The organism is Flavobacterium sp. B167r (assembly GCF_056824315.1).
In genome coordinates, this window is record NZ_CP124859.1 from 346029 (window position 1) to 403699 (window position 57671).

65 protein-coding genes (1 of these 65 only partly in view) are annotated in these 57671 nt (G+C 33.6%); 8 read left to right on the forward strand and 57 right to left on the reverse strand.

Going from position 1 to position 57671, the window contains the following annotated elements; all coding sequences use genetic code 11:
- From QLQ96_RS01665 to QLQ96_RS01720, 12 genes are all read right to left on the reverse strand, one after another.
- Positions 1 to 606, reverse strand: the 5' portion of a protein-coding gene (locus tag QLQ96_RS01665) for a Wzz/FepE/Etk N-terminal domain-containing protein (RefSeq protein ID WP_482494167.1). Its footprint begins 462 nt before the window's first position; only the first 606 of its 1068 coding nucleotides appear in the window; its start codon is at positions 604 to 606; the stop codon falls past the left edge of the window.
- Positions 607 to 614: 8 nt separating this feature from the next.
- A complete protein-coding gene (locus QLQ96_RS01670; RefSeq protein WP_482494169.1) occupies positions 615 to 3143 on the reverse strand; it encodes an SLBB domain-containing protein in 2529 nt (842 codons plus the stop codon).
- 51 nt (positions 3144 to 3194) lie between these two features.
- On the reverse strand, positions 3195 to 4241 hold the full coding sequence (gene rfbB, locus QLQ96_RS01675; protein ID WP_482494171.1) for a dTDP-glucose 4,6-dehydratase: 1047 nt from the start codon (positions 4239 to 4241) through the stop codon (positions 3195 to 3197).
- Between the two features lie 11 nt (positions 4242 to 4252).
- A complete protein-coding gene (locus QLQ96_RS01680) occupies positions 4253 to 5260 on the reverse strand; it encodes a mannose-1-phosphate guanylyltransferase (RefSeq protein WP_482494172.1) in 1008 nt (335 codons plus the stop codon).
- A 29-nt stretch (positions 5261 to 5289) separates the two neighbouring features.
- Positions 5290 to 6579, reverse strand: coding sequence for a nucleotide sugar dehydrogenase (locus QLQ96_RS01685; protein WP_482494173.1), 1290 nt, complete (start codon positions 6577 to 6579; stop codon positions 5290 to 5292).
- 283 nt (positions 6580 to 6862) lie between these two features.
- A complete protein-coding gene (locus QLQ96_RS01690) occupies positions 6863 to 7327 on the reverse strand; it encodes a UpxY family transcription antiterminator (protein ID WP_482494174.1) in 465 nt (154 codons plus the stop codon).
- A 62-nt stretch (positions 7328 to 7389) separates the two neighbouring features.
- Positions 7390 to 8781 (reverse strand): UDP-glucose 6-dehydrogenase, encoded by a 1392-nt coding sequence (locus QLQ96_RS01695; protein WP_482494176.1) that lies wholly within the window; start codon positions 8779 to 8781, stop codon positions 7390 to 7392.
- A gap of 27 nt (positions 8782 to 8808) precedes the next feature.
- On the reverse strand, positions 8809 to 9792 hold the full coding sequence (locus tag QLQ96_RS01700; RefSeq protein ID WP_482494177.1) for an SDR family oxidoreductase: 984 nt from the start codon (positions 9790 to 9792) through the stop codon (positions 8809 to 8811).
- A gap of 10 nt (positions 9793 to 9802) precedes the next feature.
- Positions 9803 to 12250 (reverse strand): polysaccharide biosynthesis tyrosine autokinase, encoded by a 2448-nt coding sequence (locus tag QLQ96_RS01705; protein ID WP_482494179.1) that lies wholly within the window; start codon positions 12248 to 12250, stop codon positions 9803 to 9805.
- Positions 12251 to 12265: 15 nt separating this feature from the next.
- Complete coding sequence (locus QLQ96_RS01710; protein ID WP_482494180.1) at positions 12266 to 13048, reverse strand: polysaccharide biosynthesis/export family protein; 783 nt, start codon at positions 13046 to 13048, stop codon at positions 12266 to 12268.
- A gap of 71 nt (positions 13049 to 13119) precedes the next feature.
- Complete coding sequence (recR, locus tag QLQ96_RS01715) at positions 13120 to 13740, reverse strand: recombination mediator RecR (RefSeq protein WP_482494182.1); 621 nt, start codon at positions 13738 to 13740, stop codon at positions 13120 to 13122.
- Positions 13741 to 13908: 168 nt separating this feature from the next.
- Positions 13909 to 14274: a CoA-binding protein gene (locus QLQ96_RS01720; RefSeq protein ID WP_482494183.1), complete on the reverse strand. Its 366-nt coding sequence runs from the start codon at positions 14272 to 14274 to the stop codon at positions 13909 to 13911.
- 152 nt (positions 14275 to 14426) lie between these two features.
- Here QLQ96_RS01720 and QLQ96_RS01725 point away from each other — a divergent pair, with 152 nt between their 5' ends.
- Complete coding sequence (locus QLQ96_RS01725; RefSeq protein ID WP_482494186.1) at positions 14427 to 15053, forward strand: MarC family NAAT transporter; 627 nt, start codon at positions 14427 to 14429, stop codon at positions 15051 to 15053.
- Between the two features lie 74 nt (positions 15054 to 15127).
- On the opposite strand, the gene ctlX is transcribed toward QLQ96_RS01725, so the two are convergent.
- The 37 genes from ctlX to rpsL all read right to left on the reverse strand — a co-directional run bounded on the left by ctlX (position 15128) and on the right by rpsL (position 38828).
- Positions 15128 to 16063: a citrulline utilization hydrolase CtlX gene (gene ctlX, locus QLQ96_RS01730; protein WP_482494188.1), complete on the reverse strand. Its 936-nt coding sequence runs from the start codon at positions 16061 to 16063 to the stop codon at positions 15128 to 15130.
- Positions 16064 to 16141: 78 nt separating this feature from the next.
- Entirely contained in the window at positions 16142 to 17056 is a 915-nt protein-coding gene (locus QLQ96_RS01735; protein WP_482494189.1) for a dimethylarginine dimethylaminohydrolase family protein, read from the reverse strand.
- 62 nt (positions 17057 to 17118) lie between these two features.
- On the reverse strand, positions 17119 to 18396 hold the full coding sequence (locus QLQ96_RS01740; RefSeq protein WP_482494190.1) for a citrate synthase: 1278 nt from the start codon (positions 18394 to 18396) through the stop codon (positions 17119 to 17121).
- A 153-nt stretch (positions 18397 to 18549) separates the two neighbouring features.
- Entirely contained in the window at positions 18550 to 19842 is a 1293-nt protein-coding gene (gene eno, locus QLQ96_RS01745) for a phosphopyruvate hydratase (protein ID WP_482494192.1), read from the reverse strand.
- Between the two features lie 112 nt (positions 19843 to 19954).
- Entirely contained in the window at positions 19955 to 21064 is a 1110-nt protein-coding gene (gene carA / locus QLQ96_RS01750) for a glutamine-hydrolyzing carbamoyl-phosphate synthase small subunit (RefSeq protein ID WP_482494194.1), read from the reverse strand.
- Between the two features lie 241 nt (positions 21065 to 21305).
- Positions 21306 to 21794 (reverse strand): 50S ribosomal protein L17, encoded by a 489-nt coding sequence (gene rplQ / locus QLQ96_RS01755; RefSeq protein ID WP_017495007.1) that lies wholly within the window; start codon positions 21792 to 21794, stop codon positions 21306 to 21308.
- A gap of 62 nt (positions 21795 to 21856) precedes the next feature.
- Positions 21857 to 22849, reverse strand: a complete 993-nt coding sequence (locus QLQ96_RS01760) for a DNA-directed RNA polymerase subunit alpha (RefSeq protein WP_008464329.1) — start codon at positions 22847 to 22849, stop codon at positions 21857 to 21859.
- Between the two features lie 21 nt (positions 22850 to 22870).
- Complete coding sequence (gene rpsD / locus QLQ96_RS01765) at positions 22871 to 23476, reverse strand: 30S ribosomal protein S4 (RefSeq protein WP_482494197.1); 606 nt, start codon at positions 23474 to 23476, stop codon at positions 22871 to 22873.
- A gap of 92 nt (positions 23477 to 23568) precedes the next feature.
- Complete coding sequence (rpsK, locus tag QLQ96_RS01770; RefSeq protein ID WP_024981527.1) at positions 23569 to 23952, reverse strand: 30S ribosomal protein S11; 384 nt, start codon at positions 23950 to 23952, stop codon at positions 23569 to 23571.
- An 8-nt stretch (positions 23953 to 23960) separates the two neighbouring features.
- Positions 23961 to 24335 carry a 30S ribosomal protein S13 gene (rpsM, locus tag QLQ96_RS01775; RefSeq protein ID WP_008464322.1) on the reverse strand — a complete coding sequence of 125 codons (375 nt, stop codon included), beginning with the start codon at positions 24333 to 24335 and terminating at the stop codon, positions 23961 to 23963.
- Positions 24336 to 24337: 2 nt separating this feature from the next.
- Complete coding sequence (gene ykgO, locus QLQ96_RS01780; RefSeq protein WP_002987490.1) at positions 24338 to 24454, reverse strand: type B 50S ribosomal protein L36; 117 nt, start codon at positions 24452 to 24454, stop codon at positions 24338 to 24340.
- Positions 24455 to 24466: 12 nt separating this feature from the next.
- Positions 24467 to 24682, reverse strand: coding sequence for a translation initiation factor IF-1 (gene infA, locus QLQ96_RS01785; protein WP_007136545.1), 216 nt, complete (start codon positions 24680 to 24682; stop codon positions 24467 to 24469).
- 7 nt (positions 24683 to 24689) lie between these two features.
- Complete coding sequence (secY, locus tag QLQ96_RS01790) at positions 24690 to 26036, reverse strand: preprotein translocase subunit SecY (protein ID WP_482494203.1); 1347 nt, start codon at positions 26034 to 26036, stop codon at positions 24690 to 24692.
- 13 nt (positions 26037 to 26049) lie between these two features.
- The gene (gene rplO, locus QLQ96_RS01795) at positions 26050 to 26502 is read right to left on the reverse strand and encodes a 50S ribosomal protein L15 (protein ID WP_379693370.1); all 453 of its coding nucleotides are present in this window, start codon (positions 26500 to 26502) and stop codon (positions 26050 to 26052) included.
- Positions 26503 to 26513: 11 nt separating this feature from the next.
- Positions 26514 to 26696, reverse strand: coding sequence for a 50S ribosomal protein L30 (gene rpmD, locus QLQ96_RS01800; protein ID WP_008464315.1), 183 nt, complete (start codon positions 26694 to 26696; stop codon positions 26514 to 26516).
- A gap of 10 nt (positions 26697 to 26706) precedes the next feature.
- The gene (rpsE, locus tag QLQ96_RS01805; RefSeq protein WP_085949269.1) at positions 26707 to 27231 is read right to left on the reverse strand and encodes a 30S ribosomal protein S5; all 525 of its coding nucleotides are present in this window, start codon (positions 27229 to 27231) and stop codon (positions 26707 to 26709) included.
- 3 nt (positions 27232 to 27234) lie between these two features.
- Entirely contained in the window at positions 27235 to 27585 is a 351-nt protein-coding gene (gene rplR / locus QLQ96_RS01810) for a 50S ribosomal protein L18 (protein ID WP_035650451.1), read from the reverse strand.
- A gap of 11 nt (positions 27586 to 27596) precedes the next feature.
- A complete protein-coding gene (rplF, locus tag QLQ96_RS01815; RefSeq protein WP_482494206.1) occupies positions 27597 to 28139 on the reverse strand; it encodes a 50S ribosomal protein L6 in 543 nt (180 codons plus the stop codon).
- An 18-nt stretch (positions 28140 to 28157) separates the two neighbouring features.
- Positions 28158 to 28556, reverse strand: a complete 399-nt coding sequence (gene rpsH, locus QLQ96_RS01820; protein ID WP_008464306.1) for a 30S ribosomal protein S8 — start codon at positions 28554 to 28556, stop codon at positions 28158 to 28160.
- A 105-nt stretch (positions 28557 to 28661) separates the two neighbouring features.
- On the reverse strand, positions 28662 to 28931 hold the full coding sequence (gene rpsN / locus QLQ96_RS01825; RefSeq protein WP_008464305.1) for a 30S ribosomal protein S14: 270 nt from the start codon (positions 28929 to 28931) through the stop codon (positions 28662 to 28664).
- Positions 28932 to 28934: 3 nt separating this feature from the next.
- On the reverse strand, positions 28935 to 29486 hold the full coding sequence (gene rplE / locus QLQ96_RS01830; RefSeq protein ID WP_111285049.1) for a 50S ribosomal protein L5: 552 nt from the start codon (positions 29484 to 29486) through the stop codon (positions 28935 to 28937).
- Positions 29487 to 29488: 2 nt separating this feature from the next.
- A complete protein-coding gene (rplX, locus tag QLQ96_RS01835) occupies positions 29489 to 29803 on the reverse strand; it encodes a 50S ribosomal protein L24 (protein ID WP_482494209.1) in 315 nt (104 codons plus the stop codon).
- A gap of 11 nt (positions 29804 to 29814) precedes the next feature.
- On the reverse strand, positions 29815 to 30183 hold the full coding sequence (gene rplN, locus QLQ96_RS01840) for a 50S ribosomal protein L14 (protein WP_007803649.1): 369 nt from the start codon (positions 30181 to 30183) through the stop codon (positions 29815 to 29817).
- A gap of 2 nt (positions 30184 to 30185) precedes the next feature.
- Positions 30186 to 30446 carry a 30S ribosomal protein S17 gene (gene rpsQ, locus QLQ96_RS01845; RefSeq protein WP_089055326.1) on the reverse strand — a complete coding sequence of 87 codons (261 nt, stop codon included), beginning with the start codon at positions 30444 to 30446 and terminating at the stop codon, positions 30186 to 30188.
- 17 nt (positions 30447 to 30463) lie between these two features.
- Positions 30464 to 30655, reverse strand: a complete 192-nt coding sequence (gene rpmC, locus QLQ96_RS01850) for a 50S ribosomal protein L29 (protein WP_008464297.1) — start codon at positions 30653 to 30655, stop codon at positions 30464 to 30466.
- 12 nt (positions 30656 to 30667) lie between these two features.
- Positions 30668 to 31093: a 50S ribosomal protein L16 gene (gene rplP, locus QLQ96_RS01855; RefSeq protein WP_017495016.1), complete on the reverse strand. Its 426-nt coding sequence runs from the start codon at positions 31091 to 31093 to the stop codon at positions 30668 to 30670.
- A 19-nt stretch (positions 31094 to 31112) separates the two neighbouring features.
- Positions 31113 to 31871: a 30S ribosomal protein S3 gene (rpsC, locus tag QLQ96_RS01860; protein WP_008464292.1), complete on the reverse strand. Its 759-nt coding sequence runs from the start codon at positions 31869 to 31871 to the stop codon at positions 31113 to 31115.
- A 5-nt stretch (positions 31872 to 31876) separates the two neighbouring features.
- Positions 31877 to 32290 (reverse strand): 50S ribosomal protein L22, encoded by a 414-nt coding sequence (gene rplV / locus QLQ96_RS01865; RefSeq protein ID WP_007803631.1) that lies wholly within the window; start codon positions 32288 to 32290, stop codon positions 31877 to 31879.
- 6 nt (positions 32291 to 32296) lie between these two features.
- Positions 32297 to 32575, reverse strand: coding sequence for a 30S ribosomal protein S19 (rpsS, locus tag QLQ96_RS01870; protein WP_008464288.1), 279 nt, complete (start codon positions 32573 to 32575; stop codon positions 32297 to 32299).
- A gap of 6 nt (positions 32576 to 32581) precedes the next feature.
- A complete protein-coding gene (gene rplB, locus QLQ96_RS01875) occupies positions 32582 to 33406 on the reverse strand; it encodes a 50S ribosomal protein L2 (RefSeq protein WP_008464287.1) in 825 nt (274 codons plus the stop codon).
- Between the two features lie 9 nt (positions 33407 to 33415).
- The gene (rplW, locus tag QLQ96_RS01880) at positions 33416 to 33706 is read right to left on the reverse strand and encodes a 50S ribosomal protein L23 (RefSeq protein WP_091496652.1); all 291 of its coding nucleotides are present in this window, start codon (positions 33704 to 33706) and stop codon (positions 33416 to 33418) included.
- 7 nt (positions 33707 to 33713) lie between these two features.
- Positions 33714 to 34343 (reverse strand): 50S ribosomal protein L4, encoded by a 630-nt coding sequence (rplD, locus tag QLQ96_RS01885; RefSeq protein ID WP_482494213.1) that lies wholly within the window; start codon positions 34341 to 34343, stop codon positions 33714 to 33716.
- Positions 34343 to 34960, reverse strand: a complete 618-nt coding sequence (gene rplC, locus QLQ96_RS01890; protein ID WP_482494214.1) for a 50S ribosomal protein L3 — start codon at positions 34958 to 34960, stop codon at positions 34343 to 34345. Before rplC ends, rplD begins: the two co-directional genes overlap by 1 nt.
- A gap of 406 nt (positions 34961 to 35366) precedes the next feature.
- Entirely contained in the window at positions 35367 to 35672 is a 306-nt protein-coding gene (gene rpsJ, locus QLQ96_RS01895; RefSeq protein WP_007803605.1) for a 30S ribosomal protein S10, read from the reverse strand.
- Between the two features lie 11 nt (positions 35673 to 35683).
- Positions 35684 to 37840 carry an elongation factor G gene (gene fusA / locus QLQ96_RS01900; RefSeq protein ID WP_110305591.1) on the reverse strand — a complete coding sequence of 719 codons (2157 nt, stop codon included), beginning with the start codon at positions 37838 to 37840 and terminating at the stop codon, positions 35684 to 35686.
- A 10-nt stretch (positions 37841 to 37850) separates the two neighbouring features.
- Positions 37851 to 38327 carry a 30S ribosomal protein S7 gene (rpsG, locus tag QLQ96_RS01905; protein ID WP_017495022.1) on the reverse strand — a complete coding sequence of 159 codons (477 nt, stop codon included), beginning with the start codon at positions 38325 to 38327 and terminating at the stop codon, positions 37851 to 37853.
- A 117-nt stretch (positions 38328 to 38444) separates the two neighbouring features.
- Positions 38445 to 38828, reverse strand: coding sequence for a 30S ribosomal protein S12 (rpsL, locus tag QLQ96_RS01910; protein ID WP_007136570.1), 384 nt, complete (start codon positions 38826 to 38828; stop codon positions 38445 to 38447).
- A 323-nt stretch (positions 38829 to 39151) separates the two neighbouring features.
- Between rpsL and QLQ96_RS01915 the strand changes: the two genes are divergently transcribed.
- The 6 genes from QLQ96_RS01915 (at position 39152) to QLQ96_RS01940 (ending at position 48089) form a co-directional block, all read left to right on the forward strand.
- Positions 39152 to 40711 carry a BamA/TamA family outer membrane protein gene (locus QLQ96_RS01915; protein ID WP_482494218.1) on the forward strand — a complete coding sequence of 520 codons (1560 nt, stop codon included), beginning with the start codon at positions 39152 to 39154 and terminating at the stop codon, positions 40709 to 40711.
- Between the two features lie 84 nt (positions 40712 to 40795).
- Positions 40796 to 44047: a SusC/RagA family TonB-linked outer membrane protein gene (locus QLQ96_RS01920; protein WP_482494220.1), complete on the forward strand. Its 3252-nt coding sequence runs from the start codon at positions 40796 to 40798 to the stop codon at positions 44045 to 44047.
- A gap of 3 nt (positions 44048 to 44050) precedes the next feature.
- Positions 44051 to 45517, forward strand: coding sequence for a SusD/RagB family nutrient-binding outer membrane lipoprotein (locus QLQ96_RS01925; protein WP_482494221.1), 1467 nt, complete (start codon positions 44051 to 44053; stop codon positions 45515 to 45517).
- A gap of 19 nt (positions 45518 to 45536) precedes the next feature.
- A complete protein-coding gene (locus QLQ96_RS01930) occupies positions 45537 to 46340 on the forward strand; it encodes a hypothetical protein (protein ID WP_482494222.1) in 804 nt (267 codons plus the stop codon).
- Positions 46341 to 46500: 160 nt separating this feature from the next.
- Positions 46501 to 47235 (forward strand): 23S rRNA (guanosine(2251)-2'-O)-methyltransferase RlmB, encoded by a 735-nt coding sequence (gene rlmB / locus QLQ96_RS01935; protein ID WP_482496904.1) that lies wholly within the window; start codon positions 46501 to 46503, stop codon positions 47233 to 47235.
- A gap of 50 nt (positions 47236 to 47285) precedes the next feature.
- The gene (locus QLQ96_RS01940; RefSeq protein ID WP_482494224.1) at positions 47286 to 48089 is read left to right on the forward strand and encodes a DUF2490 domain-containing protein; all 804 of its coding nucleotides are present in this window, start codon (positions 47286 to 47288) and stop codon (positions 48087 to 48089) included.
- Position 48090: 1 nt separating this feature from the next.
- Here QLQ96_RS01940 and QLQ96_RS01945 read toward each other — a convergent pair whose 3' ends face one another.
- Together QLQ96_RS01945 and QLQ96_RS01950 are read right to left on the reverse strand one after the other, a co-directional pair.
- Complete coding sequence (locus QLQ96_RS01945; protein WP_482494225.1) at positions 48091 to 48588, reverse strand: hypothetical protein; 498 nt, start codon at positions 48586 to 48588, stop codon at positions 48091 to 48093.
- 63 nt (positions 48589 to 48651) lie between these two features.
- Positions 48652 to 49416, reverse strand: coding sequence for a rhomboid family intramembrane serine protease (locus tag QLQ96_RS01950; protein WP_482494227.1), 765 nt, complete (start codon positions 49414 to 49416; stop codon positions 48652 to 48654).
- Positions 49417 to 49591: 175 nt separating this feature from the next.
- On the opposite strand from QLQ96_RS01950, the gene QLQ96_RS01955 reads away from it, so the two are divergent.
- A complete protein-coding gene (locus QLQ96_RS01955; protein ID WP_482494229.1) occupies positions 49592 to 50869 on the forward strand; it encodes a replication-associated recombination protein A in 1278 nt (425 codons plus the stop codon).
- A 14-nt stretch (positions 50870 to 50883) separates the two neighbouring features.
- Here the strand turns inward: QLQ96_RS01955 and QLQ96_RS01960 are convergent, their stop codons facing one another.
- The 6 genes from QLQ96_RS01960 to QLQ96_RS01985 form a co-directional block, all read right to left on the reverse strand.
- The gene (locus QLQ96_RS01960) at positions 50884 to 51675 is read right to left on the reverse strand and encodes a hypothetical protein (RefSeq protein WP_482494230.1); all 792 of its coding nucleotides are present in this window, start codon (positions 51673 to 51675) and stop codon (positions 50884 to 50886) included.
- 2 nt (positions 51676 to 51677) lie between these two features.
- The gene (locus QLQ96_RS01965) at positions 51678 to 52364 is read right to left on the reverse strand and encodes a YjjG family noncanonical pyrimidine nucleotidase (RefSeq protein WP_482494231.1); all 687 of its coding nucleotides are present in this window, start codon (positions 52362 to 52364) and stop codon (positions 51678 to 51680) included.
- Between the two features lie 3 nt (positions 52365 to 52367).
- Entirely contained in the window at positions 52368 to 53057 is a 690-nt protein-coding gene (gene radC / locus QLQ96_RS01970) for a RadC family protein (protein ID WP_482494233.1), read from the reverse strand.
- A gap of 145 nt (positions 53058 to 53202) precedes the next feature.
- Positions 53203 to 54558 (reverse strand): UDP-N-acetylmuramate--L-alanine ligase, encoded by a 1356-nt coding sequence (locus QLQ96_RS01975; protein ID WP_482494235.1) that lies wholly within the window; start codon positions 54556 to 54558, stop codon positions 53203 to 53205.
- A gap of 55 nt (positions 54559 to 54613) precedes the next feature.
- Positions 54614 to 55300: a tetratricopeptide repeat protein gene (locus tag QLQ96_RS01980; protein ID WP_482494236.1), complete on the reverse strand. Its 687-nt coding sequence runs from the start codon at positions 55298 to 55300 to the stop codon at positions 54614 to 54616.
- A 79-nt stretch (positions 55301 to 55379) separates the two neighbouring features.
- Positions 55380 to 57524, reverse strand: a complete 2145-nt coding sequence (locus QLQ96_RS01985) for a S46 family peptidase (protein ID WP_482494238.1) — start codon at positions 57522 to 57524, stop codon at positions 55380 to 55382.
- Positions 57525 to 57671: the final 147 nt, after the last annotated feature.

A 57671-nucleotide genomic window follows, 5' to 3' on the forward strand; every position in this document is an offset into this window, starting at 1 on the left:
CAATTCATCTTGAGAAGAAACATCAATATTTACAATAGCAACTTTTTTATCTTTTTGACCTACTTTCAAAGTTCCTTGGGATAGATTTTTATACATAACTCCAATAATACTATCTTTAATTCTCGTAAATTTTGTACGATCATCATTTGGAAGAAATTCAATGCCAGCCAATTTAGGGTCTTTATTCCAGTTTTTACGCCAATCGTTTTTTTGAATATACATTTCTGCTAAAGAAATCTTTTTCCCATCTAAAGTAATAGGTGATAACAAAGTTTTTTCGACCATCGCCCTTGACTTAAACAATTCTGTCAGGTTAGATCCAGTAAAAATTCCACCTCCACTTCCTCCTAAATCTAAACCAAAAGAACTAGCAAAGCCTAATGCTCCTCCTAATCCTCCAGATTTATCATCCTCTAATGCAAAAGAAAGCGTTGCGGTATAAATTGTTTTTCTAGAAAAAGAATAGCCTAATCCTAATATTGCTCCAACTAATCCAACTAATAAAATAATTTTCCAGTTTGAAAGCAAATATCTGCACCACTCTACTGCCTTTTCTAATAATTCTCTTAATGACACCTCATTATTTTGTGTATTTGAATTATCCATGAAATTACTTATTTAAATGCTGTAAGAATTAATAATGCTAAACTAGAAATTACACTCCCTATACCTACCCATTCACCTGCTGTCATCTTTTTCTTTTCAGGTTTTTCAGGAACTACAATTTGCGAATCAGGAGTAACTTTTGGATATGATCTAAAAAACAAGAAAGAGCCTGTCACAGCAGCTTTACCATTTGGATAAACAATATATGATTTTCTTTTCCATCCCTTACTGTTTACTCCCCCAACAGAATTAATGTAATATTTAAATCCTTTACCACTTCTATATGGAATTTCAGAAGTTAACAATACATTTCCTGTAACTTTCACCCCTTCATTATAAATAGCAACCTCAATTTCATCATCAGGAAACAAAGTAACATTAGAATAATGATTTTTATCTTTTACGATTTTTTCCCAATTTACAGGTATTGTTGCATATTTTGTTTTTTCTTTAAGTTTTTTAGAAAATTTATCGTCAAAAGGATTTTTAAGTGTATCCTTATTTTTCTCATTTAATCTTTCATCATCTCCATCAGAAGTCGTAGCTTCTTTTTTTTCCTTAATTTCTTTTTTTCCACTAATATTAATATTTTCCAATTGTTCTATTTGTTCTTCTTTGATAGGTCTTTTTATTTTCATACCATCAAGATTTGCAATAGATGTGAGTCCTCCAGCTCTCATCACAATATTATAAACTGTTTCTTTTTTATTAGCTAAAACATATTTTCCTGGATAAGTAACTGCGCCAATAACTTTAACCATTTCAGGTTTTTCATAAACTGCCATCCTACGGATATTTATAACATCAAATGGTTTTAAAACGAAGTTTTTAATTTGCTCGTTATTATCTGCTGTAATTTCAAGTTCAACTAATTCTATACGTTTCGGATCGGCATCATCTATCACATCTGACTTTACCATTCTTGCTATTTCTACTCTTTTAGAAGCTGAACCCGTCAATCCACCTACCTGAACAACTAAATCATTTAATGTTAAATTTTCAAAATACTCGTACTCACCTGGATTTTTTACCTCTCCATCAATAGTAATTTTATATTCTTCTCTAAAATCAAGAATTGAATAAACTGTAATAATATCTTCTCGCTTTAATTCAACATCAGCATTTAAATCCCCCGACATAGCATTTCCTAAATCTATATTTACAATTTCAGTTGTTAAATCAGTTTTCAAACGGATAATTCTTGCTCTTTTAGTGTAAGCGTCTTCTTTAAGACCTTCAGCGCGTATTATAAGATCAGATATTCTCATACCTTCATTATAAGAATAATAGTCTGGTCTAAAAACTGCACCCTCAATTTTTATACGATTTTCAAATCGATTTAAAATTTTAGTTACTCTAAATACATCTCCAGATTGAGGAGTGTAAGAATTATATTCGCTTTCATTTATATCATGAACTTTAAACTCTTTACCTGTTTTCTGAAGCACATTTACAGATGCTGTGTAAGCAAACTCGTTAAATCCGGACGCAAAATTTAAAAGATCAGAAAATTTCTCTCCTTTTTTCATTTCGAAAATTCCAGGACGTTTTACTTCACCTTCTACAACAACTCGTTCAGTATATGCGGGAATTCTGATTACATCATTATCCCTTAAATTCACATTATCTGATTGATCTCCTTTTACTAAAAACTTATAGATATCAATATTTTTAAAGACCTTATTATTTCGGATTAATTCTATATTTCTGTAACTACCATTCTTTCCTGGCCCACCTGCTAGATGCAAAGCATTATAAACAGAAGCGAGGGACGAAATTGAATAATTCCCAGGCTGTTTTCCTCCTACGATTGTTATTTTGATAGTCCTTATCTCACTTAAACTTACACTAACTTGCGACTGTCCTGATCTAACTGTACTATAAACTTTTGCTATAGCCGCTTTTATTTTTTGTGAAGCAGCTTCAATAGACATTCCTGCCACTGAAATTTGACCAACATTTTGAACAGCAATTTTTCCTTCAAAATTTACAGAAACGGTGTCGTCAAATTGCTGAACACCATAAACACTAAGTTCTAATTTATCTCCTGGGCCAAGAACATAATTTACTGGAGTAGCCATTTTCAAATCTGGTTCAAAATTTAAATTAGGCTTATCGAATAATTCAGATCCGAAAATCAAGGCGTTTAGTGAATCTTTAATTTTTTCATTTTTAATTTTCTCTTGTTTCCTTTTAAAATCAGAGTCTTTTTCTTTCTTTTTTAATTTATCTTCCTTTTCTTTATCTTTATCCTCATCTTTGCCTTTAGAATACTTTTTTTCGTACTCAGTAACTCTAATTTTTAATTTATTAAATTCAACTTGACTCATTCCTTTCGATAAGGCCATAGACTCTACATCATCTATAGTTGCTTTATTACTCTTTAATTGAGAAATAATTTTAGCTATATCGTCATCTGACATATAATCAACCTTTACTGTACTTAAGTCATTGGACTTTAGAATATCTTGAGCATGTGCATTAAAAGACATTAGCAAAATAAAAAACAGTGAAAGAACGTAAATTGCCTTTTTCATATATAATTTAGATTTTAAACTTAAAAATTTGGTTTAAAAGAGTGATGAGATTTATGAATATTGTTTTCGATAATAATCTTTGTAAGAACCAGATGTTACATTCTGCAACCATTCTTCGTTATTCAGATACCAATTAATGGTTTTCTCTAAACCTTCTTCAAAAGTAACTGAAGGTTTCCAACCTAATTCTTTATTAATTTTTGAGGCATCAATAGCATAACGCAAATCATGACCCGGTCTGTCTTTTACATAAATAATTAGTTTTTCAGAAGCACCAGCTTCTCTTCCTAGTTTACTATCCATAATTTTACATAACAATTTAACCAGATCAATATTTTTCCATTCATTAAATCCTCCTATATTATAGGTTTCATGGTTTTTACCTTCATGAAAAACTAAATCTATTGCAATTGCATGGTCTTCTACAAAAAGCCAATCCCTAGTATAATTTCCATCTCCATAAACAGGTAATGGCTTATTATTTATAATATTATTAATAAAAAGAGGAATCAATTTTTCAGGAAAATGATATGATCCATAATTATTTGAACAATTAGTTAAAACATATGGAAGTCCGTAAGTTTCTCCGTAAGCTCTAACAAAATGGTCTGAACTTGCTTTTGAAGCTGAATATGGAGAATTTGGATCATAAGGAGTCTCTTCAGTAAACAGTCCTGTTGTTCCTAATGAGCCATAAACTTCATCTGTGCTTATGTGATAAAACCTTTTACCATCAAAATTATCTTTCCATTGATTTTTAGCAGCATTTAATAAATTCATTGTTCCAATAACATTTGTTTTTACAAATGCCAAAGGATCTTCAATCGAACGATCTACATGAGATTCTGCAGCTAAATGTAAAACTCCGTCGAAGTTGTGAAGTTCAAAAAGTTTATTTATAAAACTTTCGTCAATAATATCTCCTTTTACAAAAGTGTAATTAGATTCATTCTCAATATCTTTTATATTTTCAAGGTTTCCCGCATAGGTTAATGCGTCTAAATTGAAAATTTGATATTCTGGATATTTATTCACAAAACGTCTAACTACATGAGAACCAATAAAACCAGCACCTCCAGTTATAAGTATTTTTTTCATTTTAATGTTGTCTAATTTAGTAATTCAGAATTTTGTTTTTCCAATTCGGTATATACATCTTTCACATCTTGTGAATTTTCTTTTTGCAAAATTAGATTTGCTGTTTCAGTATAAACAAAAATAGTATTTTTCAAACCTAAAAAGGTAGTATGCTTACTACATCCAATAACCATGTTACCATTCAAATCTGTTGGATGGCCTTTTGAATTTAAATAATCATATACCGATTCAAATGAGCCTAAATCTGACCATGAAAAAGAGGCAGGAACAACTTTGATTTTTTTGCTTCGTTCCATTACTGCATAATCAATACTTATTGAAGGAATTTCCATTGATAAATCTAAATCTAAAAACCCATCTTTACTCTCCTCCCACACTTTTTTTGATTTCTCATAAACATCAGGTTGGAATTTTTTCAATTCTTCTAGGAGAACACTTGCTTTAAAACAAAACATTCCACTATTCCATAGAAAATTACCTTTTGATATAAACTCTTTTGCTGTAGTTTCATTTGGCTTCTCACGAAAAGAAATTACATTGTCCCCTTCTGCTTCAATATAACCATAACCTGTTTCTGGTTTCGTTGGAATAACACCAAAAGTCACGATAAATCCATCATTAGCTTTTGATACAGCTTCGCTTATTGCCTGATTATAATTCTCCATTTGGTCAATAATGTGATCAGAAGGAGTAATTACTAGAATATCATCCGGTTCAGATGCAAATGCTGCAAAAGCAATTGCTGCAGCGGTATTTCTTGGTGTTGCTTCAATAATATTTAAATAAGAAGTACTTGTTTTTTGCATTACTTTCCCACTTAGTTGATGATTATCTACATTTCCAACAACCATTACTTTATTGGCTAAATGACTATTTCGCTCAACAGTCATTTCAAACAAAGATTTCTCTTCAAATATTTCAAGATATTGTTTTGGCCTGCTTTTACGAGAAAGCGGCCATAATCTACTTCCAACTCCTCCTGTAAGGATTACGTGCGTTATAGTTTTATCTGAATTCATATATTTTAATTAAAAAAGAAGTTTAAATTCTAAAGTCTATTATCAGCTAAAGATCCTAAAACTCCTTTTACATCATAAATTAAACTTTTTTCTTTTTGTAAACTTGAAAGATCTATCTGAAGAAACTCTGTATGAGCAACTCCCAATACCAATGCGTCAAATTTATTGTTTGGTATAGAACTTAGGGTTACTAAATTATACTCTTTTTTAACATCATCAGCATTTGCAAGAGGATCAAAAACAGTAACTGCTATTCCATAATCCTTTAATGCTTTTACTACATCAACAATTTTAGTATTTCTTACGTCTGGACAATTCTCTTTGAAAGTAATCCCAAGCATTAGTAACTCAGCACCATTAACAGAAATACCTTTTTTAATCATTAACTTCACTATTTGTGAAGCTACATATTCTCCCATACTATCATTCAGACGTCTTCCTGCTAAGATTATTTCAGGGTGATAACCGAACTCTTGTGCTCTTTGTGCCAAATAATATGGATCTACACCAATGCAATGTCCTCCAACAAGACCCGGCTTAAAAGGTAAAAAGTTCCATTTTGTCGAGGCAGCTGTTAGCACTTCTTGGGTATCAATATTCATTAAATTGAAAATCTTAGCTAACTCATTAACAAAAGCAATATTAATATCTCGTTGTGAATTCTCAATAACTTTTGCTGCTTCGGCAACTTTTATTGTCGGTGCTAAATGTGTTCCAGCAGTAATTACTGACTTATATAAAGCATCTACTTTTAATCCTATTTCTGGTGTTGAACCTGATGTTACTTTCAATATTTTTTCGACTGTATGCTCTTTATCTCCTGGATTTATTCTCTCTGGCGAATATCCAGCAAAAAAGTCTTCATTAAATTTTAATTCAGAAACTCGTTCTAAAACAGGCACACATTGCTCTTCCGTTACTCCAGGATAAACAGTCGACTCATAAATAACAATATCTCCTTTTTTTAAAACTTTACCAACGGTTTCGCTAGATTTGTAAAGAGGTGTTAAATCTGGTCTATTGTTTTTATCAACTGGGGTAGGAACTGTAACAATGTAGTAATTACATTCAGCTATATCATTTAAAGAGGTAGTACAGTACAATCCTTCTGTTTCACTTGGTTTATCTACTAAAACCTGCTGTAAAACTTCATCTTCTACTTCTAAAGTTGTATCGGTTCCTGATTTTAAAGAACTAACTCTAGATTCATTTATATCAAAACCAATTACCGGATATTTTGTAGCAAATAATCGCGCTAAGGGTAATCCTACATAGCCTAAACCAATAACCGCTATTTTTACATTATTTTCCAACTTCATATTTTTTAATTTAATCTGGTCACTAAAACTCACAGCTTCGCCGTTCTCAGTCACATAACTTTGACTCAGATACCTAAATTAATGATTTTCGCGCAAATATAGTATAATAACTCTAGTTATTCAATACCGTTTACTGTATTACTAAAAAAACAGCAAATTACATAAAAGATAATATCTACAACAACTTATTAATCAGACTGTAAATAAATACCTTATAAAAAAAACAGAAGAAAAATTTTCTTAAAAAGACTTTTTCTCCTGTTAATACTCCTTAAAAATATAATTATTTATATTTTATTTTCAAAACGCAACCCAAAGCTTCCAATACTAATACATAATAATTATTAGAAATCTCTTGCACAGTAGCATTTTGATTGCTAAACGCTCCTGATTCTAATTTAATTTTATCTCCTACTTGAATACTCGAAACCGAAACTTCACTTAGATTGGGATCTTTTAAACTTTTTTTAATAATTTCAATCTCTTCATCCTTAACAATTGCTGGTTTTCCTAACCAAAACAAATACCTAACGATTCCTTGCGCTTGAAAAACTAAATTACGATCTGAATCGGGCAACTGAACAAAGACATAAGAATTAAAAAGAGGAACTTCAATCTTCTTTTTACGATCTGACCATTGCTTTACCTGAATAACCAACGGGCAATAACATTCTATTCCCAGTTGATTAAGTTTATCGGCAACTTTCTTTTCCCATTTCGGTTTTGTATAAACTACGTACCAATTCATCTCTTTTTAATTATGAAGAAGCAAGACATTATCACTTCTTCTCTTTATAAACACCAACCTTTTTATGATCCAATACCATTATAAACGAATCCTATCGCCTGTAATTGTTTAGCATTCAAAATATTTCTTCCGTCAAAAATAAAAGCTGGCTTATGCATAGAATCGTAAATCTTTTTCCAGTCATAAATAGTGAATTCATCCCATTCTGTTAAAACTGCAATTGCATGCGCATCTTTACATGCTTCATATGCATTATCAAACACATTTATCGCTTTTGCGTTTTCTTCCGCTGATCTTGTTTGTAGATAATCAAGATCACTCAACATTTTGCCTCTTGAAACTTTCGGATCAAAAACTGATATTTTCGCCTGTTCATTTATTAAATCATCAGCAACATAAATTGCAGCTGACTCTCTTGTATCGTTTGTATCTTTTTTGAAAGCCCAACCTAAAAAAGTGATTTTCTTATCCGCTACTGTATTATATAATGTTTGAACAATTTTATTAGAAAATCTTCTTTTTTGATGATCGTTCATAATAATAACTTGTTCCCAGTAGTCAGCTACTTCGTTCAGCCCGTATGACTTTGCTATGTATACTAAATTCAGAATGTCCTTTTGAAAACAAGAACCGCCGAATCCTACAGAAGCTTTTAAGAATTTAGGTCCAATTCTACTATCCATCCCGATTGCTTTTGCAACCTCGCTTACATCTGCTCCAGTTTTCTCACACAATTCCGACATTGCATTAATTGAAGAAATACGTTGTGCCAAAAATGCATTTGCAGTAAGTTTAGATAATTCTGATGACCAAACATTTGTTGTCAAAATTTGATCTTTATTTACCCAATTTGAATAAACTTCTACTAATGAATTAATAGCTTCCTGCCCTTCTTGAGTTGTATCGCCACCAATTAAAATTCGGTCTGGATTTAACAGATCTGTAACTGCAGTTCCTTCTGCCAAAAATTCTGGATTCGATAAAATTTGAAATTGAACACCATTTCCAGTATTGTCTAATATACTTTTAATCGCCTCAGCAGTTCTAACTGGCAGAGTTGATTTTTCAACTACAATTTTATTTTGTTTTGCTACTCTTGCAATTTGTCTTGCGCATAGCTCAATATATTTTAAATCTGCCGCCATTCCTTTTCCTTTTCCATAAGTTTTGGTTGGCGTATTTACAGAAATAAATATCATTTGAGCTTCGTCTATTGCTTTATCTACATCAGTCGAAAAAAATAAATTTCTGCCCCTTGCTTCTGCTACAATTTCAGAAAGTCCTGGTTCATATATTGGAATATTTTCAGGATTTGGATCATTCCAATCTGCTATTCTTTGTTCGTTTAAATCAACAACTGTAACTTGAATGTGTGGGCATTTTTGAGCAATGACTGCCATTGTAGGCCCACCAACATATCCTGCACCAATGCAGCAAATTTTTGTAATTTTCATTTGATCTATATTATCTTGATCTTAGGGTTATTTTAAATTATTCCAATACCATTCAACAGCTTCTTTTAATCCGTCTTGCAAAGAATATTTTGGATTGTAACCTAGATTTTTTTTTGCTTTTTCGATACTTGCCAACGAATGAGGAATATCTCCCGCTCTATTCCCTCCATAAATAACGGGTACATCTTTTATTTTTGGATCAAAATCTGCTAAGAATTCTTTTAAATATTTGACTAAGTCATTTAAGGTGTTCCTGTCTCCAAATGCAGTATTATAAACAGAATTAATAGCTTCTGGATTTTGACAAGTCATTGCTAATTCATTCATTTGAATGACATTGTCTATATATGTAAAATCGCGAGAATAATTTCCGTCTCCGTTAATTATTGGCCTTTCATGATTCATAAATTGCTTGACAAATTTCGGAATTACCGCTGCATAAGCTCCATTTGGATCTTGTTTTCTTCCAAAAACATTAAAATAACGAAGTCCAATTGTCTCTAATCCATATGTCTTGCTAAAGATTTCAGCGTACAACTCATTTACATATTTAGTAATTGCATAAGGCGACAATGGTTTTCCTATAACATCTTCAACTTTTGGCAATCCTTGCGAGTCTCCATAAGTTGAAGAACTTGCAGCATATATAAATCGTTTTACTTTAGCGTCTCGTGCTGCTGTCAGCATATTTAAAAAACCAGAGACATTTACTTCATTTGTCGTAATTGGATCTTTTATCGACCGAGGAACAGAACCTAAAGCTGCTTGATGTAAAACATAGTCTACTCCTTCCGCTGCCAAATTACAGTCAGCTAAATTTCGAATATCACCTTCAATTAATTTAAAATCTGGGTTTTCTAAAAAATCTTTTAAATTATGACGATGACCCGTTGAAAAATTATCAAGACAAATTACCTTATAATTCAAGCCTAAAAAATACTCGGTTAAATTAGAGCCTATAAATCCAGCTCCTCCCGTAATTAAAATTGTATTTTTTGTTTTACCTTCCATCTATAAAAGTTTAGCTTTTTCTTATTCGATTTAAAAATGTCTTCCAGTATCCATCTTTGACTTCCTCTTCATGATAACCATTTGAATAAGCTCCGTACCCGTAACCATAACCGTAGCCGCTACCATACTTTGCTTTATTTTCATAACCGTTCAATACAATGCTCACATTCGCTAATTCTCCACGTTTAAGTCTATTATTCAATAACGTTATCATATCTTTCTTAGTATAATTCTGTCTCACAATGTACAATATCACATCTGCAAATTGAACCAATTCTAATGAATCTGCTACTAAACCAACCGGTGGAGTATCTAAAACTATATAGTCATATTTTTCCTTCAACTCATCAATCAATTCTGTCATTCCATCACTTAAAATTAACTCTGACGGATTTGGTGGAATTGGCCCTGAAAGTATTACATCCAAATTTGGAATTTGTGTTGGATTAATAATTTCTTCTAATTTATTTTGTTTTATTAAATAGTTGACTACTCCTAAAGATGATTTTAATTCAAATTCATCTGCCAACCTTGGCTTTCTTAAATCCAAACCAACAATTACTGTTTTCTTTTCGCTTAAGGCAAAGACAGTCGCTATATTTATAGAGCAAAATGTTTTTCCTTCACCACTTATTGAAGAAGTTATCATTAATGTTTTGGCTCCACTAACTTGCTGTTTTTTATATAAAAACTGAAGCGAAGATCGTATCCCTCTGAATGATTCTGAAAGAGCTGATTTTGGTTTTTCCAGAACAGCCATACTGCCTGAATCCTTGTTGACACCAATTACTCCTAGCAATGGAATTTGAGTCAGTTTATTAATATCTTCAACATTCTGAATTGAATTATTAATAAAGAAAATCACCAAAACGAACAATAAGGGAATTAAAATTCCTAAAAACAAAGCCGTTACATAATTCACAGAAGTTTTGGGTCCAATTAAACCTCCACCTATATCTTTTGCCGGATCAATAAAGTGAATATCTGACAGATTAGAAGCTCTTACAATCTCTGCTTCATTTCTCTTTTGAAGAAATTCTGTATAAATATTATCATTTAAATCATATTTTCTCTTGATTTTTAATAACTCTTGCTGTTCCGCAGGTAATTTTTTAACAGTACTTTCTGCCTCACCTAGTTTAGCGTTTATCAGAGATAAGTCATATCTTAAAGAAGCTTTTGCTGTAACTATATTCTCCTGAAGAACATTTTTTAAAGCAATCATTTGGTTATCAAAATCTTTAAATATTTTTTCACTTTTTACAGCATAAGCCATTTCTGATCTTTGAGTAGAAAGCGCTATAAGCTTAGAAACATTGGAAATAATATTTGGATCCTCAATTCCCGCAACAGAAGGAGCAGGTAATCTAGAATAATCGACACTATTATTTAAATAGGCTTTTAACGAATTATAGTAGGCTATTTTTCTCGTAATCTGGTCTTTTTCGGCATCAAAATTCATTATTTTATCTGAAACTTTAGCACCACCATCTTCAATTTGGTAAATATTTTTATCCTTTTGAAAAGACTTTAGTTCGTTGCCAGTTTGCTTAAGCTGAGATTCCATTGCAATAAGCGTACTATCAATAAACCTTATTGTGTTTGTTGCAAATTGGTTCTTCCCATCTAATTGCATTTTCATAAGCATTTTTACAGTAGAATTCAAATAATCAACCATCCTTGCTTTATTTGTACCCTGTAGTGACAAGGTTAATAATGACCCACTACTTTTACCTGAATCTACATTAATACCTTTATATCGAGATACAGTTCCGTCAAAATCATTGAATCTAACAAAATATTCCTTTCCCTTATAAAATCCTGGATTATCTACTATTTGAAGTTTCCAATTCAAAAATGGAAGATTAACACTCTCTCCTATTTTATACTTCTTAATAAAAGTTACAGGTTGAACTGATGTATTGCTGTAAGAATTGTTGCTATATGTAATCAGGGAAACTGAATTGTTTTCAAATGGAATTTCGATTTGATATTCGTTTTCACTTAGAAACTTTATGCTAATCAATGAGCCTGAAAGCTGTCCCTTTGTTTTATCAATATCAATATAAAATGGTACTGCTCCGTAAGAGTCTATTAAGTTATACTTTCCTTGTTCTAAATAATCAATATAAAATTTGAGCTTATCTACTACCTTTTCATTATGCGATCTTGATTGTAAAATTGTAGAAATCCCATTTACCTGATCTGAAGTTCCTCCCCAATTAAAAACCAAACTTGTATTTGATGTGAAAAATGGATTGCTTTCTTCTTTTATGGAGACCATAGTCTGCATTCCATAAATTTTTTCTTTACGAATATTTACTTGATAGGCAATTGTAAAAGTAATGATCAAACTTACTAGAAACCATTTCCAGTAACTCACAATTTTCAACAAAAAACCTTTAAAATCAAAATTGGAATGATTTTCAAAAATGGCAAAATCTTTAATGTCTAACATTCTAAAAAATCTATTTTATTTTATAATTAGATAAACTGTGGTCGCTAAAGACAATAATGTAATTATTGTTCCTATAGACTGTATTCCTGTTTGGCCTGTTCCCCAAGTTTTTTGTCTCAGTGGTTTCACATAGATGTAGTCGTTTGGCTGCAAATAATAATATGGTGATTTCATTACATTTACATCTGTAAGATCAATACTGTGCATTTGAACCCCTGTTGGGGCCTGACGAATTATCATCACTTCTTTTCTATTACCAACCGTGGTTATATCTCCCGCATTTGCAACAGCTTCTAAAATAGTTAAATTATCTTTAAATAATGTCTTTGTTCCTGTACTCCCGACTTCCCCATTAATAGTATATCTAAAACCAGCTAACTTAACAGTTACAAATATATTGGCTTCGCTTTTAAAATATTCTTCCAATAATTTCTTCTCAATTTTTAAACGAACTTCTTCAAGAGTAAAACCAATTACGTTAATTTCTCCAAGAATTGGCATTCTAATATTTCCATGATCATCAACTGTAAATCCATCAAAATAAAGACCCGTCTCTGACTTTCCTGTTTGCCCCTCTGTTGCATTAAAAATAGAAACCAATTTGGGATCAATTGCTTTTAGATTAACACTTATAACATCATTTACTTGTAATCGATATGGTTTTGATTCTACTGCCGCAATTGCCGCTTGCTCACTTGAATTATTTTTATCCTGAAGGTAAACCAAATCTTTAATAGGAATACATGAGGTAAATAACGTTGAAATTAATAAGAATAGAAAAAAGCTATTTTTTGTCATTCGTTCAATTTTATCGCAAATATATTTTTCCGTTCAAAATCAAGAAAAACTAACTGCTATTTGGGGTTTAATTAATTGTTTTTAAATGTTTTTTCAAAAGGCACTCTATGTAGGATGCTTCGTCCTAATGTTATTTCATCTGCATATTCTAATTCATCTCCAACTGATATTCCTCTCGCAATCGTTGAAATGGTAATTTCAGAATCTGCAATTTGCTTATAGATATAAAAGTTTGTTGTATCCCCTTCCATAGTTGAGCTTAATGCAAAAATAATTTCCAAGACATTTCCAGATTTCACTTTTGTCACCAAACTAGAAATATTTAATTGATTAGGGCCAACTCCTTCAATAGGAGAAATTTTTCCGCCAAGTACATGATATATACCTTTAAATTGCCCAGTATTTTCTATCGCCATGACATCACGAATATCTTCCACAATACATATTGTTTCATGATTTCTCACTGGATTAGCACAAATCTCACAAATTTTCGTGTCAGAAATATTATGGCAACTTTCGCAAAACTTAATATTCTCACGCATATTTAATAATGCTTGAGATAAAAACGCAGTCTGTTCTTTTGGCTGTTTTAACAGATGAAGAACCAATCGAAGTGCTGTACGCTTACCTATACCAGGCAATTGTGACATTTCGTTTACTGCTTTTTCAATTAATTTTGATGAAAATTCCATGACGACAAAAGTAATACTTTTAATGGTTTAGCCTACATTACAGCCATTAAATTCAAGGCCTAACAATATTGAAAAATTATTACGAAAAGCCCTTCTTTTATCAATACAAATGAAAGTATTTTAACAATATTACGAACACTAAACTTATTGTATAGAAATCTTGAAAGTTTAATATTGATTTGTAGCCAATAAAACCAATGTACAAGCAACCTCCTTCTGAATATCATTTAATTCTAATAATTGATACAATTCTGGGTTTTCAGTTCCAGGATTGAAAATTACTCGTTTCGGATGTGCTTCAATAATGTAATTATAATAATCTCTCTGACGAACAGGATTTAAATACAAAGTAATGGTATCAATATTTTTAACTGGGATTGTCTTGGTTTGAATTTTAACTCCAGCAACTTCTCCTGCTTTTTGACCAATCGCTAATACAGAATGCCCTTTTCCGACTAACGTATTAACAGCTCTAAATGAATAACGTTCTGGATTTGTTGAGGCTCCAATAACTAATGTTTTTTTATTTTTCATAATTTTTATTTAGACTGCAAAAGTAATCAAAAAAGAACGATTTAACTTTATTCGTTTGATTCAGAATTGATAACAATAAAAATATTATCATAACATAATTTCATGCAAAAGCATCAAAAAATAACTACATTTACTCCACTAACCAATATTATATGGAATTATTTATCTACTTATTTGCCGCTTTATTCTCAGTATTAAATCCGATTGGAACTGTGCCAATTTTTGTTGGACTAACCCAACACGATTCTCAAAAAGAAAGATCACGAATCTCACTTTGGACTGCAATCAATGTTTTTATCATATTATTGGTTTCTTATTTCATTGGCCAATATGTTTTGAGTTTTTTCGGAATTAGCATAGATGCCTTAAGAATTGCAGGCGGAATCGTAATTGTAAACTCTGGTTTTTCCTTACTTTCTGGCAAGTTTAACAAAAAAAGAGGAATCAATAAAAAAATTGAAAACGAAGCACAACACAGAAATGATATTGCATTAACACCTTTAGCAATACCAATGCTTGCAGGGCCTGGATCTATGTCGCTTTTAATTGCCTTTTATCAAGAGCATCACGAATTAAACGAAATTATAATTTCTTCATTAGCTATCCTTGCAATCGCAGTGGCTATTTTTGCCATTTTAAAAAGCGCACATTATCTCGCTAGAATTCTGGGAGCTTCTGGAATTGTTGCAATCTCTAGAATTGTTGGCTTTATCGTTATTTCAATCGGCATTCAATATATTGTAAGCGCAATTGTAAATATTATTAAAGGAAATTTTTAATTTGGATACTGTTAAAAAAGAAAGGCATAAAATCAAATTTGATTTTATGCCTTTCTTTTTTAACATTCTTTATTTTAACTTCTTGGCAAGAAAACCTCTGCCATCATACATCTTGCGCTTCCACCTCCACAAGCTTCAATTGTATCAAGACTTGAACTCAAAATTTCTGCATGATTTTCTAATTGAGCAATTTGATTCGGAGTCAAACTTTGATGCGCCGATGCACTCATAACAATGTATCGCTTATCATCTTTCCCTCGAACTTCCAGCATGTTTCCAGCAAAATTATTTACTTGGTCTTCTGTAATCAAAATGATTTCTTTTTTATCATCTTTTAGATTATCCAAAACCATTTTGCGCTCTTTTTTATCATCAATAGAATCTGCACAAATAACCGCAAAGGTTTCTCCTAGACACATCATCACATTAGTGTGATAAATTAGTTTACGTTGGCCATCAACTGTTTGAAAAGCTTCAAAAATAATCGGAGCATAATCAAAATCTTCACAGAATTCTATAAATAATTCTTCATCCGCTCTTGGAGATAATGCACAGTATGCTTTTCCGTTTGCTCTATCTAACAGCAAACTTCCTGTTCCTTCTAAGAAAATACCATCTTCTTCTGCAGAAGTATAATCCATGATATTAGCAATTTCGAATCCTTTTTCTTCCAAAGTATCCAAAATATCTTCACGACGTTCTTGACGACGATTTTCAGCAAACATTGGATAAAGCGCTACATCTCCATTTTCATGAAATGAAACCCAATTGTTTGGAAAAATACTATCAGGAGTATCAGTCTCCAAATTATCATCTACAACAGTCACATCTACTCCAACGTTTCTCAGTTTTTCGACAAAAGCGTCAAATTCCTGTTGCGCTTTAGCATTAACGGTACTTGGTAAAAGTCCGTCTAATACTTTTTGATAATAATTATTTACAGCCGTCTGTTCATTCATTCTGAATGCAACTGGACGAATCATCACGATAGCATTAGTAGTTTGTCTCATGATTTTTATATTTTTTTGGTTCCAAGTTTCAGGTTTCAAGTTTTTGGCAATTTGAAACCTGAAACTTGAAACTAATTTTTAGTCTCTAATTAGCGGAAGCGTTGAACATCTCAACAAACCTTCTTGTTTTGCAATTTCAGCGTATGGAATTTCTTCAACAGTAAAACCATTTTCGCGAAGCCAGTTATTCAAACGAGTAAAATTCTTTTCAGAAACCACTACATTTTCATCAATTGAAAACACGTTTGAGAACATATTGTACATTTCGTTTCTTTCAATATGAAATAGATTTTCTTTTCCAAAAAGATTTACTAGGTATAAATAATCTGCTTCTTCACGGAAACCTCTTTTATAGATAATACCTTTATCTTTTCCAACAGGCTGAAAACAACAATCTAAATGCAGTGCATTATCTCTTGCTTCTAATTTAGATTTTACTAAATCAAATTCCTTAACAATTTTATTCGGAAATAACGATTTAATATAGTTTACTCCATGCATGTTAGTTCTTGCAGTGATATATTCTTTATAGTCACTTCCTTTGTACGTTCCAATGAAAATATGATCATTCCAAAGCATAACATCTCCACCTTCAATATGAACTTCTTCTGGCGGACGAACTACTTTTACTGGATCGATCCGATCAATTACATATTGAATTGCATCTAATTCTCTTTCTCTATCTGGCAGAATATTCGATTTTACAAAAACATCATCAATTACAAACCCAATATCACGAGCAAAAATCTGATTATAATTTTCAATCATCTCCGGACGATAAACAGTTACATCATACTTTTGGAAAACAGCATTAAAAGCATCCATTTCAGCAACCATATCTTTTTCTATAGGATAAGTTCCTGCTTTTATATGTTCCAATGATTTAGGATCATAAGCCTCTTCTATAGTTGGAGTTGGTCCATTATGAACAGCAGAACCCAGAACTACAGCACGAAGTCGAGACGTTTCGTTCTTTACATTTAATTGCAACATAACTTTATTATATTTTGAGCAAATATAAAAAAAGCTTCACAGTTAAGTGAAGCTTTCGTTTTTTATTTATTAGACTTAAACTCTCGTAAAGGATGTCCTGTATAAATTTGTCTTGGTCTTCCGATTGGTTCTTTGTTTTCACGCATTTCTTTCCACTGCGCAATCCAACCTGGTAGTCTTCCAATTGCAAACATAACAGTAAACATATCTGTTGGAATTCCTAAAGCTCTGTAGATAATTCCAGAGTAGAAATCAACGTTTGGATATAAGTTTCTTGCTTTGAAGTATTCATCTTCAAGAGCTGCTTTTTCTAATTTTCTTGCGATCTCTAAAATCGGATCTTCAACACCTAAAGTTTCTAATACTTCAGTTGCTGCTTTTTTGATGATTTTAGCTCTTGGGTCAAAGTTTTTGTAAACTCTATGTCCGAATCCCATTAAACGGAATGGATCATTTTTATCTTTTGCTTTCGCTAAGAATTTATCAGTATCTCCACCGTCTTTATTAATTTCTTCAAGCATTTCAAGTACAGCTTGATTAGCACCACCGTGAAGCGGTCCCCAAAGTGCAGAAACTCCCGCAGAAACTGATGCAAATAAACCAGCATGAGAAGAGCCTACCATTCTAACTGTAGAAGTAGAACAGTTTTGCTCATGATCTGCATGAAGAATAAATAATTTATCTAAAGCGTTTACAATTACTGGATTTGCAGCATAAGGTCCTGTAGGCAATTTAAACATTAATTGCATGAAACTTTCTACATAACCTTTTGTGTTATCATAGTAGTTTAAAGGATACCCCATAGATTTTCTGTAAGTCCATGTAGCAATTACAAGAAACTTAGCCATTGTTTTACAAATAGCCTCATACATTTCTTTTTCGTTATCAACATTAACCGCTTTAGGATTAAAAGCTGTTAAAGCACTTGTTAAAGCAGATAACACTCCCATTGGGTGAGCTGTTTTAGGGAAACCGTCAATGATATTTTTCATTTCTTCGTTTACCAAAGAATGTTTCTTAATACCATTTTCGAAGTCTTCTAATTGTGATGTTGTAGGTAATTCTCCAAAAATCAAAAGATATGAAACCTCTAAGAAACTAGCTTTCTCTGCCAAATCTTCGATTGAATATCCTCTGTAACGTAAAATTCCTTCTTCTCCATCTAGGAAAGTGATTTCACTTGTACAAGATCCAGAATTCTTGTATCCTGGGTCAATTGTAATAACACCTGTTAAATCACGTAATTTGTTAATATCGATAGCTGATTCGTTTTCGCTTCCTGTGATTACCGGAAGTTCAATCTTTTTACCATCTATTTCTAATGTAGCTATTTTTGACATAATATCTTGGAAATAATTCTTTAAATAATAATTTACCAAATCTAATGAATTTAAGACTAATTAAAAAAAGAATACTGCTATGAATTTGTTAAAAGTCCAAAAAAAAACCATCTGTAAAGACAGATGGTTCCTTTTCAATATATAATATATAGATTATTTGATTTTAAAAGCATTTAATCCAGGAAAGTAAGCAGTACTTCCTAATTCTTCTTCAATTCTCAATAATTGGTTGTATTTAGCCATACGATCTGAACGAGAAGCAGAACCTGTTTTAATTTGTCCACAGTTTAAAGCTACAGCTAAATCTGCAATTGTATTATCTTCAGTTTCTCCAGAACGGTGAGACATTACAGATGTATAACCAGCATTTTTTGCCATGTTTACAGCTGCAATAGTTTCTGTTAAAGTACCAATCTGGTTAACTTTCACTAAAATTGAGTTAGCAATTCCTTTTTCGATACCAGTTGACAAACGAGCAACATTAGTAACAAATAAATCATCTCCAACTAATTGAACTTTATCTCCAATTTTTTCAGTCAAATATTTCCAACCATTCCAGTCATCTTCATACATACCATCTTCGATAGAGATAATTGGATATTTAGCAGCAAGTTCAGCTAAATAATCAGCTTGCTCCTCAGAAGTCCTAATCTTTCCAGTTTCCCCTTCAAATTTAGTATAATCGTATTTACCGTTTACATAAAACTCAGAAGCAGCACAGTCAAGAGCAATCATAATTTCGTCACCGAAAGAATATCCAGCTTTTTCAACAGCTAATTTGATAGTATCTAAAGCATCTTCAGTTCCACCAGCTAAGTTTGGAGCGAAACCTCCTTCGTCACCAACAGCAGTACTTAAACCTCTATCGTGTAATACTTTTTTCAAACTGTGAAAAATTTCAGTTCCCATTTGCATTGCATGTGTAAAAGAAGTTGCTTTTACTGGGAAAATCATAAACTCTTGGAATGCGATAGGCGCATCAGAGTGAGAACCACCGTTGATGATATTCATCATCGGAACTGGTAACGTATTAGCAGAAACACCACCCACGTATCTGTACAATGGCAAACCAAGTTCGTTAGCAGCAGCTTTTGCAGCAGCTAAAGAAACACCTAAAATAGCATTAGCCCCTAATTTAGATTTGTTTGGAGTACCATCCAAATCAATCATTAATTGGTCAATTGTGTTTTGTTCGAAAACAGAAGTTCCAACTAACTCTTCAGCAATAATAGTATTTACATTATTCACTGCATTTAAAACACCTTTACCTAGATAAGCTTTACCACCATCACGTAATTCAACAGCTTCGTGTTCTCCAGTTGATGCTCCAGATGGAACTGCTGCTCTACCTAAAACTCCATTTTCAGTTACTACATCTACTTCAATAGTAGGATTACCTCTAGAATCAAGAATTTGTCTTGCGTGAACTTTAATTATAATACTCATTATTTTTGTTTTTTATTAATAAATTATATATTTTTTTTCGAAATTATAAAAATATTTAATACTATAAACGCATTCTAGCCATTAAACACCTTTATTTATTAACTACATCGTTTTAGGCTTTGCTACTTTTAATATTCTCTACAAATTGGTCAAATAAATATGACGAATCGTGTGGTCCAGGACTAGCCTCCGGGTGATATTGTACTGAAAAACAGTTTTTACCCTTCATTCTCATCCCCGCAACAGTATCATCATTTAAATGAATATGAGTAAGTTCCAATTCTGGATGGTTTTCTAGCGCTTCTCTTTTTACAGCGAACCCGTGATTTTGAGAAGTAATCTCTCCTTTTCCCGTAAGCAGATTTTTAACAGGGTGATTGATTCCTCTATGTCCACCAAACATTTTGTAAGTTTGAACTCCATTTGCCAAAGCAATAATTTGGTGACCTAAGCAAATTCCGAATAGCGGTCTGTTCTCTGCAATAATCTTTTTTGCCACATCAATTACTCCATGTAACGGATCTGGATCCCCAGGTCCGTTTGACAAGAAAAACCCATCAGGATTAAACGAATCTAAATCTTCATACGTTGCATCATATGGAAAAACTTTAATATAGCAGTCTCTCTTAGCAAAATTTCTCAAGATATTCTTTTTAATACCAAGATCAAGTGCCGAGATTTTGTATGTTGCATTTTCGTCTCCAACGAAGTAAGGCTCAGTAGTCGAAACTTTAGAAGCTAATTCTAAACCTTCCATATTTGGCACATTAGCCAATTCTTTTTTCAAATCCTCAATTGAAGTTCCATCTGTACAAATTACAGCATTCATTGCTCCATTATCACGGATATAACTAACTAAAGCCCTAGTATCAACATCTGAAATACAGATCAGATTTTGTTTAGCAAAATAATCTTCCAGACTTCCAGAAGCACCAGCTCTTGAATAGTTAAAGCTAAAATTTTTACAAACTAAACCAGCGATCTTAACGTTTTCCGATTCAACTTCTAAATCATTAATACCATAATTCCCGATATGCGGATTAGTAGTAACCATAATTTGTCCAAAATAAGAAGGATCTGTAAAGATCTCCTGATATCCGGTCATTCCAGTATTAAAACAAACTTCACCAAAAGTTTTACCGCTAATACCGATAGACTTTCCATGAAAAACAGTTCCATCACTTAGTAATAAAATGGCGCTTTGTCGTGTTGTGTATTTCATTCTTTAATTTGTATTGTTTTTTTTTAATTGTGTATGAAGCAGAACCTCATTTGTAATTAGATATTTTGCAAATTTACTTCTTTAAAAGAGCCCTTCCAAGATTTTTTAAAACTTTCAATCGTAAAAATAAAACCTATCATTTTAAATAAGTTACATTTTTGCAGTTTCAAAAAAATCAAAAAAAAAGGATAAACTAAAAATTAGTTTATCCTTGATTTTTATAGAATGATTACTTTCATAATTATTCAGAAGCTTCTGTAGTCGTTTCAGATTCAGCAGCTGGAGCTTCAGGAGTACCTTCAGCTTTTTTTGCTTTACCACCACGACGGCTTTTAGCTTTTTTAACTTCTTTTTTACCTCCGTTGTAAAGTTCATTGAAGTCAACAAGTTCGATCATTGCCATATCAGCATTATCTCCCAAACGATTTCCAACTTTAATGATACGAGTGTATCCACCTGGACGGTCACCAACTTTAGCAGCTACATCTCTGAACAAATCAGTTACAGCATATTTGCTACGTAAGTAAGCAAAAACAATACGACGATTGTGAGTCGTATCTTCTTTTGATTTTGTGATTAAAGGCTCAACGAATTGTTTAAGCGCTTTAGCCTTAGCAACAGTAGTGTTAATACGTTTGTGCTCGATAAGAGAACAAGCCATATTAGCCAACATAGCTTTTCTATGTCCAGTCTGTCTGCTTAAGTGGTTGAATTTTTTTCCGTGTCTCATGACGTGTTTTTTTTATCTTCATCTTGCTACAATCCGCTATGGAGAGCAAAATATGAAGTAAATTATTCTTTATCTAATTTGTATTTAGCTAAATCCATTCCGAAAGTTAAATTCTTCACTGCAACAAGTTCATCAAGTTCAGTTAAAGATTTTTTACCAAAATTACGGAATTTCATTAGGTCATTTTTATTGAACGATACTAAATCACCAAGTGTATCAACTTCAGCCGCTTTCAAGCAATTTAATGCTCTCACAGATAAATCCATATCAACAAGCTTAGTTTTAAGCAATTGTCTCATATGCAATGACTCTTCATCATACGATTCTGTTTGTGCAATTTCGTCAGCCTCAAGTGTAATTCTTTCATCAGAAAACAACATGAAATGGTGAATTAAAACTTTAGCAGCTTCAGTAAGAGCGTCTTTTGGATTAATAGATCCATCAGTTTTTATTTCAAAAACTAATTTTTCATAATCTGTTTTTTGCTCTACACGGAAGTTTTCGATTGCATATTTTACATTTTTTACCGGAGTAAAAATAGAATCTGTAAAAATCGTTCCAATTGCAGCATTCTGTTTTTTGTTCTCTTCAGCAGGAACGTATCCTCTACCTTTTTCGATTGTTAAATCGAAGTTCAATTTGATTTTAGAATCTAAATTACAGATAACAAGGTCTGGATTCAAAACTTGAAAACCTGAGATAAATTTTTGAAAATCACCTGCTGTTAATTGATCTTTACCAGAAACAGAAATAGTAACTGATTCATTATCGATATCTTCTATCTGACGTTTGAAACGTACTTGTTTTAGATTAAGGATAATTTCGGTAACGTCTTCAACAACACCTGAAATAGTAGAAAACTCATGATCTACACCTTCGATACGAACAGATGTAATTGCATAACCTTCTAACGCTGAAAGCAAAACTCTTCTAAGTGCATTACCAACTGTCAATCCGTAACCAGGTTCTAAAGGTCTAAACTCAAATTTACCTTCAAAATCGGTTGAATCGATCATGATAACTTTATCGGGCTTTTGAAAATTAAATATTGCCATAAATTTCGACTAAGTCAATTATTATTTGTTGTACAACTCTACGATTAATTGTTCTTTAATGTTTTCTGGAATTTGAAGTCTCGCAGGTACAGAAACAAAAGTTCCTTCTTTAAGTTCATTATTCCAAGTAATCCATTCATAAACATGACTTGAATTTGATAAAGAACGTTCGATAGCTTCTAAAGATTTAGATTTTTCACGAACTGCAACTTTATCACCAGGCTTAAGGTGGTAAGAAGGAATATTTACAACTTCTCCATTTACAGTAACGTGTCTGTGAGATACGATTTGACGCGCACCTCTTCTAGATGGAGCAATTCCCATTCTAAAAACAACGTTATCCAATCTTGCTTCGCATAATTGTAATAAAACTTCACCAGTAACTCCTTTAGTAGCTGATGCTTTTTCGAATAAATTTCTGAATTGTTTCTCTAAAATTCCATAAGAATATTTAGCTTTTTGCTTTTCCATTAACTGAACAGCATACTCAGATTTTTTTCCTCTTTTTTTAGCCATCCCGTGTTGTCCAGGTGGGTAATTTCTTTTTTCGAAAGATTTATCATCTCCGAAGATTGCCTCGCCAAATTTACGAGCGATTCTTGTGCTAGGACCAGTATATCTTGCCATTTTGAATTGTTTAAGATAGAGATTATGAATTCAGGTCTTATCCTTCGATAATCTATGTTCTATCTAGGTTATACTATAATAAATTTTGAGTATTAAACTCTACGTCTTTTTGGAGGACGACATCCGTTGTGAGGCATTGGAGTAACATCGATAATCTCAGTCACTTCAATTCCACCATTATGCAAAGAACGAATAGCAGACTCACGTCCATTACCTGGTCCTTTTACATAAACTTTTACTTTCTTAAGTCCTGCTTCAAGAGCTACTTTACTACAATCTTCTGCTGCCATTTGAGCTGCGTACGGAGTATTCTTTTTAGAACCTCTGAAACCCATTTTACCAGCTGAAGACCAAGAAATAACTTCGCCTTTCTTATTAGTCAAAGAAATGATAATATTATTGAAAGTCGCAGAAATATGAGCTTCACCCGTTGATTCAACGATAACTTTACGTTTTTTTGCAGTTGCTTTAGCCATATTACTTATTATTTAGTTGCTTTTTTCTTGTTAGCAACAGTTTTTCTTTTACCTTTTCTAGTTCTAGAGTTGTTTTTAGTTCTCTGTCCTCTTAATGGAAGACCAGATCTATGACGAATACCTCTGTAACATCCAATATCCATTAAACGCTTAATGTTTAAAGAAATTTCAGAACGTAATTCTCCTTCAATTTTGTAAAATGAAACAGCTTCACGAATTGCTCCGATCTCATCATCATTCCAATCTTGAACTTTTTTATCTTGGCTAACTTGAGCTTTTTCTAAAATCTCAATAGCTCTACTTTTTCCTAATCCGAAAATATAGGTAAGTGCGATAACACCTCTTTTGTTTTTTGGGATATCTACCCCTGCTATTCTTGCCATAATTATCCTTGTCTTTGTTTAAATCTAGGATTCTTTTTGTTTATTACGTACAGTCTCCCTTTTCTACGCACGATAATGCACTCGGCACTTCTCTTTTTTACTGATGCTCTAACTTTCATAGTGAATATCCTTTAATATCGATAAGTAATTCTTGCTTTTGACAAATCGTAAGGACTCATTTCTAGTTTCACTTTATCACCAGGTAATAATTTGATGTAATGCATTCGCATTTTACCAGAAATATGAGCAATTACAATATGTCCATTTTCTAACTCTACACGGAACATTGCATTAGATAATGCTTCTATAATTGATCCGTCTTGTTCTATTGCTGATTGTTTTGCCATAAATATATTAAGCTACCGCTTTTCTATTTTTACCAGTCTTCATTAAACCATCGTAATGTTTATTTAACAAGTATGAATTGATCTGTTGAATAGTATCTATTGCAACACCAACCATAATTATTAACGAGGTACCTCCAAAAAACATTGCCCAAGATTGTTGTACATCCATAACACTTACAACAATAGCTGGGAACACAGCAATCAAAGCAAGGAATAAAGATCCTGGGAAAGTTATTAAAGACATCACTTTATCAAGAAAGTCAGAAGTTTCTGCTCCTGGACGAACGCCCGGAATAAAACCACCACTTCTTTTTAAATCATCAGCCATTTTGTTAGTAGGTACAGTGATTGCAGTATAAAAGAATGTAAATACAATAATTAAAGTTGCAAAAACAAAATTATACCAGAAACCAAACATATTACTAAATGCACCAACAATAGATTGTGATGTATCTGATTTAGACAATCCAGCTACTGCTGCAGGGATAAACATAATTGCTTGAGCAAAAATGATTGGCATTACTCCAGAAGCATTTAGCTTTAAAGGAATCCATTGTCTATTACCTCCTGCCAAATCTTGCTCGTAATCTCCAGTTGTTGTACGACGAGCGTACTGTACTGGAATTTTACGTACTGCCATTGTGAGCAATACACAAGAAATGATAACTAACAGCCACACAATAATTTCAATAACTAATAACATTGGACCTCCATTGTTATTGGTAACACGTGTTGTAAACTCTTGAATAAAAGCTTGCGGTAAACGCGCCAAAATACCAACCATAATTAACAATGAAATACCATTTCCAATACCTTTATCTGTAATTTTCTCACCAAGCCACATAGCAAAAATTGTACCTGTAACTAAGATGATAACTGATGAGAACAAAAATTCAGGCGAATTAAAGCCTAGCAAAAATGCATTACTAGGCAATGTTCTGTATAAATTATAGATATAAGTTGGACCTTGAACCAATGTGATAGCGATTGTCAACCAACGAGTGATTTGATTAATCTTTTTTCTACCACTTTCCCCATCATTTTGAAGTTTTTGCAAATATGGAATCGCAATTCCCATTAACTGAACAACAATAGACGCAGAAATATAAGGCATGATACCTAAGGCAAAAACTGAAGCCTTAGAGAAAGCACCCCCGGTGAACATGTCTAGGATAGATCCTAGACCATTTTTAGTTTGTCCCGCTAAACCAGTCAATTGCGTTGCGTCAATTCCAGGAAGCGTAACGTGTGCTCCAAAACGATATACTAAAAGCAATCCTAAAGTGATTAAGATTCTATTCTTTAGTTCTTCGATTTTCCAAACATTACTTATTGATTCAATAAATTTCTTCATCTTAATAGATAAGTTATATAGTTACAGCTTCTCCACCAGCAGCTTCAATAGCAGCTTTTGCAGTAGCAGTAAATTTGTGGGCAGTTACTTTTAATTTTGCTTTCAATTCTCCTCTACCTAAAATCTTAACGATTTCATTTTTAGTAGCTAAACGATTTGCCACAAATTCTGCCATTGAAACAGAATCAGTAATAGACCCATTATCTACTAATAATTGAAGAGTATCTAAATTAACACCTTCGTATTCTTTACGATTGATGTTTTTGAAACCAAACTTAGGCACACGTCTTTGAAGAGGCATTTGCCCTCCTTCAAAACCAATCTTTTTAGAATAACCAGAACGAGATTTAGCTCCTTTGTGTCCTCTTGCAGCGGTACCACCTTTTCCAGAACCTTCTCCTCTACCTAATCTCTTATTTTGATTGTGTGTAGATCCTTCAGCAGGTTGTAAGTTACTTAAATTCATAACAGTATTTGTTATTTAGCTTCTTCAACAGAAACTAAGTGTTTAACTTTGTTTATCATCCCAAGGATAGCAGGATTTGACTCATGCTCCACAACTTGTCCAATTTTACGTAGACCTAAAGCTTCCAAACCTCTTTTTTGAGAAAGAGGACAGTTGATTTTGCTTCTTACTTGTTTTACTAATAATTTAGCCATAATTTCCTAATTAACCTTTAAAAACTTTCTCTAAAGAAACACCTCTTTGTTTTGCAACAGTGTGAGCGCTTCTCATTTGCAATAAAGCATCAAAAGTTGCTTTTACTACGTTATGTGGATTTGATGATCCTTGAGATTTAGACAATACATCGTGAATACCTACTGACTCAAGAACTGAACGAACAGCTCCACCAGCAATAACTCCAGTACCATGAGATGCTGGAATTAAGAATACGCGTGCACCACCAAATTTACCTTTTTGTTCGTGAGGAACAGATTGACCATTTAAAGGAATTCTAACTAAGTTTTTCTTAGCATCTTCTACTGCTTTCGCAATTGCTTCAGAAACGTCTTTAGATTTTCCTAATCCGTGACCAACTACTCCATTTTCATCACCTACAACTACAATAGCAGAAAAACCGAAAGCTCTACCTCCTTTTGTAACTTTAGTAACACGATTAACACTAACTAGACGATCTTTTAATTCAAGACCGCTAGGTTTTACCAATTCTACATTTTTGTATTTAGACATAATATATTAGAATTTAAGTCCAGCGGCTCTTGCGCCTTCTGCTAATGATTTAATACGACCGTGATATAAATACCCACCTCTATCAAAAGTGATAGTATCGATCCCGGCTTTTAACGCTTTCTCTGCAACTAGTTTTCCAACAGCAGCAGCTACTTCAACGTTAGTACCTTTTCCTATTTCTTTTTCTCTAGAAGATGCAGCTAATATAGTAACTCCATTTACATCATCAATAATTTGAGCGTAAATTTCTTTGTTACTTCTAAATACAGAAAGTCTTGGTCTTGCAGCAGAACCACTAACCGATTTTCTAATTCTGAATTTAATTCTCTGTCTTCTTTCAGATTTTGTTAATGACATAATCTTATATTTTAAGCTGATTTACCTGCTTTTCTTCTTAATACTTCACCCACAAATTTAACACCTTTTCCTTTGTATGGCTCTGGCTTACGGAAACCTCTGATTTTCGCAGCAACTTGACCTAAAAGTTGTTTATCAAATGATGTTAACTTTACGATAGGGTTTTTACCTTTTTCAGATATTGTTTCTAAAGCTACTTCTGGAGCAATTTCTAAAACAATATTGTGAGAATATCCAAGAGCTAAATCTAACTTTTGACCTTGGTTTGAAGCTCTATAACCAACTCCAACTAATTCTAGTTCTTTTGTGAAACCTTCAGAAACACCAACAATCATATTATTGATCAAAGATCTAAATAATCCGTGTTTTGCTCTATGGTCTTTATGATCAGACGATCTTTCAACTACAACTTGATCGCCTTCAACTTTTACAGCTACGTCCGAAAACTCCTGAACTAGTTGACCTTTTTTTCCTTTTACTGTAATTACACCGTCTTTAACTTCAACAGTTACACCAGCAGGGATTACAATTGGGCTTTTACCTATTCTTGACATCTTATCTAGTGTTTAAAATTAGTATACGTAACAAATTACTTCACCACCTACATTTAATTGCTTAGCTTGTTTTCCAGTCATCAAACCTTTTGATGTAGAAACAATAGCAATTCCTAATCCATTAAGGATTCTTGGTAATTTGGCAGCACCTGCGTACTTACGTAAACCAGGTTTACTAATTCTTTGGATATCTTTGATTACAGGCTCTTTAGTATCTTTATCATACTTCAAAGCAATTTTAATAGAACCTTGCACAGTGTTCTGCTCAAATTTGTAACTTAAGATGTAACCTTGATCAAATAAGATCTTAGTTATCTCTTTTTTTAGATTAGATGCTGGAATTTCAACAACTTTGTGGTTTGCAGCCACAGCGTTACGAACTCTAGTCAAATAATCTGCAATAGGATCTGTATACATATGTATTTGATTGCGATTATGGTTTTCGGGAAACACTCGTTTCCCGAACCTTTAATCAATTAAAAATTATTTTTTGGTTTGCAAAAGTAATAACTTATTGCGAGATTACCAAGAAGCCTTTTTAACTCCTGGAATTAATCCATTATTAGCCATTTCACGGAAAGTTACACGTGAAATACCGAATTGACGGATATAACCTCTAGGTCTACCTGTTAATTTACAACGATTGTGTAAACGAACTGGTGAAGCATTTTTAGGCAATCTTTGTAATCCTTCGTAGTCTCCAGCTTCTAATAAAGCTTTTCTCTTCTCAGCATACTTAGCTACCGTTTTCTCTCTTTTCACCTCGCGGGCTTTCATTGATTCTTTAGCCATGTCTTAATTCTTTTTAAAAGGTAAACCTAATTCAGCCAATAACGACTTTGCTTCTTTGTCAGTTTTTGCAGTAGTAACAAAAGTAATATCCATTCCTGAAATTTTATTTACTTTGTCAATATCAATTTCTGGGAAAATGATTTGCTCTAAAACTCCAAGATTGTAGTTACCTCTTCCGTCGAATCCAGTAGCTTTGATACCACTAAAATCTCTAACACGTGGTAAAGAAGAAGTAATAAGTCTATCCAAAAACTCATACATTCTTTCTCCACGCAAAGTTACTTTTGCTCCAATAGGCATCCCTTTTCTTAATTTGAAAGACGCAACGTCTTTCTTAGAAATTGTAGATACTGCTTTTTGTCCAGTGATCTTTGTTAACTCATCAACTGCATAGTCAATAAGTTTTTTATCAGATACAGCTGCACCAACTCCACGGCTCAAAACGATTTTTTCAAGTTTAGGAACTTGCATTACGTTTGTATATCCGAACTCTTCTTTAAGAGCAGAGATTACTCTACTCTTATATTCTTCTTTTAGTCTAGGTGTATATGCCATTACTATAGTACTTGATTAGATTTTTTTGAAAATCTTACTTTCTTATCTCCTTCTACTCTAATACCAACTCTAGTTGTCTCCTTAGTTTTAGGATCAATTAAAGCAATGTTAGAAATTTGAATAGAAGCTTCTTTCTTAACGATACCACCTTGAGGGTTTTTAGCACTTGGTTTTGTATGTTTCGAAACCATGTTTACACCTTCAACTATCGCTTTATTTTTCTCACGGTAAACACGTACAACTTTACCTTCAGCACCTTTATGGTCTCCAGCAATAACTCTTACGATATCTCCTGATTTAATTTTTAGCTTTATCATCTTAAAACGAATTAAAGCACTTCTGGTGCTAATGATACAATTTTCATGAATTGTTTTTCACGAAGTTCTCTTGCTACCGGACCAAAAACACGAGTTCCTCTCATTTCCCCTGCAGCGTTCAAAAGAACACATGCATTGTCATCGAAACGAATATAAGAACCATCAGCTCTTCTCACTTCTTTTTTGGTACGCACAACAACTGCAGTTGAAACAGCTCCTTTTTTCACGTTACCGTTTGGAGTTGCATCTTTAATAGATACTACAATCTTGTCACCAACAGAGGCATACCTTCTTTTGGTACCTCCTAAAACACGGATAGTTAAAACTTCTTTTGCTCCCGTGTTATCTGCTACTTTTAGTCTTGATTCCTGTTGTACCATAATTATTTAGCTCTTTCTAAGATTTCAACTAATCTCCAACATTTCGTTTTACTTAAAGGACGCGTTTCGCTAATTCTTACAGTATCTCCAATGTTACAGTCGTTTGTTTCGTCGTGTGCAACATATTTCTTAGTTTTCAACACGAACTTACCGTATAATGGGTGTTTTACTCTTCTTACTTCTGAAATAACGATAGATTTATCCATCTTATTTGAAGTAACAACACCTATTCTTTCTTTTCTTAAATTTCTTTTTTCTTCCATCTTTCAGCAGAATACAATTATTGTAACTCTCTTTTAGTTAACTCCGTAGCCAATCTTGCAACTGTTCTTCTAACGCTTCTAATTTGAAGTGGGTTAGCAATTGGAGAGATAGCATGAGCCATTTTTAGGTCAGCATATACTTTCTTAGTTTGACTAAGTTTTTCTTGCAACTCCGCTGCAGAAAGATCTTTTATTTCTGATTGTTTCATAATAAATATAAATTATGCTTCGAAATCTCTAGCAACGACGAACTTAGTTTTTACTGGAAGTTTTTGAGCTGCAAGACGCAAAGCCTCTTTTGCAACTGACAATGGAACTCCTCCAACTTCAAACATAATTCTTCCTGGTTTAACAACAGCAGCCCAATACTCAACTGCTCCTTTACCTTTACCCATACGTACTTCAAGAGGCTTCTTAGTAATAGGTTTGTCTGGGAAAATTTTAATCCATAATTGTCCCTCTCTCTTCATGTAACGAGTTGCAGCGATACGCGCAGCTTCAATTTGACGAGAAGTTAAGAACATTCCATCTTCATGCACAGATTTAATACCAAACATTCCATTAGAAAGTTCATGCCCTCTTTGAGAGTTACCCTTCATCTTACCTTTTTGTACCTTACGGTATTTTGTTCTTTTAGGCTGTAACATTTTTCTTTAGTTTAAAAATTTACTTTCTTTTACGAGCATCTGGTTTACCGCCTTTGTTAAAGTTAGATTTGCCTCTAGGAGCATCTCCACCTTTTCCACCGCCTGTACCAGATTGTTTTTTGTCCATTCCAGCAAGTGGAGAAAGCTCTCTCTTACCGTAAACTTCACCTTTCATGATCCATACTTTGATACCCATTCTACCATAAGTAGTGTGAGCTTCAGCCAAAGCATAATCAATGTCAGCTCTGAAAGTTGATAGAGGAATTCTACCTTCTTTGAAACCTTCCGAACGCGCCATCTCAGCTCCATTCAAACGACCAGAAATCAAAACTTTGATACCTTCAGCGTTCATACGCATAGAAGCAGCAATAGCCATTTTGATTGCACGTCTGTAAGAAATACGGCTTTCGATTTGACGAGCGATGCTTGTCGCCACAAGATAAGCATCTAACTCAGGTCTTTTAATTTCAAAGATGTTAATTTGAACCTCTTTGTCAGTAACTTTCTTAAGTTCCTCTTTTAACTTGTCTACCTCTTGTCCACCTTTCCCAATAATGATACCAGGTCTTGCAGTAGTGATAGTAACGGTTACAAGCTTTAAAGTTCTCTCGATGATTACTTTAGATACACTAGCTTTTGATAAACGAGCGTGGATATACTTTCTGATTTTGTGATCCTCAGCTAATTTATCGCCGTAATCATTTCCACCATACCAGTTTGAGTCCCATCCTCTGATGATACCAAGTCTATTTCCAATTGGATTTGTCTTTTGTCCCATGCTGCTTAAGAATTGCTTTGTGTGTTATTGATAGCTCCAAGCACGATTGTTACGTGGTTAGAACGTTTTCTTATTCTGTGTGCACGACCTTGTGGAGCTGGACGAAGTCTTTTCAACATCATTCCACCATCTACTCTGATCTCTTTAACAAATAATCCAGCTTCTTCTAAATTACCTTCACTATTTTTTTGCTCCCAGTTATTGATTGCAGATAATAATAGTTTTTCTAATTTTCTTGAAGCTTCTTTAGAACTGAATCTTAAAATGTTAAGTGCTCTTTCTACCTTCTGACCTCTTACCAAGTCCGCTACTAAGCGCATTTTTCTAGGTGAAGTAGGGCAGTTATTCAATTTTGCGAAAGCGATAGACTTATTAGCCTCTTTTCTCGCATCTGCTGTTTCTCTTTTACGAACTCCCATTGCTTCTTATTTTTTACCTTTATTTTTTGCTCCAGCATGACCTCTAAAAGATCTAGTTGGTGAAAACTCTCCTAATTTGTGACCTACCATGTTTTCTGTTACGTAAACTGGTACAAATTGACGACCGTTATGAACTGCGATAGTTTGTCCAACGAAATCTGGAGTAATCATTGAAGCTCTAGACCAAGTCTTAACAACTGCATTTTTACCACTTTCTACGTTTTCTTGAACTTTCTTGTCTAATTTATAATGAACGAAAGGTCCTTTTTTTAATGAACGTGCCATATCTTATTATTTCTTTCTACGTTCTACGATATACTTGTTACTCGGGTTTTTCTTAGAACGAGTTCTGTAACCTTTAGCTGGCAATCCGTTTCTTGAACGTGGGTGCCCTCCAGAAGAACGTCCTTCACCACCTCCCATAGGGTGATCAACTGGGTTCATCGCTACTGGTCTAGTTCTAGGTCTTCTTCCTAACCATCTTGTTCTACCTGCTTTACCAGATACAACTAATTGGTGGTCAGAGTTAGAAACAGCTCCAATTGTAGCCGAACAAGTTAACAAGATTAATCTTGTCTCACCAGATGGCATTTTAATTGTTGCATATTTCCCGTCTCTTGCCATTAACTGAGCAAAAGTTCCAGCTGAACGAGCAATAACCGCTCCTTGTCCTGGACGTAACTCAATACAAGATATAACAGTTCCAAGAGGAATTCTGCTTAAAGGTAAAGTATTACCGATTTCTGGTTGAGACTCTGGTCCAGAAACTAATTTCTGTCCAACTTTCAATCCGTTTTGAGCGATAATATAAGTTTTCTCTCCATCAGCATAAGCTAACAAAGCGATAAACGCAGTACGATTTGGATCATATTCGATTGATTTCACTGTAGCCGGAATTCCGTCTTTAGTTCTTTTGAAATCAATAATACGATATCTCTGCTTGTGACCACCACCCGTATAACGCATGGTCATCTTTCCTTGACTATTTCTACCTCCAGAGTTTTTTATCGGTGCTATCAAAGAGCGTTCCGGCTTATCAGTTGTAATGGCGTCATAACCATTCACAACTCTAAATCGCTGACCTGGGGTAATAGGTTTTAATTTTCTTACTGACATTTTTCTATCTTAGATATTGTTGTAAAAATCAATTGTTTCTCCTTCTTGTACTTGAACAATTGCTTTTTTATACGCATTTGTCTTTCCACTGATTAAACCACTTTTAGTGTATTTAGTAGATCTATCTGGTCTCACATTCATTGTATTAACAGAAACGATAGTCACTCCATAAGCAGCCTCAACAGCTTTCTTAATTTCAACTTTGTTTGCTTTTTTATCAACAACGAATCCGAAGCGGTTTAGAACTTCACTTTCTTTGGTTACTTTTTCCGTTACTATAGGTCTAATAATAATGCTCATATTCCTATTATTTACTTAAATTTTCTTCAATTAACTCTAAAGAACCTTCCAAAAGCACTAAATTGTTAGCGTTTAATATTGCGTAAGTGCTTAATTCTGAGCTAGTTACGACGTTTGAAGCCTTTAAATTACGTGACGACAAATATACGTTTTTATTTGACTCGCCCAACACAAATAAAGATTTTTTATTCTCTAACCCTAAAGCTTTCAAAACGTTAATGAAATTTTTAGTGTTTGGTGTCTCAAAGTTAAAATCTTCTAAAACGACGATATTTGACTCTTTTGCTTTGATCGAGAAAGCTGATTTTCTAGCTAATCTCTTCAAACCTTTATTCAATTTGAATGAATAACTTCTTGGTCTTGGTCCAAAAACTGTACCCCCACCTTTAAACAAAGGATTTTTAATACTTCCCGCACGAGCCGTACCAGTTCCTTTTTGTTTCTTAATCTTACGTGTACTACCAGTTACTTCAGCTCTTTCTTTAGCTTTATGAGTACCTTGTCTTTGATTAGCAAGATATTGCTTAACATCAAGATATACTGCATGATTGTTTGGCTCAATTGCGAATACTGAATCAGAAAGTTGAACTTTTCTTCCAGTATCTTTTCCGTTGAAATCTAATACTTTTACTTCCATTACTTCTGAATGATTACATAAGAGTTTTTATGCCCAGGAACACATCCTTTAACAACAAGTAAGTTCTTTTCAGCAACTACTTTTAAAACTCTAAGGTTTTGAACTTTTACATTTTCTCCTCCCATTCTTCCAGCCATACGCATTCCTTTGAATACTCTAGATGGATAAGAAGATGCTCCTACAGAACCTGGTGCTCTTAAACGGTTATGCTGACCATGAGTAGCTTGTCCAACACCACCAAAACCGTGACGTTTAACAACCCCTTGGAAACCTTTACCTTTAGATACACCTTGTACATCTACAAATTCTCCTTCTTCAAAAACAGTAACATCAATAAGATCTCCTAATTTTTGTTCAGTTGCAAAATCTTGGAATTCAACGACTTTTTTCTTAGCAACAGTTCCAGCTTTTTTAAAGTGACCTAAAGCCGCTTTAGTAGAATGTTTCTCGTTTTTGTCATCGAAACCAAGTTGCAACGCTTCATACCCGTCAACCTCTTTGGTTCTGACTTGGGTAACAACACATGGACCAGCTTCGATTACTGTACAAGGAATGTTTTTCCCGTTTTCATCAAAAATACTAGTCATGCCGATTTTCTTACCAATTAACCCAGACATAAATATTAATTATTAATTACTAAAATTCCCTTCAATTTGAAAATAACAGAAATTTCCAAACAGGGAGTGCAAAAGTAGACATTAAAATTGAATATACCAAACGGTTAGAAAAATTAAATCGCTCATAATCAAAATCCAAGCCTCAAAACACTATTAAAAGAAACCATAATTTAACCAAAACTTGAACCTTTTCTCCTAACTTCCAATCATCTTTTTTATAACAATTAATTAATAAAATCACAACAACAAAATCTCGCACCTCCCTAAAACAAAGGAAATTATATAAGTTATCAAGATTGTAAAAATTATGAAACCCTTCAATTACACAAATTAAAACCCCATGTTAAAAACAAAAAAAAGCGAGACAAAAATGCCTCGCTTTTTATATGAAAAATATAATAAAAAATTATACTTTAATCTCTACTTCAACTCCACTTGGCAATTCAAGTTTCATTAAAGCATCAATAGTTTTAGATGAAGATGAATAAATATCAATCAATCTCTTGTATGACATTACTTCAAATTGCTCTCTCGCTTTTTTGTTAACGTGCGGAGAACGCAATACAGTGAAAAGTTTTTTGTGAGTTGGCAACGGAATTGGACCTGTTACAACTGCTCCAGTAGTTTTTACTGTTTTTACGATCTTTTCAGCAGATTTATCTACCAACATGTGATCGTAAGATTTTAGTTTTATTCTGATTTTTTGACTCATTTTCTTAAGAATTAAGCGTTACCTTTTGCTTTTTTAATTACCGCTTCTGAAATATTAGAAGGCGTTTCTGCATAGTGAGAAAACTCCATTGTTGAAGTAGCTCTACCTGAAGATAATGTTCTTAATGTTGTTACATAACCAAACATTTCAGACAAAGGCACATCAGCCTTGATAGTTTTAGCTCCATTTCTATCACCCATGTCATTAACTTGACCTCTACGACGGTTCAAGTCACCAACGATATCACCCATATTTTCTTCTGGAGTAATAACTTCGATTTTCATGATTGGCTCAAGAATAACAGCTCCAGCAGCACGTCCAGATTCTTTATAACCCATTCTTGCAGCTAACTCAAAAGATAATGCATCAGAATCCACAGGGTGGAAAGATCCATCAGTTAAAGTAACTTTCAAACTATCCACAGCATATCCTGCTAATGGACCAGTTTTCATAGCCTCTCTAAATCCTTTTTCAACAGCAGGGATATATTCTTTAGGAACGTTACCACCTTTTACAGCATTGATAAACTGCAATCCAACTGGAACTTTACCATCAACTTCATCAGCAGGCTCAATTGTAAATACGATATCACCGAATTTACCACGACCTCCAGATTGTTTTTTGTAAGTTTCTCTATGAGTTGCAGACCTTGTAAAAGCTTCTTTATACTCAACCTGAGGCTCACCTTGATTAACCTCTACTTTAAACTCACGTTTCATACGATCAACTAAGATATCCAAGTGAAGCTCACCCATACCAGAAATAATAGTTTGACCAGAAGCTTCGTCAGTTCTAACAGTAAACGTTGGATCCTCTTCAGCTAATTTAGCCAAAGCCATACCCATTTTATCAACGTCAGCTTTAGTTTTAGGCTCAATAGCAATACCAATTACTGGATCTGGGAATTTCATAGATTCCAAAATAATTGGATTCTTTTCATCACACAAAGTATCTCCAGTTTTGATATCTTTAAATCCTACAGCAGCTCCAATATCTCCAGCCTCAATAAATTCGATTGGATTTTGTTTGTTAGCGTGCATTTGGTAAATACGAGAAATTCTCTCTTTGTTACCAGAACGAGTATTTAAAACATAAGAACCAGCATCTAAACGTCCAGAGTAAGCACGGAAGAAAGCTAAACGGCCCACGAATGGGTCAGTAGCAATTTTAAATGCTAAAGCAGCGAACGGCTCTTTCACGTCTGGTTTACGTAAGATTTTAGTTTGATCTTCTTCTAACAAATCAGCATCATCAGGGTGAATTCCTTCGATACCTTCTTTATCTAAAGGAGATGGTAAATATTTACAAACTGCATCTAACATAAATTGAACTCCTTTGTTTTTAAAAGAAGAACCAGCAAGCATAGGAATGATTGCCATGTCGATTGTAGCAGCTCTTAAAGCGTTATTGATCTCTTCTTCAGTAATAGAGTTCTCATCCTCCATGTACTTATCCAAAAGATTCTCATCATAAGTAGCGATTTCTTCGATAAGAATAGAACGATATTGTCTAACCTCGTCTACCATATCAGCAGGAATATCAACGATATCAAAAGTAGCTCCTTGAGTTTCGTCATGCCAAACAATAGCTTGGTTTTTAACTAAATCAACGATACCTTTAAAATCAGCCTCATCTCCAATAGGCAAAGTAATTGCAACCGCATTCGATTTCAACATATCTTTAACCTGCCCGCATACTCCTAAAAAGTTAGCACCTTGACGGTCCATTTTATTTACGAATCCCATACGAGGAACTCTATATTGATCAGCAAGTCTCCAGTTAGTTTCTGATTGAGGCTCAACACCATCAACAGCACTAAACAAGAAAACTAAACCATCAAGTACACGTAAAGAACGGTTTACCTCTACAGTAAAGTCAACGTGTCCAGGAGTATCAATAATATTAAAGTGGTATGGCAATGATTCTGGCAACACTTTACCTTGCTCAGTTGGAAAATTCCAAGTACAAGTTGTAGCAGCAGACGTAATTGTAATACCTCTTTCTTGCTCTTGTGCCATCCAGTCCATTGTTGCAGCACCATCGTGTACCTCACCAATTTTGTGTGACTTTCCAGTATAAAAAAGAATACGCTCAGTTGTTGTTGTTTTACCAGCATCAATGTGAGCAGCAATTCCGATATTTCTTGTATATTTTAAATCTCTAGCCATTTCTTACGAATTAAAATCTAAAGTGAGAGAATGCTTTATTAGCTTCTGCCATTTTGTGAGTATCCATTCTTTTCTTAACCGCAGCACCTTCTTCTTTAGCAGCAGCTAAACACTCTGACGCTAAACGTTGTGCCATAGATTTTTCATTTCTTCTTCTTGAATAAAGTATTAACCACTTCATTGCCATAGAAATTTTTCTGTCTGGACGAATTTGCATTGGAATTTGGAATGTAGCTCCACCAACTCTACGGCTACGTACTTCTACGTGAGGCATAACGTTTGTTAAAGCATCTTTCCAGATCTCTAATGAAGTCTTCTCATCATTTTGCTTTTTAGATTCAATGATATCAATTGCATCATAAAATACCTTAAAAGCTGTAGATTTCTTACCATCCCACATTAAGTTGTTTACAAAACGTGTTACCAATTGGTCATTAAACCTTGGATCTGGTAAAAGTGGTCTTTTCTTTGCCGCTCTTTTTCTCATGTCTTTTTTTTAAATAAAAAGTTATAGGTTATCCGTTAATTGTTGTGATATCGACCTTTGCTTACACAAAACGCTTCAACCCTCAACTCCTAACCTCCAACTCTTAACGTTTTTAAATTACTTTTTTGCTTCTTTTGGGCGTTTAGCACCGTACTTAGATCTTCTTTGCGTTCTTCCTGCAACTCCTGACGTGTCAAGCGCTCCACGAACGATATGATATCTAACACCTGGTAAATCTTTTACCCTTCCACCTCGCACTAATACTATCGAGTGCTCTTGTAGATTATGTCCTTCACCTGGGATGTAAGCATTCACTTCATTACCATTTGTCAAACGTACACGCGCAACTTTACGCATTGCAGAGTTTGGTTTTTTTGGTGTAGTAGTGTAAACACGCGTACAAACCCCTCTTCTTTGAGGACAAGAATCTAAAGCAACCGATTTACTCTTCTTAGTGATCTGAGTTCTTCCTGTTCTTACTAATTGTTGAATTGTTGGCATAATTAATACTAAAAATTATTATGTTTATTAAATTCCCGCTTTTTACGGGGTTGCAAATGTATAAAATATTTTTCAGTATACAAACGTTAAACCATTAATTTTCAACAACCTTATTTATATCTATGATTTAACAAAGAAAGATCTGATATTTGCTTAACATTTAACAAACAAGTCAATTACATTTGAAACAACTACAATACATACTCATTTTACTTCTGTCATCAAATTGTTTTGCACAATCTTTCTACCTTAATATAAAGGGAATCAATAAAAAACAAAACCAAGCCATTGACTCAATTTTTTACACAAAAAAACATCCAAAGATGAAATTGCTAAACAGCGAAGTTTTGACAGTAACAAATAAACTTGCAAAACAAGGCTACATAGACTCAAAGATACTTGAAAACACAAAGACAAACGACAGCACATTCACTGTTTTAATAGACTTAAAAACTAGAATAAAAGAGGTACATATATATATAGGTATAAATAGTTTTTTTTATGAATCAAAAAAAACAACAAAAGACAGCATAATTATACCTTACTTAGAACTTGAAAATTTCTTAAATCAAGAAATATCTCACAACGAAAAAGCTGGTTTTGCTTTTTCAAAAATTAAACTTGAAAATATCATAAAAAAGAATTCAATAATTTATGCGAGTTTAAATTTCGATACCGAAAAAAAAAGAGACTTAAATTCCATTATTGTAAATTACACAAATCCCGCTTTGAAAGATTACTTTCCAAAAGGAGCCTTGAAACAATTAAACAAAAAATACATAAACAAGACTTTTAACCAAGAAACTGTAAAAAGACTTTATGATGACATTAATAGTTTTGAATTTGTTTCACAAACCAAATACCCAGAAATTCTATTCACTGCAGATTCAACAAAAATCTATACTTATCTTGACAAAAGGAAAGCGAACAATTTTGATGGATACATCGGTTTTTCAAATGACGAGAATAAAAAGCTAATTCTGAATGGGTATTTAGACATCGCATTAACCAATATACTAAAAGCTGGCGAAAAATTTTCTCTTTATTGGAAAAGCGATGGCAATCAGCAAAAGACTTTCAATACAAAACTCGAAATCCCATATATATTTCAATCTCCTATTGGCCTAAAGGCTCAATTAAACATCTTCAAACAAGACAGCACTTTTCAAAATACCAAAACAGACATTAACCTCGGATATTATTTAAACTATAATTCCAAACTCTATCTCGGCTACCAATCTACTGAATCAAGCGATATTCAAAACATCAACAACTCGACAATCAGTGATTTCAACAATTCATACATTACATCTACTTACGAATACAAAAAAACAGACCCAAACAATAACCTAATGCCTGGAAAAGCTTTTTTAAACCCTATTATCGGATTTGGAAAACGAGAAACAAATAGCGATCCTGAAACAGCAAAACCAAGCAAACAATTTTATATAAATTTAAATGCTTCATACAATTTTGAGCTAAATAGCAAAAATTTCATTAACATAAATTCGCAAAATTTTTATTTAGATAGCAAAAATTACATTTCGAATGAATTATTTAGATTTGGCGGAATGAATTCACTTAGAGGATTTTCAGAAAATAGTCTTCAAGCAAACTTTTACTCTGCAATTCTTACAGAATACAGATACATGTTCTCAAAAAGCGCATTTATACATTCTATTGTGGATTACGCTATCTATCAAGACTTAACCAGTATTTCAAATCCTGAAAAAATTAAGAATTTAATAGGAATTGGAATAGGTGCAGGAATACAAACAAAAAACGGAATTTTACGAATTATTCTCACGAATGGTCAGCAAAATCAACAAGAAATACAATTATATAACACTATCGTAAACATATGTTATAATGTTAAATTTTAAAATTTACCAAAAAAAGATTTTTATTTATTAGGAAAGTTAACAAATTATTAAGAGTTTTGCGATACTAATTCAAAATATTTAAAAATGAAACTAAAGTTCAATGGATTCTTAGTGCTTTTATTAGTACTAGTTGCGCAACTTTCTTTTGCGCAAGAAAGAGCTGTTTCGGGAACAGTTTCTGACAATGCAGGAATGCCTTTACCAGGTGTTAGTGTATTAGTTAAAGGAACCAAAGCTGGAACGCAAACCGATTTTGATGGTAAATACTCTATCAAAGCATCATCAAGCCAAGTATTGGTATTTAGCTACATTGGGATGAAAACTCAAGAGATAGCTGCAACTTCATCAACAGTTAACGTAAAATTAGCTGGAGATGCTCAAGAACTTGAAAGCGTTGTAGTAACAACCGCTTTAGGTGTTAAAAGAGAGAAAAAATCTCTTGGTTACGCAACACAAGAGGTAAAAGGTGGCGATTTAAGAAACGGTACTTCAAGTGGTAACTTCTTAAACGAACTTTCTGGTAAAGTTGCCGGTGTTAACATTACAAGAAACACTAACTTTGGAGGTTCTACAAGTGCTATTTCTCGTGGGGTTAAAGCTATTGGTCAAAGTAATGAGATGTTAATCGTAATTGATGGTATGCCTATCAACAACGGTAACAACACAAATGACGGTACAACAGCTCAATCTTCTGGAGGTAGAGGTTTTGACTACGGTAATAACGGTATGGATATCAATCCAGAAGATATTGAAAGCGTGAACGTATTAAAAGGTGCTGCGGCTTCTGCGTTATACGGATACTTAGCTGGTAACGGGGTTTTAATGATCACGACTAAAAAAGGTAAAGCTAAAAAAGGATTAGGTATTACTGTTTCTTCTGAAGTAGTAACTGGTAGCCCAGACAAAAGCACTTTCATTAAGTACCAAAAAAATTATGGTGCTGGATACGGTTCTTCTTTCTCTTCACAAGATATCGATGGTGACGGAGTTAATGACAGCGTAGTTCTTATGGGAGACGATGCTTCTGTTGGGGATCGTTTTGATTCTACAAATAATGTTTACCAATGGGATGCTTTCTCTGCATATCCAGGAAATGCTAACTATGGTAAAGCAACTCCATGGAAAGCTGCTGCAAATGATCCTTTCTCTTTCTTCAAAAACTCACTTTCATTAGTGAACAGTATCTCTTTTGAAGATGGAAACGAAAAAACTAATGTTGTATTTAATTATACTAACACAGACCAAACTGGTACTTTAATTAACAGTGAATTGAGAAAAAACAATTTCAGTTTAAAATTAAATCACCAATTTACAGATAGATTATCTTTAAGCACATTTGCTAACTTTGCTGCACAACAAACAGTAGGTAGAAACATGACAGGATACAGCGATAATATCGTTTCTGGTTTCCGTCAGTGGTGGCAAACAAACGTTGATATTAAAGAATTAGAAAGAGCATACAACAATTCAGGAGGACAAAACATTACTTGGAACAGAAAATCTGTTGAAAATGGAGCTCCTGCTTACTGGAATAACCCTTACTTCGAGCGTTACCAAAACTACCAAAATGACAGTAGAAATCGTTTTATCGGTTACGCAAACTTAACTTACAAAATTGCTGACTGGCTTTCTGCAACTGGAAAAATCTCTACAGATACTTACTCTGAGATTCGTGAAGAAAGAGTTGCTGTAGGATCTGTAGCAAAAACATTTGGTATCAATGCTCTTGATGAGACTTCTGGATACCAACGTTACAATGGTAATTTCTCTGAGCAAAACTATGACTTAATCCTTACTTTCAACAAAAAATTTGGAGAAGACTTTAGTTTAAATGGAGTAGCTGGAGGAACAATTAGAAACACTTATTTCAACCAAATTACTGCTTCTACTCAAGGAGGTTTAATTATTCCTGGAATTTACAGTTTATCTAACTCTAAAGCTGCGAGTCCATACCCTTACGAAAGAGAAACTACAACTTCAGTTAATAGTTACTACGCTTCTGGATCTTTCGGATACTTAGATACATATTTTATCGATGCAACTGCACGTAGAGATGCATTCTCAAACTTACCTGCAGATGACAACTCTTTACCAAGTTATTCAGTTTCTGGTAGCTGGGTTTTCTCTAAAAACATTAACGCTAGTTGGTTAAGCTTTGGTAAATTAAGAGGTGGTTACTCTGAAAGCCCACTAGGTACACCAGCATTAGCATTGGTTGACACTTATACAAAATACGATCCGTTTAACAACAATCAAATGTATTCTGTAAACTCTATCAAAAACAATCCAGATCTTGAGCCTATTAAAAGTACTACTCAAGAGATTGGTCTTGAGATGCAATTCTTAAACAGAAGAGTTGGATTTGACGTGAGTTTATACAAAAACGTTAATGACGGAGAAGCTGTAAGAGTACCTTACTCAACTTCTACAGGTTATACTTCTAAATATGTAAATGCTGCTACAGTAGAAAACAAAGGTATCGAGGTTCAATTTAATGTAACTCCAATAAAAACAAATAACTTTTCTTGGGATGTTAACGTAAACTGGTCTAAAAACGAAAACATGGTTACTGCTTTAGCTGATGGTGTAACTAACTTACAAGTTTCTTCTTTTCCTGGTACAGTAACTTTAAATGCTGTTGTTGGACAGCCATTTGGTGTGTTGAAAGGAACAGATTATACTTATGATGCTAACGGACAAAGAATCATTAACCCAGCAACTGGTAGATACGTAATCAATACTTCTACAAACAACATTATTGGAAACATCAATCCTGATTGGATTGGAGGTATTCGTAACAAATTTGCTTACAAAAACCTATCTTTTAGCTTCTTAATTGATGCTAAACATGGAGGAGATGTATTCTCTACTGACCAATGGTATGGAGTTGGGACTGGTTTAACTGATGAAACTGGTGGAAACAATGATCTTGGAATTCCTAAAAGAAACAGCTTAGTAACTGGTGGTGGTGTAATTCTTCCAGGTGTTTATGCTGACGGAACTCCAAACACAACAAGAACTGCTTATTCTACAGGTGGAGCTATTACAAATGCTTACACTAATGGACCAAGAAGTCAATATGTTTATGATGCTGGCTTTATCAAATTAAGAGAGGTAAACATTACATATACTTTACCATCTTCTTTAGTACAAAAAATGAAATTAGTTGACGCTAGAGTTTCACTTATTGGATCTAACCTATGGATCATCCAAAAGAATCTTCCAGATGCAGATCCAGAAAGTGGATTAGGGTCTAACGTAGGATCTCAAGGACTTTCTATCGGTTCTTTACCAACAACTAGAAATATTGGTTGTAACTTAACAATAAAATTCTAAGCTATGAAAAATAGATTATTAATATTAATATCGTTCATTGCCTTATTTTCATCTTGCTCAGATGATTTTGGGAACATGAATCAAGACACAAAAAACCCTACTATTACTTCTCCAGAATTTTTATTTACAAATGCTGAGAAATTTATGGTAGATCAGGTTACAAGCACATCTGTAAACTTTAACGTATTCAGACTATATGCTCAACAATGGGCAGAGGTGCAGTACCCACAAGAAACTCAATATGACTTAACTGGACGTACAATTCCAGATCGTCACTGGGCAACTTACTACCGTGATGTACTTAGAGATTTTAAAGAAGCTAAAACTCTTTTAATTGAGCAAAAAGCTAGCTACACTGGAGCTCCAGAAGGTTTAGTGGTAATTGATAATAAAATCGCAATTATTGACATTTTAACTTCTTATTGCTATGGCATCTTAGTTGATACTTTTGGAGATGTTCCTTACACAGAAGCTTTAGATATTGATGGTCATCCTCAACCAAAATATGATGATGCTCAAACTATTTACAGAGATTTACTTGCAGTATTAACTGCTGCGTCTCATAAATTAGATACATCTGCTGGAAGCTATGATAATGCTGACCTTATTTACGGTGGTGATACTGCAAAATGGGCTAAATTTGCAAACTCTCTTCGTTTAAGAATGGCTATCATGATGGATGATGTTGATCATACTTATGCTACGGCACAAGCATTAGCTGCTCAAACAGATGGTTTAATCTTAGCAAGTGCTGACGGTGCTTACATGCCATATGCTACAAATACAACAAATAACAACCCGTTATACCTTGACTTAGTAGCTAGCGGACGTGACGATTTTGTTCCAGCTAATACATTTGTAGATAAATTAAATGCACTTTCTGATCCAAGAAGACCTAAGTACTTTACTGAGTACCCAGCAGGATCTGGATTATACAAAGGAGGAGTATACGGAACTGTTAACATTTATGGAGATTTCTCTCACATAACTCCAACAATTAAAAATCCTGTTTATCCAGGTGTACTTTTCACATATTCTGAAGTAGAATTTTTATTAGCTGAAGCTGTAGAAAGAGGTATTGGTGTTGGTGGTTCTGCTGAATCTCACTACAACGCTGCCGTTACTGCATCTTTAGAAGATTGGGGAGTAGATGCTGGTGATATCACAACTTACTTAGCTAGAACTGATGTAGCATATGCTACTGCTACAGGTACTTGGAAACAAAAAATTGGAGAACAAGCTTGGATAGCTTTCTATAATAGAGGTTTTGAAGCTTGGACTTCTTACAGAAGATTAGATTTCCCTGCTTTAGTTGCGCCTCCTGTAACATTTGGTGATATCACTGAAGTTCCAAAACGTTACTCTTATCCAGGAATCGAGCAGACATTAAATTCTGCAAACTTAGAAGCTGCAGTTGCAAAATTGGGTAACAATGCTGTAACTACTAAACTATTCTGGGACAAACACTAATATATTTAATAGTACGAATATGAAAAAATACATAAAACAGATTGCTGCATTTGCATTTATTGCAACATTAGCTTCTTGTTCTGCAGATGACAATCTGGAACTTGCAACTGCAGGAGGTAATGCAGTTCCTACAACGTCGACTATCAGTCGTTTAGAAAACAATTATGACTTGGTACTTAATACTTTTACTAAACCAGGTGTAACTGTTTCTAAAGTTGAAATTTTTAAAAACGCTGCAAAAACAACTTCAGATCCTATCGTATTTGGAGACAAAGTAGCTGATGCAACTTTAAGTGAAGGAAAAGCTACTTTCAACACTTCTAAATTAGGAAGTTTTGACAATTTCCCTGTAACATCAGGTGGTACAACAACATTGACTGGTAAAACTGGAACATTCCAATTAGCAGTTCTTGGAACTTACTCTGATGGTACTACAACAAGAGCTACATTCAGTTTAGCAGTTGGAAAAGGAATCACTTGGCAAGGTTTTGATGATGCTGGAGATCTTGTAAACACTACTTCAAGTGGTGTAACATCAATAGCATACAATGACACAACTCCAGTTGAAGTATATTTTGCTCCAATTAAGAAAACAAGCACTACAATAACAAGTATTGTTGGATACTGGGCAAAAAATGGAGATACTAATTTCACTGCATTACCAGGAACTTTACCAGTTACTAAGCAATCAGTAGATTTAGCTGCAATTCCATATTCTACTTACGGAGGACTTGTTGCAGGAGATAAAATCACTTACAGATTTGTTATAACTTCAGGAACTCAAACTGATCAAATTTCTACAACAGTTACATTTGGAAACTAAGGATAGAAGTTACTGACTATGTTCAAATAACAAAAGTCAAGAATTGAAATTCTCATACAAAGAAGGAGTTTTAGCTAAATAATACTTCTTTTATAATGAAACTAAACCATCCCAATCCGGGATGGTTTTTTTTTATATAAACATTACCTATATTTGTCCAATGGAAAAAGAACATCAAATATTTGGCATTAGAGCCATCATAGAAGCAATTCAGGCAGGAAAAGAAGTAGACAAAGTTTTCATACAGAAAGATATTTCTGGTGAGCTTATGAAAGATTTAATGAAAGTGATGAAACGTGCAAACGTTAATTTCTCATATGTCCCTGTAGAGAAATTAAATCGTCTAACTCTAAATAATCACCAAGGTGCAGTAGCAACCATCTCTCCTATTGGTTTTATCGATTTAGAGCATTTAGTTGAATCTACTGTTGAGTCAGGTAAAAAACCTCTTTTTCTTATCTTAGATCAGATATCAGATGCTAGAAACTTTGGCGCTATTATTAGAACTGCAGAATGTACAGGTGTAAACGGGATCATTGTACAAAAAGCTGGATCTGCTCCTGTGAACGGCGATACCGTAAAAACTTCTGCTGGAGCTGTATTCAATGTGCCGATTTGTAAAGTTGAACACATAAAGGACGCTATCTTTTACCTGCAAGGTTCAGGAATCAAAACAGTGGCTGCAACTGAAAAAACAGATCAAAACATCTATGACGTATCTCTAGTAGAACCAGTAGCAATTATTATGGGATCTGAAGATCGAGGAATAAATCCTTCTGTCTTAAAAATTGTAGACGAAAAAGCAAAGCTTCCAATGTTTGGTTCAATCGGATCTCTAAACGTGTCCGTTGCCTGTGGAGCTTTTCTATACGAAGCTGTTCGACAAAGAATCTAAAGCATATTGAGATTAAGATGAGAATGAAATAATTAAATACCTTTTAATTAATGCCTTCAAAATCTAATTCAAAATTAAAAATTACTTTATTCCGCTGCCTGTTTGTAGTTTTTATAATTACAAACGGCTACGGACAAAATACTACGTATAATCAGTTTTGGAATGAATTTCAGTTCAATCAGACTTTAAGCAAAAAGTGGGCAACTGAAATAGATTTTGCTACAGCTTACAGCAGTACCGAATCATCACCAAACTTATTTAAAAATACGATTCAAAGATCCATTAGAGGTTGGGGACATTACTACTTTTCTCCAAGATGGAAATTCTCCGCTTTTGTGGCTCATTTCAATAATAGAGATGTACCAGAAATTGGTCAATTCGAATCTCCCGAATGGCGTTTTGCTCTTCAAGGCACTTATTTTTTTCATAAAACAGGTTACACATTAAGCACAAGAATGCGTGCTGAATATCGTCACATTAAAAATGAAGACGATGAATATGAAAATGTTTTTAGATACCGCCAACAGATTAAATACATTCAACCTCTTAACAGTAAATTTTTAAGAAGTGGCGTTGTTTATGCAGTCGCTTCTGATGAGCTTTATTTTAAATCTGGCGCGAAAGTTACAGGCGAAAGTTTCTTTGATCGGAATCGATTGAATATTGGGGCTGGTTATTTGTTTACAGATGATTTCCAAGTTGAATTAACTTACTGCAACGAATACCTTCCAAGAAATAACGGAAATCAAACGACTAATGCTGCCTCTCTAACGGTAACCTTAAATAATCTTATTCGAAATCTTCAAAAGAAAATCGAAGCTAAAAACCATCCCGAAGTAAAAGACGAAGAGTAAACTAGTTTTCTTCTTTCTTTAAAAAGCATTTTAGCTGTTCTACAATAGCATTTTTATGAAGCTTAAAGTTATAGCTTCTTACAAATTCAGTGCCTTGCATATTAATTTCAGCACTAACAGCTTCGTAATTAGAAAATGCTTCGATATCTTTATTATCAATCAAATAAAGCACCTGCATAATAGAATCGTTACGTCGATATTGAGTATCGTAATGGGTCAGTTTATATGTTTTGTTATCTGCTAAGTGAATTACTAAATCATCTTTAATTTTCTTCCCTTCTTTCTTTTCAGGAAAAGGCGTAGGCTGTAGTGCAACAAAATAATGTTCTTCGTCAGTAACAATATTAATTTTTAGCGATTTTGATTTTGTTGTATAAAAGACTGCTGGTTCAAAATAGTAAATCATACTTCCATCCGCCTGCACCCTATTTTTTATTTCACATTGAGCAATGCCCTTCGCATTAAAAACAAAACATAAAAACAAAACTAAAAACTTCATTTTCATAATACTCGAAATTAAATTGTTAGCCTAACAAATTTACTTCTTTTATTTCAAATAAAATTATTGCTTAGTTTCTTCTTCTTGCTCTGCTTTTTTGATGACGATATAATTTACTGAATGACTAGAAAAAAAATAATCAATCCCCTCCTCTTCCTCATGGGAAACAGGTACAAAATTTCCATTTTCATCAAAATGCCTCATAAAAGGATCATTGCTTGGATCAAAATCTGGACGCTGCCAATCGTAAACTATTGGTTTTGCATATTCAGGCGCTTTGTAAAATAAAGACAAAACGAAACCTGTGATAAGACCTGCCAAATGCCCTTCCCAAGAAATAGATTGATCAACATCTGGAAAAACATACCAGATCATTCCGCCGTAAAGTAAAATTACGGTTAAAGACAACGCTACCAATCTGTAATACTTAGTCTGAATACCTTTAAAGAAAATAAAACTAACTAACACATAAATTAATCCGCTAGCGCCAATATGGAAATTTTCTCTTCCTACCACCCAAGTTATCAATCCTGAAAATATAATCCCGTAGACAATAACTCCAAAAGTTTGTTTTGGATAAAAAAACTGCATTGCCGCCAATAGTATTAACATTGGAATACTATTGTTATATAAATGATCTAAATTTTCATGAATGAATGGACTAAACAAAACACCTCGAAGTCCTATAAAATCACGAGGATAAATTCCGTATCGATAAAAATCAAAATCAAAGCGGATTTGAAGCCAATATATTATCCATAAAAAAAGCACAAAAAATAACGGAAGTCCTATAACCGAATTTGAAAATCTAAAATTAGTATCGCTCATATTTTCACAAAATAACATTTAACTGAACTCAAAAAACTATCCAAAAATATTTTACTGATAATTTGTCATATCAGAAAACAAGAAATTGTCTCAAATCAGAACAATCCTTCTCTTTGACTACTGTTTTAACTTTTGAATGAACGAAATTTAAATCTTAAAATAGTAATTTTGTGATATGGAAGCACCTTTAGCAGAGCGTATTCGTCCGCAGAAATTAGAAGATTATATAAGCCAACTTCATTTGGTTGGACCAACTGGTTCTTTAACACAGCAAATTTCAAAAGGAATAATTCCTTCGTTGATTTTCTGGGGGCCTCCTGGCACAGGAAAAACAACATTAGCCCAAATTATTGCTCAGGAGTCAAAAAGACCATTTTATATTCTAAGCGCGATAAACTCTGGTGTAAAAGATATTCGCGATGTTATTGAAAAAGCTAAACAAAGCGGCGGACTTTTTACTGCTAAAAATCCGATCCTTTTTATTGATGAGATTCATAGATTTAGTAAGTCTCAACAAGATTCCCTTTTGGCTGCTGTCGAAAAAGGCTGGATAACTTTGGTGGGGGCGACAACCGAAAACCCAAGTTTTGAAGTAATTCCTGCATTATTGTCACGTTGCCAAGTTTATATACTAAATGCTTTTACAAAAGCCGATTTAGAAGCTCTTTTAGAGCGAGCAATGAAAACAGATGCTTATTTATTGACAAAAAAAATAAATTTAAAAGAAACAGAAGCTTTATTGCGCATTTCTGGTGGTGACGGAAGAAAACTTCTCAATGTATTTGAACTTGTCGTTAATGCTTCTTCCGGTGACGAAATTACGATAACCAACAATCGCGTTTTAGAACTTGTACAACAAAACACGGTTCTTTATGATAAAACTGGTGAACAGCATTACGATATTGTTTCTGCATTCATAAAATCTATTCGCGGCAGTGATCCTAATGGAGCCGTTTATTGGTTGGCCAGAATGATTGAAGGTGGAGAAGATGTAAAATTCATTGCCAGAAGAATGCTTATTTTGGCAAGTGAAGATATTGGAAATTCGAACCCAACTGCACTTATAATGGCAAATAACACATTTCAAGCCGTTACTACTATCGGATATCCGGAAAGCCGTATCATTTTAAGCCAATGTGCCATTTATTTAGCTACATCTCCAAAAAGCAATGCTTCTTATATGGCCATTGGAAATGCCCAGCAATTGGTAAAACAAACTGGCGATTTACCTGTTCCGATACATTTGAGAAACGCTCCAACCAAATTAATGAAAGAGTTAGGATATGGAGATGAATATAAATATTCGCACGACTATGCCAATAACTTTGCTGAACAAGAGTTCTTGCCAGATGCTATAAAAGAAACGGTTCTTTATAATCCTGGAAACAATTCTAGAGAAAACAGTACCCGCGAATTTTTAAAGAACCGTTGGAAAGATAAATACGGCTATTAAACCGTATTTTGTATTTAGAATTTAACTACAATTTTTTCTGAAACCAGTTTGTCATTCTGATACGACTCAAAATACCATTGACCATCTTCTTTCAAGATTAGCGAACCTTGAACATTATCTTTTGTTGCGATGTAAACATTTGGCTGTGAAGTTTTAAAAAGTTTCATTACCACTTTTGGCGTTTTATCGATCAATTGATAACCAGATTCTGTTGGCTGAGCATATAATAAATTTGGATCTTTTAAATCTGGTGAAGGAGTCGCCGCAACCGTATTCGCAGGTGCTACTTTTACTGCCGCAGCTGCAGGAACAACTGTTGACGCTGCCAAAGTTTCTGCCGTATTTTTCTGCGCAACTGGCACTTTGGATGCTTCTACGGTCTTACCGCTGTATTTATAATGCAAAGCATAAATCGATTTAAAAGCATTATCTAGAGATTCTCTGTAAGCAACCTCATATTCTTTCTCTCTACTTTTACCCATTTCTGATGTGTAGACAACTTGTCCGTAACAATCTTTCAATTCAACAAAAAGTTTAGTTACCAAAAATGCATTGTCTTTTTTTACATCAATGTATAAAACCTGACAACGATCTGTAAGTCCGTCTGGCAATTGCTCATTTGTATAATAAGCTTCAAAACCAGCTTTTAGTAAATTTGACTTTGTTAATGTAGCCAAACGATATTGATTATCTGTTTTTATAAAATCATATCTTAAAGGCACAATTACAGCCCTGTAATCATTAACAGACTGCGCAAATCCGACAACTGAACATAACAAAGCAGTAAGTAAAAGTTTAATTTTCATAATTATAAATAGTTTTTTAGTTCTAATAGATGGTTAATTTGTTTATAATTTCCCGAAATATTTAATCTCTTTTCATTAAAGTAGATAGCATCCAAGCCTGCATTCAAGGCTCCGTTTACATCAGCTTCAAAATCGTCTCCAATCATAATGCTGTTTTCTTTTGAAGCATTTGCCAATTTTAATGCATAATCAAATATAATACTATTTGGTTTTTTAACTCCAGCTAATTCAGAATTTGTAATTGTACTGAAATATCCTCCAAGTGAAGCATTATTTATTTTCTTTTCCTGAACTTGAGCAAATCCGTTTGTTATAATATGGAGTTTATATTTTGGTTTTAAATATTCTAAAACTTCAATGGCTCCATCAAAAAGATAATTATTGTCGGTAAGGAATTCGATGTAATCATTCGCAATTTCAAAAATATTTTCCTCTGAAATTACATAATTCAATGCATCAAATGAAAACTTCAAACGATTATAACGCAATTCTTGGTGCGTAATTTTATCATTCTGATACAATCGCCAGCATTCTTGATTGATCGGAATATATTCTTTAATAAAATCCTGAGTAATGATTTCTTGAAATTTACTTTTAAAAATACGCTCAAAAGCCATTTCTGAGTTTTTATCAAAATCCCAAAGCGTGTGATCTAAATCAAAAAAGATGTCGGTAATATTAGTATTCATGCATTAAAAAATTCCTTCATCTACAAAACTATAATATTTTGATTCAGTTATAATCAAATGATCTAAAACTTTAACATCTAGTACTTCTCCAGCACTTTTTATTTTTTTTGTAATTTGCCTATCAGCATTGCTCGGCACTAAAGTCCCTGAAGGATGATTATGACATAAGATCAAGGCTGTAGCGCCATTTTCGAGTGCGAATTTAAAAACTAAGCGCACATCTACCACTGTACCTGCGATACCTCCTTTACTTAATTGCGTTTTAGAAATCACCTTATTAGAATTATTAAGAAAAAGCACCCAAAATTCTTCGTGCTGAAGATCGCCAATAATGGGGTGCATTAGCTCAAAAACTGATTTACTTGAAGTTATTTTTTTTAATTTTAATACATCTTCTCCTCTTTGTCTCTTCCCAAATTCTAAAGCTGCAACAATAGAGACAGCTTTAGCCTCACCTATTCCTTTAAATTGCATTAATTGAGAAATGGACATTTTGCCCAAAGCATTTAGATTTTTTGAAGCAGCTAAAATTCGTTGACTTAATGCAACAGCAGATTCATTACGACTTCCTGAGCCAATTAAAATAGCAAGCAATTCTGCATCGCTTAAAGCTTCTTTTCCTTTAAGCATTAATTTCTCGCGAGGTTTGTCATCATCAGACCAATCTTTTATCGCAAAATGACCTCCATCCATAAACATAAAATTCTGAAGGCGAAGATATATTAAAAACAAGAAAAATCTTTCAAATTACTAAAATTTATATGATTAAAAAAGCAAAAAAAAAGTGCCAACTGAAAAACAATTGGCACATTATCTAATTTTCAAATTGAATAATTAATTACCCAATCAATCCTTTAACATCATCAAAGTTCAAACCTCCGTAATTACCTGAACTCATTAGTAAAAGTGCAGAATTATCTAAATTTAAGTTGAATAAATACTCTTTAAATTCAACCGGATTTGTATAAATAATCAAATCTTTTCTGTTGAATGCTGTCGCAATCTGCTCGTAAGTTACTTCTTCCAATTGCTTAATTTTTACAGCATCTGGCGAATAGAATACAACCGCAACATCAGCATATTCTAAAGCGCCTTCATATTCTTTCAAAAATGCGGCATTCAAACTGCTGTAAGTGTGCAATTCTAAACAAGCCACTAAAGTTCTGTTCGGATATTGTTCTTTAACGGCTTTTGTAGTTGCAGCCACTTTACTTGGCGAATGTGCAAAATCTTTATAAGCCACTTTTCCTTTACCCTCAGCAATTTTTTCCAAACGTTTAGAAGCTCCTTTGAAACTAGCAATCGCTTCGTAGAAATCTTCTTCATCAACACCCATATTTTGACAGATCCATTTTGCTCCAGCCAAATTATTTAAATTGTGAGCTCCAAAAACTTCAATTGGCATATCTCCTTCTGGAGTTTTCAATAAAGTTACACCATCATTTACAGAATATTCTGGAGTTGAATATGCAATTTTTCTAATCGGATTTGTAGCCGCTTCAGCGACACGTTTTACTTCAGAATCATTTTCATTGTAAACCAAAATCCCGCCGTTTGTAATTTTTTCAATGAAAATTTCAAACTGTTCCACATAGTTTTCATATGTTGGAAAAACATTAATGTGATCCCAAGCAATTCCAGAAATTAAAGCAATATTTGGTTGATATAAATGAAACTTTGGACGTCTATCGATTGGAGAAGATAAATATTCATCACCTTCCAAAACCATGAAATCATTTTCTTCTGTCAAATGCACCATTGTATCGAATCCTTCTAACTGCGCTCCCACCATATAATCTACCGCAATATTGTGATAATGCATTACATGAAGAATCATTGAAGTAATAGTGGTTTTACCATGAGAACCGCCAATTACAACGCGTGTTTTGTTTTTAGATTGTTCGTATAAAAACTCAGGATACGAATAAATTTTCAAACCCAATTCCTGCGCTTTTAATAATTCAGGATTATCCGCTTTTGCGTGCATTCCTAAAATAATCGCATCAATATCTGAAGTGATTTTTTCTGGAAACCATCCCATTTCGGCAGGAAGAATTCCTTTCTTTTCTAATCTTGATTTTGAAGGTTCAAAAATTGCGTCGTCACTTCCTGTAACTTGGTATCCTTTATTATGTAATGCTAGTGCAAGATTGTGCATAGCGCTTCCGCCGATGGCGATGAAATGTGTTTTCATTTAAATTCCAATTTTTAAATTCCAAATCTCATTTTTTCTGAAATTTGCCTTTATATTATTCCGCGAATTTTTGTTTTAAATCCTTAGCTTTTTTGGGGTCTTTTAACTTATTCAAATATAGATTATATAATTTTTGAAATGTCACTTTTGAACCACCAATTTCATGCGCTTTCTTATAATTTTTCTCCGCCAGATTATACCTTTTGAAATATTCTTCAATTCTACCTCGTGATAAATAACCATCGACCGGAGAAAATTGAGCTAGTTCATTTGAATAGGCAATCGCTTTCGATTCACTTCCTCCCAAAATACCTGGCAATTGGAGATATATTTCGATTAAAGCCCACCTTGCCTGCACATGTTTTGGATTCAATTCTATAGCTTTTTCAAAAGCTTCTGTCATATCCCCAACCATTGTAAAAGCTTTTAATCGATTCACTTCAACCGCTCTCATGGCCAAACATCCTCCATACTTGAAAAAATAATCAGCTGTATTAGGGCGTAATTCTTTAAGTTTTTTGAAATATGCAGCTCCTTTTACCCACAATTTTTGATGTCCTGCTCCTTCTCCTAAATACTCTAATGCTTTTATATCGGATGGATTATTTTTTAAAATCCCTTCAAAAATAGACTCAGCTTCGCTATATTTTTTGGCCTGAAATAATTTTTCACCCTTCTCAAAATTAGATTGTGCCCAACCAAAAGCAGGCAAAATAAAAAGAAATAAAAGGAGATTTTTCATGCTTCAAAAATAACAAAATATAAAATAAAAAACCCGACAGCTTAAAACTGTCGGGCTTAATTTTATAAAGAAATTGAGATTATTTAGTAATCGTCAATTCATCAATGATGTTTTTAGCACCAGCGTATTTGTCGATAATCCAAAGTACGTAACGAATATCTACGTTAATAGTTCTTTGTAATTTAGAATCGAAAATTACGTCTCCAGCCATAGCTTCGATGTTTCCGTCAAAAGCAATTCCGATTAATTCTCCTTTTCCGTTAAGAACTGGTGAACCAGAGTTTCCTCCTGTAATATCGTTGTCAGTTAAGAAGTTTACTGGCATGTATCCTGCTTTGTCAGCATATTGTCCGTAATCTTTTTTCTTGTTTAATTCTAATAAACGAGTTGGCAAGTCAAATTCCTGATCTCCTGCTTTGTATTTTTTAACCATACTTTCCATTGTAGTATAGTTGTTGATTTTAGCATCGTTGCGAGGATCTGCAGGTAAAGCGCGAACTTTTCCGTAAGTTAATCTCAACGTTGAGTTTGCGTCTGGATATTTAATTGCGTTCAATTTAGACTCTCTTAAACCTTCTACCAATTTACGGTAAGCAGTTGCAAAACCATCATCAGCTTTTGCTTGATCATCTGTTTTAGAACGGTATTTTGTCAATAAATCATTAGAAATAATATACAGTGGATCGTGTACAATTGCCAACGGTTTTGGATCAGCTAAAAATGCTAATACTTTTTCTTTATTTGTAAAATAACTAATCTCTGTTGCTTTTGCTACATCTGTAGTAAAGTCTCCATTATTAGCTGTTTTCATTTTTGCAATTTCTGGAGCAATTCCGTACTCAGCAGCTTTAGAAGCGTATAAATTCAATTGTGCAACTAAAACATCTTTTTCTAAAGGAGCATAAAAATTACCATAAATGCTTTCAACCATTGCATTGATTTTAGGAAGCATTTCTGCTTTTTTAGCATCATTCTCTTTGTAATAAGCAATTAATGCATTTCCTAAATTAGCTGGTCCAGTTGCATAGCTAGAAGTACGTAAAAGCTGAGTCAAATAATTATCATGAAGCGCTTTTAAGTTTGTTTCTCTGTAATAATCGTTGATAGTCGGAATTACATTTTCGTACTTTTCTTTATTTGCAGGTTTACTTGCCCACTCGTAGAATTTATCCTCTTGTTCTGCTTTTGCATCTACAGTTCCCGCTTTTGTTAAAGCGTCGATCATACCTTGACGGTTTTTCCAGTAGTTTGCAGTAGAAGCATATTTAGAAGCGTAATTTAAACGAACCGTTGCGTCTTGATCCATATACTTTTTCATTACGTCCATTCCGGTTTTTGCACCTTCAACCCAAGCAGGATAAGCATATTTAATGTTTTGCTCAATTCCACCAGCTGGCATCCAACGGTTTGTTCTTCCTGGATACCCCAAGATCATTGCAAAATCATTTTCTTTCACCCCTTTTAAACTAACAGGTAAATGGTGTTTTGGTTGCAATGGCACATTGTCTTTAGAATAAGTTGCTGGATTTCCATCTTTATCAGCATAAACTCTAAACATAGAGAAATCTCCAGTTTGACGAGGCCATTCCCAGTTGTCTGTATCTCCACCAAATTTACCTACGCTTTCAGGAGGAGTTCCAACTAAACGAACGTCTGTGTAGTCTTGGTAAACAAAATAGTAATATTCATTTCCTTGAAAGAAAGGACGAACAGAAACAGTGTATTTTCCGTTTTCGCTATTTTCTTTTTCAATTAAAGCGATTTCTTGCTGAATGATAGTGTTTCTTTCCGTTTCTGTCATAGTATCATTTACTTTAGACAAGATTCTTTTTGAAACATCATCCATACGAACGAAGAAACGAACGTATAACGATTTTGGTTTTAGTTCTTCTGAACGATTTTTTGCCCAAAAACCATCTTTCAAATGATTTTGTTCTGCAGTCGAAAGTTCTGCAATCGCACTATAACCGCAGTGGTGATTAGTAAGAACCAAACCGCTATTTGAAACGATTTCTGCAGTACAACCTCCGTTAAACTGTACAATCGCATCTTTTAAGCTATGATTGTTTATGCTGTAAATTTCTTCGGCTGTCAATTGCAAGCCCATTTTTTGCATATCCCTGTGATTTAATCTTTCGATAAACATCAGGAACCACATTCCTTCATCGGCTCTCATAGGGAAAGCCACTAGGCACATGGTCAAGAATAAAATTACTTTTTTCATGTTATTTTGTTTAAGTGATGCGAATATAAGCCATTTTGTCAATTATTCCATCTTAAACGATTCTAAAATTAAATTTGAAGATGGAATTTTAGTCGTTTATTACGAATTTAACATTCTTTTAAACAAAAAAAGGCATTCTAAAATAGA

Bases quoted from the DNA above. Each gene is read 5' to 3' on its own strand.
- QLQ96_RS01670 (WP_482494169.1), bottom strand. From the start codon at position 3,143: ATGAAAAAGGCAATTTACGTTCTTTCACTGTTTTTTATTTTGCTAATG.
- QLQ96_RS01945 (WP_482494225.1), bottom strand. From the start codon at position 48,588: ATGAAGTTTTTAGTTTTGTTTTTATGTTTTGTTTTTAATGCGAAGGGC.
- rplC (WP_482494214.1), bottom strand. From the start codon at position 34,960: ATGTCTGGGTTAATTGGTAAGAAAATCGGCATGACTAGTATTTTTGAT.
- rplB (WP_008464287.1), bottom strand. From the start codon at position 33,406: ATGTCAGTAAGAAAATTAAAACCTATTACCCCAGGTCAGCGATTTAGA.
- rfbB (WP_482494171.1), bottom strand. From the start codon at position 4,241: ATGAAAAAAATACTTATAACTGGAGGTGCTGGTTTTATTGGTTCTCAT.
- rplV (WP_007803631.1), bottom strand. From the start codon at position 32,290: ATGGGAGTTCGTAAAAGAGAAACAGCAGATGCGAGAAAAGAGGCTAAT.
- rpsQ (WP_089055326.1), bottom strand. From the start codon at position 30,446: ATGGAAGAAAAAAGAAATTTAAGAAAAGAAAGAATAGGTGTTGTTACT.
- QLQ96_RS01975 (WP_482494235.1), bottom strand. From the start codon at position 54,558: ATGAAAACACATTTCATCGCCATCGGCGGAAGCGCTATGCACAATCTT.
- rpsD (WP_482494197.1), bottom strand. From the start codon at position 23,476: ATGGCAAGATATACTGGTCCTAGCACAAGAATCGCTCGTAAATTTGGC.
- radC (WP_482494233.1), bottom strand. From the start codon at position 53,057: ATGGATGGAGGTCATTTTGCGATAAAAGATTGGTCTGATGATGACAAA.
- rpsN (WP_008464305.1), bottom strand. From the start codon at position 28,931: ATGGCTAAAGAATCAATGAAAGCCCGCGAGGTGAAAAGAGAGAAAACG.
- secY (WP_482494203.1), bottom strand. From the start codon at position 26,036: ATGAAGAAATTTATTGAATCAATAAGTAATGTTTGGAAAATCGAAGAA.
- rpsC (WP_008464292.1), bottom strand. From the start codon at position 31,871: ATGGGACAAAAGACAAATCCAATTGGAAATAGACTTGGTATCATCAGA.
- rplN (WP_007803649.1), bottom strand. From the start codon at position 30,183: ATGGTACAACAGGAATCAAGACTAAAAGTAGCAGATAACACGGGAGCA.
- rplQ (WP_017495007.1), bottom strand. From the start codon at position 21,794: ATGAGACACGGAAAAAAATTCAACCACTTAAGCAGACAGACTGGACAT.
- QLQ96_RS01725 (WP_482494186.1), top strand. From the start codon at position 14,427: ATGGAATTATTTATCTACTTATTTGCCGCTTTATTCTCAGTATTAAAT.
- QLQ96_RS01985 (WP_482494238.1), bottom strand. From the start codon at position 57,524: ATGAAAAAAGTAATTTTATTCTTGACCATGTGCCTAGTGGCTTTCCCT.
- QLQ96_RS01915 (WP_482494218.1), top strand. From the start codon at position 39,152: ATGAAATTGCTAAACAGCGAAGTTTTGACAGTAACAAATAAACTTGCA.
- rpsM (WP_008464322.1), bottom strand. From the start codon at position 24,335: ATGGCAAGAATAGCAGGGGTAGATATCCCAAAAAACAAAAGAGGTGTT.
- rpsH (WP_008464306.1), bottom strand. From the start codon at position 28,556: ATGTATACAGATCCTATTGCAGATTATTTGACTAGAGTTCGTAACGCT.
- QLQ96_RS01690 (WP_482494174.1), bottom strand. From the start codon at position 7,327: ATGAATTGGTACGTAGTTTATACAAAACCGAAATGGGAAAAGAAAGTT.
- rpsK (WP_024981527.1), bottom strand. From the start codon at position 23,952: ATGGCTAAAGCAACTGCAAAAAAACGTAAAGTTATCGTTGAATCAACG.
- QLQ96_RS01700 (WP_482494177.1), bottom strand. From the start codon at position 9,792: ATGGAAGGTAAAACAAAAAATACAATTTTAATTACGGGAGGAGCTGGA.
- rplX (WP_482494209.1), bottom strand. From the start codon at position 29,803: ATGATAAAGCTAAAAATTAAATCAGGAGATATCGTAAGAGTTATTGCT.
- rpsL (WP_007136570.1), bottom strand. From the start codon at position 38,828: ATGCCAACAATTCAACAATTAGTAAGAACAGGAAGAACTCAGATCACT.
- rpsJ (WP_007803605.1), bottom strand. From the start codon at position 35,672: ATGAGTCAAAAAATCAGAATAAAACTAAAATCTTACGATCACATGTTG.
- rpmD (WP_008464315.1), bottom strand. From the start codon at position 26,696: ATGGCTAAATTATTAGTAAAACAAGTAAGAAGCAAAATCAACTGTCCT.
- QLQ96_RS01960 (WP_482494230.1), bottom strand. From the start codon at position 51,675: ATGAAAATTAAACTTTTACTTACTGCTTTGTTATGTTCAGTTGTCGGA.
- carA (WP_482494194.1), bottom strand. From the start codon at position 21,064: ATGAAATACACAACACGACAAAGCGCCATTTTATTACTAAGTGATGGA.
- infA (WP_007136545.1), bottom strand. From the start codon at position 24,682: ATGGCAAAACAATCAGCAATAGAACAAGACGGATCAATTATAGAAGCA.
- rplE (WP_111285049.1), bottom strand. From the start codon at position 29,486: ATGGCATATACACCTAGACTAAAAGAAGAATATAAGAGTAGAGTAATC.
- QLQ96_RS01720 (WP_482494183.1), bottom strand. From the start codon at position 14,274: ATGAAAAATAAAAAAACATTAGTTATTGGAGCCTCAACAAATCCAGAA.
- QLQ96_RS01930 (WP_482494222.1), top strand. From the start codon at position 45,537: ATGAAAAAATACATAAAACAGATTGCTGCATTTGCATTTATTGCAACA.
- QLQ96_RS01980 (WP_482494236.1), bottom strand. From the start codon at position 55,300: ATGAAAAATCTCCTTTTATTTCTTTTTATTTTGCCTGCTTTTGGTTGG.
- QLQ96_RS01685 (WP_482494173.1), bottom strand. From the start codon at position 6,579: ATGAAGTTGGAAAATAATGTAAAAATAGCGGTTATTGGTTTAGGCTAT.
- QLQ96_RS01735 (WP_482494189.1), bottom strand. From the start codon at position 17,056: ATGTTGCAATTAAATGTAAAGAACGAAACGTCTCGACTTCGTGCTGTA.
- QLQ96_RS01680 (WP_482494172.1), bottom strand. From the start codon at position 5,260: ATGAATTCAGATAAAACTATAACGCACGTAATCCTTACAGGAGGAGTT.
- QLQ96_RS01705 (WP_482494179.1), bottom strand. From the start codon at position 12,250: ATGTTAGACATTAAAGATTTTGCCATTTTTGAAAATCATTCCAATTTT.
- recR (WP_482494182.1), bottom strand. From the start codon at position 13,740: ATGGAATTTTCATCAAAATTAATTGAAAAAGCAGTAAACGAAATGTCA.
- rplO (WP_379693370.1), bottom strand. From the start codon at position 26,502: ATGAATTTAAGTAACTTACAACCTGCTGAAGGATCTACACACAATCAA.
- rplR (WP_035650451.1), bottom strand. From the start codon at position 27,585: ATGTCATTAACAAAATCTGAAAGAAGACAGAGAATTAAATTCAGAATT.
- eno (WP_482494192.1), bottom strand. From the start codon at position 19,842: ATGAGTATTATAATTAAAGTTCACGCAAGACAAATTCTTGATTCTAGA.
- ykgO (WP_002987490.1), bottom strand. From the start codon at position 24,454: ATGAAAGTTAGAGCATCAGTAAAAAAGAGAAGTGCCGAGTGCATTATC.
- rpsG (WP_017495022.1), bottom strand. From the start codon at position 38,327: ATGAGAAAAAGAGCGGCAAAGAAAAGACCACTTTTACCAGATCCAAGG.
- rplP (WP_017495016.1), bottom strand. From the start codon at position 31,093: ATGTTACAGCCTAAAAGAACAAAATACCGTAAGGTACAAAAAGGTAAG.
- rplD (WP_482494213.1), bottom strand. From the start codon at position 34,343: ATGGAAGTAAAAGTATTAGATTTCAACGGAAAAGATACTGGAAGAAAA.
- rlmB (WP_482496904.1), top strand. From the start codon at position 46,501: ATGGAAAAAGAACATCAAATATTTGGCATTAGAGCCATCATAGAAGCA.
- QLQ96_RS01710 (WP_482494180.1), bottom strand. From the start codon at position 13,048: ATGACAAAAAATAGCTTTTTTCTATTCTTATTAATTTCAACGTTATTT.
- QLQ96_RS01965 (WP_482494231.1), bottom strand. From the start codon at position 52,364: ATGAATACTAATATTACCGACATCTTTTTTGATTTAGATCACACGCTT.
- rplW (WP_091496652.1), bottom strand. From the start codon at position 33,706: ATGAGCATTATTATTAGACCTATAGTAACGGAAAAAGTAACCAAAGAA.
- QLQ96_RS01760 (WP_008464329.1), bottom strand. From the start codon at position 22,849: ATGGCAATATTTAATTTTCAAAAGCCCGATAAAGTTATCATGATCGAT.
- QLQ96_RS01920 (WP_482494220.1), top strand. From the start codon at position 40,796: ATGAAACTAAAGTTCAATGGATTCTTAGTGCTTTTATTAGTACTAGTT.
- QLQ96_RS01695 (WP_482494176.1), bottom strand. From the start codon at position 8,781: ATGAAAATTACAAAAATTTGCTGCATTGGTGCAGGATATGTTGGTGGG.
- QLQ96_RS01925 (WP_482494221.1), top strand. From the start codon at position 44,051: ATGAAAAATAGATTATTAATATTAATATCGTTCATTGCCTTATTTTCA.
- rpmC (WP_008464297.1), bottom strand. From the start codon at position 30,655: ATGAAACAATCAGAAATAAAAGATCTTTCTGCAGCGGAGTTGCAAGAA.
- rplF (WP_482494206.1), bottom strand. From the start codon at position 28,139: ATGTCAAGAATAGGTAAAAGCCCAATTGTAATCCCTGCTGGTGTAACT.
- QLQ96_RS01940 (WP_482494224.1), top strand. From the start codon at position 47,286: ATGCCTTCAAAATCTAATTCAAAATTAAAAATTACTTTATTCCGCTGC.
- ctlX (WP_482494188.1), bottom strand. From the start codon at position 16,063: ATGAGACAAACTACTAATGCTATCGTGATGATTCGTCCAGTTGCATTC.
- QLQ96_RS01740 (WP_482494190.1), bottom strand. From the start codon at position 18,396: ATGTCAAAAATAGCTACATTAGAAATAGATGGTAAAAAGATTGAACTT.
- rpsS (WP_008464288.1), bottom strand. From the start codon at position 32,575: ATGGCACGTTCATTAAAAAAAGGACCTTTCGTTCATTATAAATTAGAC.
- QLQ96_RS01955 (WP_482494229.1), top strand. From the start codon at position 49,592: ATGGAAGCACCTTTAGCAGAGCGTATTCGTCCGCAGAAATTAGAAGAT.
- QLQ96_RS01950 (WP_482494227.1), bottom strand. From the start codon at position 49,416: ATGAGCGATACTAATTTTAGATTTTCAAATTCGGTTATAGGACTTCCG.
- fusA (WP_110305591.1), bottom strand. From the start codon at position 37,840: ATGGCTAGAGATTTAAAATATACAAGAAATATCGGAATTGCTGCTCAC.